Source organism: Asanoa sp. NPDC050611 (assembly GCF_040654855.1).
Classification (GTDB): domain Bacteria; phylum Actinomycetota; class Actinomycetes; order Mycobacteriales; family Micromonosporaceae; genus Asanoa.
Genome location: NZ_JBFAIU010000001.1, coordinates 56,258 through 98,540, shown reverse-complemented (window position 1 = coordinate 98,540; position 42,283 = coordinate 56,258). Strand labels below are relative to the sequence as shown.

Here is a 42,283-nt window from a genome sequence, read left to right as displayed (position 1 = left end):
GGCCACCGAGATCAGGATGTACGCCACGTCGTGCACCGGTGACTCCTCCTCCGCCCAAAAAGGATGCCCGTCCGGCGCGCGTCGACGTGACCGTGCCCCGCAAGATCCTGGCCGGCGGGCTGGTCATGGTCGACACGCCGGGCGTCGGCGGGCTCGGTTCCGCGCACGCCGCGGCCGGGCTGGCCGCGATCTCGGTCGCCGACGCCGTCCTGTTCGTCACCGACGCCGCGCAGGAGCTCACCCGCAGCGAGGTCGAGTTCCTGCGGCAGGCCCGCGAGCTGTGCCCGACGGTGGTCTGCGCGCTCACGAAGATCGACTTCTACCCGGCCTGGCGGCGGATCCGCGACCTCGACGCCGGCCACCTGCGGATGGTCGGCGACCTGCCGCTGCTGCCGGTCTCCTCGCCGCTGCGCACCCGCGCGGTGCGGGCGAACGACCAGCAGCTCAACGTCGAGTCCGGCTTCCCGGACCTGGTGAAGTTCGTGCAGGAGCGGGTCGGCGGCGGCGCCGCGGCCCGGCGGTCCGCCGACGCGGCCGCCGAGGTGCTCGCGGTCTGCGACCAGCTCACCGGCCAGTTCTCGGCCGAGCGGGAGGCCCTGGCCGACCCGGCGAACGCGCAGCGGATCGTCGACGACCTCAACACCGCGAAGCGCCGGGTCGAGGAGCTCAAGACCGCGGCCGCCCGCTGGAGCGTGACGCTCAACGACGGCACCGCTGACCTGACCGCCGACGTCGACTTCGACCTGCGCGACCGGATCCGCAAGATCACCACAGAGGCGGACGACGCGATCGACGAGGTCGACCCGGCCGACATGTGGGCCGAGATGGAGGAGTGGCTGCGCGCCCGCATCTCGTACGACCTGCTGGGCAACTACACCTACCTGCGCCGCCGGGCCGCCGAGCTGAGCGAGCAGGTGGCCGGCCACTTCCACGAGGCATCCGGCGAGGCGGTCGGCCTGCTCAAGGTCTACAACCCGACGCCGATGGTCGAGGAGCGCCCGGTCGAGCACCGCATCGAGCTGGCCAAGATGACCGCCGGCAAGCAGGTGATGGTCGCGCTCAAGAGCGCGTACGGCGGCGCCCTGATGTTCACCATGCTGGGCAGCCTGATGGGCGTCGCGCTGGGCCCGATCGGCATCGGGATCGGCGTGGTGATGGGCCATCGCGGCCTCAAGGACGAGAAGAAACGCCAGCTCGAGAAGCGCCGGGCGCAGGCCAAGAACGCGATGCGCCGGTACTGCGACGAGATCAGCTTCGTGTCCGGCAAGGACAGTCGCGACACGGTGCGCCGGGTGCAGCGCCAGCTCCGCGACCACTACACGCGGCTGGCCGACGAGCTCAACCGGTCCACCGCGACCGCGCTGGCCGCGGCCACCGACACCGCCAAGCGCTCGCAGGCCGACCGGCAGAAACGCCTGAAGGACCTCGACGCCGAGCTGACCAGGCTCGGTCAACTGCGTGAGCGCGCGACCAAACTGGCCAAGGCGGAGAAATGACCTTGGTGGAGCGGACCCGCGCGGCCCTGACCCGGGCCGCGGCCGTCTATCGGGGCAGCGGGTTCGACCAGCGGATCAACGAGGTGCGGGAACGCCTGGACGAGCCGCTGCGCGTGGCGATCGCCGGCCGGGTGAAGTCCGGCAAGTCCACGTTGCTCAACGCGCTCGTCGCCGACCGGCTCGCGCCGACGGACGCGGGCGAGTGCACCCGGATCGTCACCTGGTACCGGGACGGGCACACGTACCGGGTCACCCTGCACCCGCGCTCCGGCGAACCCCGCCAGCTCCGGTTCACCCGCGACGAGGGCGCGATCGAGGTCGACCTCGGCGGCACCAGGCCGGACGACGTGCACTCGCTCGACATCACCTGGCCGTCGCAGGCGCTGCGCCGGGCCACGCTCATCGACACGCCCGGCATCGGCTCCCTCTCGGAGCGGGTCTCCCGCCGCGCCTGGGAGCTGATCGCGCCCGACGACGAGGAGACGCCGGCCGACGCGGTGCTCTACCTGATGCGCCACCTGCACGCCAACGACCTCGAGTTCCTGCACGCGTTCCACGACACCGAGGTGTCCCGGCCGAACCCGGTCAACGCGATCGGCGTGCTGTCCCGGGCCGACGAGATCGGCGTCGGGCGGCTCGACGCGATGGCCTCGGCCCGGCGGATCGCCACCCGGCTGGCCGGCGACGCGAACGTGCGGCGGGTGGTGCAGACGGTCGTACCCGTGGCCGGCCTGCTCGCCGAGACCGCGGTGACGCTGACGGAGACCGAGGTGCGGCACCTGCGCGCGGTGGCCAGCCTGGAGGTCAAGCCGGCCGAGGAGCTGCTGCTGACCGCCGACCGGTTCGTCAACACGCTGCCCGAGCTGGGCCTGACCTCGATCGAGCGCGAGGCGCTGCTGGGCCGGTTCGGGCTCTACGGGATCCGGCTGGCCAGCACCCTGCTCCGCCAGGAGCCGCAGACCACCGCGACGGGGCTGGCCCGGGAGCTGACCGAGCGCAGTGGGCTGACCGACCTGCAGGAGGTGCTCGGCTCGCTGTTCTTCGAGCGCCGCGACGTGCTCAAGGCCCGCTCGGCCCTGCTCGCCCTCGACACCCTGACCCGCACCCGGCCACGCTCCGGCAGCCCCGCGGTGGCGGCCGAGGTCGAGGAGATCGTCGCGTCGGCGCACCCGTTCAACGAGCTGCGGGTGCTGGCCACCCTGCGCGCCGGCTGGCTGGGCGGCAAGCCCGCGGTGGTCGAGGAGCTCGAACGGGTCATCGGGGGTACGGGCACCGCGCCGCACGTCCGCCTCGACCTGCCGCCCGACGCCGGCGCGGGCCAGCTCCGCTCCGCCGCCTCCGAGGCGCTGGTGCGCTGGCAGCGGCGGGCCGAGAACCCGCTGACCGTGCACGAGATGGCGGTCGCGGCGCGGGTGGCGGTGCGTTCCTGCGAGGGCCTGCTGGCCGACCTCAACGGCCGGGCGCGCTGACGATGGCCCGCTCAGCCGTCGAGATCGTCGAGGTCGTCGGCGTCCTCGTCCTCGTCCACCGCGTCGAACTCCTCCGCGCGACCGTCGAAGGCCGCCGGCTCGTCCTGGTAGTCGGGACCCCCGCCGACGGCGACCGGCTCGTCGTCCAGGTCGCCGCCGGGGTCCGCATCGAGGTCGAGGTCCGGGCCCGGCCCGGTGGTGGTGTCGTCGCCCGCGCCGAAGTCCAGCTCGTCGAGGCCGGCGTCGGCCGGCTCCGGCGCGACCAGCGGCGCCGCGTCGTCGAGCTCGGCGTCCGGCTCGACGGGCGCGGTGGCCAGCAGTTCGGCCCAGTCGGCCGGCTCGGCCGGCGCGGACTCGGCGGGGACGCCGCTGTGCGCGGTGACGAACGGCGCCAGGTGCTCGGCGACCTCCGCGGGCGCGGTGCCGGCGAAGCTGACCACGGCCTCGGCCACCAGATCGGGCGGGAGGTCGTGGCCGGCGCCGGCCAGCGCGCCGGCGGCCGCGGACGGGTCACCCACCAGGTCGGTGAGTACGTCCTTGAGCGGTCGCGCGTCCATGTCCTCAACCCTAGGGCGGCACGGGGCGACCTCCGTCGGGGACTTCCCCCTGCCGTACCCCCATGCCGGTCGGCCTTCCGACAGCCACCAGCGCCCCGCTGTGCCATCAAGAACACTCGATCCAGCAACTGCCCACGATGACCGGAGCGACCACGATGTACGCACTCGGCGTTGACCTCGGCACCACCTTCACGGCCGCCGCGACCTGGCGCGCGGGTCATGCGGAGATCGCCGCACTGGGCAGCCGGGCCGCCTCCGTGCCCTCGGTCGTGCTGCTCCGCGAGGACGAGACGTTCCTGACCGGCGAGCCGGCCAACCGGCGCGGGCTGACCGAGCCCCACCGGGTGGCCCGCGAGTTCAAGCGGCGGTTCGGCGACACGACGCCGATCCTGCTCGGCGGCGTGCCGTACTCGGCCGAGGCCCTGATGGGTCGCCTGCTCCGGTGGACGCTCGACGAGGTGGCGACCCGGGAGGGCGGCGCGCCGGACGCGGTCACCGTCTCGCACCCGGCCAACTGGGGTCCCTACAAGACCGACCTGCTGCGCCAGGCCGTGCGGCTGGCGGGCATCGAGCAGCCCGTCGCGTTCATCACCGAGCCCGAGGCCGCGGCCGTGTTCTACGCGAGCCAGCAGCGGATCGACACCGGCTCCGTGGTCGCGGTCTACGACCTGGGCGGCGGCACGTTCGACGCGGCCGTGCTGCGCAAGACGGCGCAGGGCTTCGAGATCCTCGGCCAGCCCGAGGGCATCGAGCGGCTCGGCGGCATCGACTTTGACGCGGCGGTCTTCAACCACGTCGCCCAGGCGCTCGGCGGCAAGCTGGCCGAGCTCGACGAGGACGACCCGACCGCGATCGCCGCGGTGGCCCGGCTGCGCGAGGAGTGCGTGGGGGCCAAGGAGGCGCTCTCCGCGGACACCGACGCCTCCATCCCGGTGCTGCTGCCCAACATCTCCACCGAGGTACGGCTGACCCGCGGCGAGCTGGAGGCGATGGTCCGGCCGGCGCTCTACGGCTCGATCGAGGCGCTGCGCCGCGCGGTCCGCTCGGCCGGCGTCGAACCCGAGCAACTGCACTCGGTGCTGCTGGTCGGCGGCTCGTCCCGGATGCCGATCGTCGCCCAGCTCGTGGCGGCCGAGCTCAACCGGCCGGTGGCGGTCGACGCGCACCCGAAGCACGCGGTCGCCCTCGGTGCCGCCCGGCTGGCGGGCGCGCAGGTGGGCGGCAACGCCCAGGCACCGGACCCGGCGGCGGCGCGCGGCTCGGCCACCGTGGTGATCCACCACCCGCCGACCCGGGCCACGGGCTCGGCGCCGGTGAGCGCGCCGCCGGTCCCCGGGCGTCCGGTGAGCCCGGCGCCGATGCCGAACGCCCCGATCAGCCCTTCGCCGATGCCCAGCGCCCCGGTCAGCCCTTCGCCGGCCCGCCCGACGTCCGGCCCGCCCGCCCGCGCGGCGTCCGGGCCGCCCGTACGCCCGCAGCAGCCCTTCGGTCGTGGCGTCGCCGATCCGGCGGCACCCAGGCCGCGTCCCGACCAGGGTGGCCGCCCGCACCAGGTCCAGTACAACTACGCCGCCACACCGCCACCGGCGCCCGCGCCCGCACCGGCGCCGGGTCGCCCCGGCAGCCGGGCCCTGATCGTCACCGCCGCCGCCGTCGTGGTGCTGGCCCTGGCCGGCGCGGCGGTCTGGGTCAACCGCGACAACCTCGGCCTCGGCGGCGCCGACCCGACGCCGCCGGCGACCAGCGCCGCCGGCCCGACCCAGGCCGCGCTGCCGCCCGCGGAGCAGTGCACCGAAGCGATCAAGGAGAACGCCCGCTGGGTCTGCATCACCGCGGCGTTCGTCGACAGCGAGAAGTTCGTGGTCGAGTACACCGCCGAGTGGAACGGCGCGACCCCGCGCAACGCCGGCGGCTTCCACCTGCACATCTACGGCGGCGACGGCACCAACCCGCCGGCGGAGCGGATGGGCAACCAGTCGGACCAGCCGGGCCGGTTCTATCTCGAGGACAAGCAGCCGTCGGTGCGCTCGGCCAACGGCGGCAACTACCGCGACATCATCGGCGACAACCCCAAGGTCTGCGCCCGGATCTCCGACGCCGCCGACCGGTTGGTCAAGGACACCGAGGGCGGATTTGAAACCGGCAACTGCGTAACCATTCAGGACCGCCGTTAGGTTGCCACCGAAAGTAACGTTTCGCTTTCGCAAAAAAGGCCGGACTGCCGACCGACAGGGCGCGGGACGCAAGGCAGACTCGCTTGCGTGGCAGTTACCCGCGACACGGCGCCGGTTGGCCGGTCCGACGTGCTCGACCAGCTACACGTCCGGCTCAGCGCCGGCGAGAGCGTGGTCGTCTACGGTCCGGCCGGCATCGGCAAGTCGACCGTGCTCGCGGCCTACCCGGCGCTCGCCGGCGACGCGCTGGTGCTGCGCGCCAACGCCGCCGAGGTCGAGTCGGGCCTGCCCTACCTGACGCTCGTCGACCTGTTCGACGGCGTCAGCGGCGACGGGCTGCCGCGCCACCTGCGGGCGGCGTTCGACGGCGCCCTGCTCCGGGGCGCCGCCCCGGTCACCGCGCAGGACCAGCTCGCGGTCCGTCTCGCCACCCTCGAGGTGCTCCGCCGCCTGGCCGCCAACCGCACGGTGCTGCTGCTCGTCGACGACCTGCAGTGGGTCGACCCGCACAGCGCCGGCGTGCTGCGGTTCGTCGCCCGCCGGCTGGGCGGCGCGCGCGTCCGCGTGCTGGGCGCCGAGCGGGTCGAGTCGGCCGGGCCGCTGCACAGCGACCTGTGCCCCGCGCCGGTCACCGAGCTGATGCTCCCGCCGCTGACCGAATACGACACGGCCGACCTGCTCCGCGAGCGGTTCGGGCCGGTGCTGTCCCTGTCGACCATCGCCCGCGTGCACGAGGCGAGCCAGGGCAACCCGCTGCTCGCCGTCGAGCTGGGCCGCACGCTGGTCGCCCGCGGCGGCACGATCGGCGTCGACCAGCCGCTGCCCGTGCCCGAACGGCTCCGCCCGCTGCTCGCCCGGCGGCTGGCCAGCCTGCCCGCGCACAGCGGCCCGGTGCTGCTGCGGGCCGCCGCGGCCGCCCGGCCGACAGTGGCGCTGATCGGCCGCGACGGCGACGCCAAGGCGGGGCTCGACGCCGCGATGCAGGCGGGGCTCGCCACCGTCGGCCCGGACGAGACTGTCCGGTTCGCCCACCCGTTGCTGCGCGAGCTGGTCTACGCCGACGCCACGCCCGCCGCCCGGTCCGCCGCGCACGAACACATCGCCGCGCACACCGACGACTCCGTCGAGCGCGCCCGCCACCTGGCGCTGGCCCGGCCGCACGCCGACGAGGACCTCGCCGCCCAGCTCGCCGAGGCGGCCACCACCGCCCGGATGCGCGGCGCGCCGGCCGTCGCCGCCGATCTCGCCGAGCGGGCCGCCGAGCGGACCCCGACGGCGCTGCGCGGTGTCGCCGCGGCCCGCCGCTACGAGGCCGCCGAGCACGCGCAGGCCGCGGGCCTCACCGCCGACGCGCATCGGCTGGCCACCGCGGCGCTGGCCGGTGCCGACGACCCCGTCGTGCGCGTCGGCGCCCGGCTGCTCATCGTCGACCTCGCCGGCCAGGACCAGTCGGCGGTCGGCCCGGTGATCGACGCGGCGTTCGCCGACGCGGGCGACGACCCCGCGCTGCTCTGCCGGGTGCGGCACTACCGGGCGCTGAAGGCCTACTACGACGGCGACATCGAGTTCGCCGACGCGGACCTCAAGCGGGGCGAGGAGGAGGCCCGCGAGGCCGGCGCCCCGGACCAGCTCGTGTCGCTGCTGGCCAGCCGGTCGTTGATCCGCGGCGCCAACGACCCCGAGAGCGCCAAGCTGCTCAGCGACGTCGCCTCGCTCGCCGCCGACCTGCCGCCGAGCACCGAGAGCGTGCACGCCGCGGCCATCTACGCGCGCGGCCGGGCGTACGCCGGTGACATGGCCGAGTCGACGCGGGTGATCGAGGCCCAGCGCGACGCGGTGCTCCGCTCCGGCACGCTGCGCGACCTGTCGACCGTGCTGCTCGCCTCCGCGTCGATCTACTTCCGCTCGGGGCGCGGCGCCGACGCGCTGCGCGCCGGCCGGGAGGGGATGCGGCTGATCCTCGACATGGAGGCGACCCCCGGGCACGGTCTCGTGGTCGGCGCGCTGGGCGAGACGCTGGCCGGCTCGCCGGCGGTGGCGGCCAGCCTGCTGGTCCAGGCGATCGAGGCCTGCTCCGCGGCCGGCGACGAGGACTGGCTGCGCCTGGCCCGCGCGGCGTACGGCCAGGTGCTGCTCTTCCAGGGCGCGCCGGAGGCGGCGGTGGCGGAGTTCCGCAAAGCGCGCGAGCTCGAGCGCCGGCACGGCCGCAACGACCCGGCGATCTTCCTCTGGCACGCCGACTTCGTCGAGGGGCTGACCGCCGTCGGCGAGCTCGACGAGGCGGCGGAGCTGCTGCGGGAGACCCGGTCGGTGGCGACCGCGCTCCACCGGGACGTCGTCCGCCTCGGACTCGCCCGGGCCGGCGCGCTGCTGCGGGCGGCGGCCGGTGAGCCGCGGGAGGCCGCGGTCGACCTGGCGGAGGCGCTGGCCGAGGCCGGCGGGCACCCGTACCCGATGGAGGTCGCGAAGGCCTGGCACACGCTCGCGACCCTCGAACGGCGCGCGCACCGCCGGGGCGCGGCCCGGTCGGCGCTGGTCGAGGCCGTCGCCGGCTACGCGGCCGTCGGCGCGGCGCCGTGGCTGGCCGCCGCCGAGGCCGAGCTGGCCCGGCTCGACGGCGGGCACGGTCAGGGGTTGTCCGAGACCGAGCGGCGGATCGTCGACCTCGTGCTGGCCGGCGCGACCAACCGGGAGATCGCGCGAGCCACCCACCTCTCGGTCAAGGCGATCGAGGCAAAGCTGACCCGGCTCTACCGGCGGCACGGCGTGCGCAACCGGGCCCAGCTCACCCGCGCGTTGGGTGGTTCTCCCCCGGCTTGACGATTCGCGTGGTCGGCCGGCCAGGGGCTTGTTAGCGTCGCCAGTGCGGGAGGTCTTCAGGCAAAGCACTAGGGAGGCCTGGTCGCGATGGGTGCCGGACCGTCATTAGACGACCAGTTCGAGGCGATCCTCCGGGACCGTGCGGTCTATCCCGTTTTCCAGCCGGTCGTGTCGGTCGCCGACCGCTCCGTGGTGGGCTTCGAGGCGCTGGCCCGCGGCCCGCGGGGGCCCTACGAGTCGGCCGCCGCACTTTTCCACACGGCGGCGCGGCTGGGCCGCCAGGCCGACCTGGACTGGCTCTGCGCGGACGTCGCCGGCGAGCGCTTCATGGCCTCGGCCAGCGCTGACCTGGCGTTGTTCGTCAACCTCGACCCGTACACGCTGCGCGGCCCGTTCCGGCAACGGCTCCTCGACGTGTTCGAGGACCTGATGCGCGAGCGGCAGGTGGTCATCGAGATCACGGAGCGCGCGGTGACGCAGGACCCGCCGGCCCTGATGGACGCCGTCATGCACGCGCGCCGGCTGCGCGGCCGGGTGGCGCTCGACGACGTCGGCGTCGAACCGTCGAGCCTGGCGGCGATGCCGCTGGTCAACCCCGACATCATCAAGATCGACCGGAGTGTGGTGCAGGCCCACTCGCCGGCCTGGGCGGTGTCGCACGTCATCAACGCGGTGCTGCACGAGGCCGCCCGCAGCGGCGCGCAGATCCTCGCCGAGGGCATCGAGGACGAGGAGCACCTGGAGGTGGCCCGCTCCCTCGGTGCGACCCTGGCACAGGGTTACCTGTTCGGCCGGCCGGGCGAGCTGCCCGCGAGGGTGCGCGTCTCGACGCTCGAACTGGCCCGGGTCACGCCGCGCGAGGTCCCGGTGAAGACCCCGTTCGAGATGCTCTCCCGCACCGACCCGGTCAACCCGACCACGGAGCCGTTACTCGCCGCGATGACGGGACACATCGAGAACCAGGCGCTGCACACCGACGACTCGGCCATCCTGGTGGTCAACGTCGGCCACGCGGGCAACCTGGACGACGAGGCGCGGCTGCGCTACGGCTACATAACGGCCCGCGGCATCGAGGTCTACCTGCTGGGCCACGGCGTGCCGCGCGTGCCGAGCGGCCGGGTCCGCGGCGTGCCGCTCGACGCCGGCGACCCGCTCGTCAACGAACGGGCGGCCTTGTTCATCGGCAGCCACTACGCGAGCGGGGTGTTCGCCCGGGAAACCGCCACCGGCTTCGACGCCGGCATCTGCTACGACCGCGAGCGGGTCGTCGAGGCGACCCTGCCGCTGATCCGTCGGCTGGGCCGCGGCTAGAGCGGCTTGTGGTAGACGACGAAGTCGCAGGGGGTGGCCAGGCGCGGTTCGAGGTTCGGGTACGCGATCTCGAACGGATCCCGGCGCACCGGGCGGTAGCCGATGCGGGTGTACCACTCGCGGAGGAACTCCTTGACCGGGTGCGTCCAGTCGCGGGGCACGAGCAGCTCGAGCTGCATCGTGGTGAGCCCCTGCTGCCGGGCCCACCGCTCGGCGAAGGTCACCAGCTCGCGTCCGACGCCGACGCCGCGGTGCGCCGGGTCGGCGGCCAGCATGCCGAACTCGCCCTCGCCGCCGGGCAGGCGTTGGACGCGCACCGCGCCGAGGAGCGCCGTGCCCGCCCGGGCCACGGCCAGCTCGTCCGCCGCGATGACCGACGCGACCTCGGTCTCGTCGGTGCGCTGGGTGCCCGGCAGCCACAGCCCCTTCTCCGCGTCCGCGTAGACCCGGTTGACCAGGTCCGTGACCTCGGTGACGGCCGTGGGGCGGGCGAACGAGATCTCCAGTGCCATGCGGCCCACCGTATCGAAAAGGGCGCCCTCCGCCGGAGGACGCCCTTTCCGCAACCGCGGGTTACGCCACGACCATGAGGTTGGTGCTCCCCAGGGTGGTGGCGCCGTCGGTGTACTCGATGACGCCGAGGTAGCGCTGGCCGGCGGTCAGCCCGTTCCAGGCCGCCGTGACCGTGACGGCGCCGCCGACCGTCACCTGCTGGGTGGGCGGCGTGACCGTCAGGTTGCCGCTGTTGCCCGGCGGCACGACCCAGCTGTTGTGCTTGACCGTGGTCGCACCCGGCGCGGCGAACAGGTCGATGAACACGCGGTACGTGCCCGGCTCCGTGACCGTCACCGACTCCTCCGACGTGCCGCTGGCGCTCTGGCCGGCCGGCGTGAGTGCGCCGTCCGCCCCTTGCCGGTAGACGAAGACGTCGATGTCGGTGCCGGCGGCGTAGTCCGCGTCGAAGGTCGCGAACCTGGCCACCTTGGTGCCGGCGGGCACGTCGACCGTGACCGCGACGGTGTCGCTGGCCGTGGCCGGGGCGTTCGCGTTGAACGACGTGGCCGGGTTCGGCGTCAGGTCCCACTGGTCGACCGTGGCCGCCTGCAGGCCGTGACCCTGCGCGCCGAGCGTGCCCGCGTAGCCGGCCGTGACCGGCAGCGCGGCCTGGCCGCTCGCGCCCGTGCCGCTCGCCTCCAGCGGCACCGCGACCGGCACCGGCCGGACCGCGATCGCGCTGCGCACGTCGTGGCCGAGCAGGTCGCGCCAGCGCAGGGAGCCGAAGGACCATTGCCCGAAGGCTCCGGTGGTACGGGTGACCGTCACCTTGAACGTCTGCTTCTTGCCGGGGAGCAGCGCGATGATCTTCGGTGACACGTCGACCTTGAAGCCGGGCGGCGCCTGCACGGTCGGCAGGTACAGCGCCGGCAGCTTGCTCACGTTGGTCACCGTGCGGGTCAGCGTCTGCTTGCCGGCCAGGTCGCCCACCGCGAGGGTCGGGCTGTTGTAGTCGCTCGGGTCGACGGTGCCGACGCTGTCGCAGACGTCCTGACCACCCGAGGTGAGGTGGACACCGATGCCGCACGAGTACTGCAGCCACTGGGTGATGCCGGAGTCGTAGACCAGGCCCGGTTCGAACGCGTCACCGGCCGCGACCTGGCCGGCGCCCATCTCGAGCGGGTTGGCGTCGGTGCTGTCGGCCTCGTCCTGGATCGGCTTTCCTTCGTTGTCCTTCACACCGGCGGTGGTCATCAGCGCCGACTTGACCATCATCGGGGACCAGTTGGGGTGCTTGGCGAGCAGCAGCGCGCCGATGCCGGCGATGTGCGGGCTGGCCATCGAGGTGCCGCTGTTCGTGTCCCACAGGTTCCCGTTGTGGCTGTCGGGGCCGGTGGCCGCGACCACGTCGACGCCCGGCGCCATGATGTCCGGCTTGAGCAGGTCGCCGCCGCTGGAGTTGCCGGGCCCGCGGCTGGAGAACGTCGCCACGATCGGCGCGCGCACCTTCGCGTTGCTGGCCGCCGAGATCGTCGCGGTCGGGTTGCCACCGGCGGCGATGTACGCCTTGACCGCCGCACCCACGGTCTGGTCGACGTGGATCGACGGCACCGCGTGGTAGTCGGCGTTGAGCGTGTTGGGCGTCGGGTTGAACTGGATCATGCCGACGCCGCCGGCGTTCTTGACCGCGAGGCTCTTGTCGACCCGGTTGTTGTTGCCGCGCTCGCAGAGCACGATCTTGCCGGCGACCTTGGCGGGGTCGAGTTGCGGCGGGGTGCTGACACACTGCGCGGCGAGGAGCTCGGTGCTGCCGGCGGCGCCGCTGGTGCGGGCGTCGACGACCGGCGCGGTCACCGACTGCGGCCCGGTGCCGACGCCGTTGTAGACCTGCCCGTTGCCGAGCGTCAGCGTCTTGGTCGCCGAGCGGTCGTGGGTGCCGGCGGCGACGGTGGTCGTCCACGGCATGCCGTTGTCGACCGTGGACGCCCCCGGGCCGCTGTTGCCGGCCGAGGTCGCGACGAACACACCGGCGTTGGCGGCGTTCAGGAAGGACAGCTCGACGGCGCCGAAGCTGTCGTTGTTGTCGCCGATCGAGTAGTTGATGACGTCCACGCCGTCGGCGACGGCCTGGTCGATCGCGGCGACGATGTCGACGCTGTTGCCGACGGACTGGGTGCCGGCCGCGTTCGCGTACAACACCTTGTAGATCGAGAGACGCGCGGCGGGGGCCATGCCGGAGATGACACCCGCGACGGCACCGTTGATGGTCGCGGTCACGTTGTGGTTGCCACCCGCGGTGCTGGCGGTGTGCGAGCCGTGCCCGTAGTAGTCACGCGGTGAGTCGAACTCGCCCGGGTTGGCCTTGGAGATGTTGTTGGACGCGTACCAGCGTGCGCCGATCACCTTGTTGTTGCAGCTCACGGGCCGTTCGATGCCCGGGTCACAGGTGCCGTTCCACTTGGCGTCGATGACCTTCTGGTCCTTGCGCGGGGTCGGCAGCGGCCCGAAGCTCGGGTTCTCCGGCCAGAAGCCGGAGTCGATGACACCGATGATGATGCCCTCGCCGGCCCGCTCGGGCTTGCCGAACTCCTTGCGCCAGGCGCCATCGCGCCCGTCGAGCCCGACGAACTCGGGCGTCGTGAAGGTCTCACCGTGTACGAGCTCGTTCTTCCACACCTTGGCGACGCCCGGGGTCCGCTTGAGCCGCTCGGCCTCGACGGCGGTCAGCTCGACGGAGAACCCGGCGAACACGAGCGTGTAGTCGTGGGTGACCTTGGTGGCGGCGACCCCGGCGCGTTCGAGCACACGGTCCCGGCTCGCGGCCAGATGCTGGCGGTAGGCCCGCACATTCTTGCTGGCGCTGTCGAGCTTGGCACCGGCGGCGGCGCGGGTGGGCGCCAGCCCGGCGACACCACCGTTGTAGGTGGCGGCGGGCGCATCGGTGGTCTGCACGATGTATGTCTGGGTGGGCGCGCTCACCGGCGCCGCACCTGGTGCGGCTTTCGCGGGCGCACTGGTCAAGGTGAACGCGGACAGGGTCGCCGCAGCGACCAGCGCAGCAGCCGAGCGACGCCGCCCGGCACGAGGGATGCCCAACATGGACGGCAGACTATGGTCCGCATAGACGCGTGCTGAACCCTCAAAGCTCCCGATGAGGGTCAGGTGAAGGGTTGATTAGAGGGACAACCCGCATCGGCCCCGCCGACGACCTGCCGGTCCCGACGCAGCAGCATAGGTCTATATCCCGGCCCAGCCAAGGTTCCGGCCGGAAGATCTTCCCCCCGTTGTCCACAGGGCTCGCGGTTCGCGGCCCGCATCAATAACCTCCGATACACAGGAGGTTGGCGATGGGCCGCGGCACGGGGCGACTGATCCGCAAGGCACTCGCGTTTCTCCGGAAGCCCCCCAAGCGGTCTGCGCGACGCCCGTCGTTGCCCAAACCGGCGGGGCCATTCGCGGCTCGCCCGATCACACGCGACCGGCACGGTTTCGTCAGCGACGGAAGATATCGCGTCAATTCGAAGAAGAACCTTGAGCACACCCACGGGCAAGGGCCGCCAGGCAAGAGCACGTTCTACCCTGGCACCGACGTCGACCGCTTGACGTTGGATGCCGCGCAGCGTGCCGACCATGCCGATCTTTGGGACACACCTAAGGGCGGGAAGGCGAAGGTGCGCTTTGCCGGCGACATCGGGACTCATCACAAGACCGGACAGCCCACGAACGTGGTGAACGTCTACCGCCGACGGTCGGGGACCATTCACGCAGCACCAGGGAGTCGTCTTGATTGACCTTGATCCCGCCTTGCGGCGGTGGCCCGACGGAGCGCCGGCCGGGTGGGGCGAGGACCAGGCCGTGTCGGTCGCGGAGGACGTCGCGGCCGCGCGGTCGATGCGGGTCCAGTGGGAACCCGGTGACGAAGAATGGGTCTTCGTCGTGGCAGCGGACGCCGTGGCTCAGGTCAGCAAGTTCTTCCCCCTCGCGCTCGTTGTCGGCGACGACCTCGCGCAGGTCTTCGGAGCGCGCCAACCGCAGGTCGAGGTCGTCGTGGTCAGCGACCTAGACGCCGAGGAACTGCGGGGATCACCCGACGTCCTGCGGCGGACGGTGCTCAGCCGAGGCTGGAGCGACGAGTTCGACCCTGAGCGGTTCAGCGCGCTCGACCTGTTCCTGGAAAGCGTCTGAGGCGCGCATAACGGAGGCCCCGAGCCGGCGTTGATCAGGTGTGCGACGTCGGGCGTTGATCAATGCTGCCATTCTCACCGCGGCCGGGGCCGCCACCGCCGCGGTCAGTGGGCTGGCGATCGCCGGGACCGAGGCGCAAGCCGGGGACGAGCGGCTCGAGGAGAGAGAGTCCAAGACCCGGGGCAAGGCCGTCGACTTCTACACCGCCGTGCCCACCGGGTACGGCGACGGCAAAGGCCTACCCGTCTGTCTCGTCCTGCACGGCGAGTCCAGGCGTCCCCGCCACTACCGCAGCCTCGGGTTCGGGCGCGCGCTCACCCGCGCCGTCCAGAAGGGAGCGCCGCCGTTCGTGCTCGCGGGCGCCGATGGGTCGCGGCTCGGTTGGCGGCCGCACAGCGGAGACGATCCGCAGCGGATGGTCTACGAGGAGGTGCCCGACTGGTGCGCCGAGCGCGGCTTCGACATCGCCCGGCTCGCCGTCTGGGGCTGGTCCGCCGGTGGCGCCGGCGCGCTGCGGCTCGCGCAGACCTTCCGCGGCTTCGTCAAGGCCACCGCCGCCTTCTCGCCCGCCGTCGCGCCCGGTGACGACGTCTTCGAGCGCGTCGGTCGGCTCCGCGCACAGCCGATCGGGCTCTGGTGCGGGCTCGACGACCGCCTCCTCGAGGACGTCCAGGCCCTGCAGCTGAAGTTGCCCATGCCGCCGATCGCCGGGCACTACAGCGACGGCGGGCACGACATGGACTACTGGAAGTCCGTCATGCCGGAAGCTTTCCGGTTCGTCGGAGAGATGCTGACGAGGCCGAGTCAACTGCCGAGCAAGAGTCCCAGCCGTTAATCTTCACCGATGGGATGGGTCGACGGCCGGCTGACGTTCCGCTACGCCGATCCGCGGCACGAGCTGGCCGGCGTACGCCTGGCGCAGCATGCCGGCATGCCCGCGGACCAGTTGGATTTCGACTACCGCGACCACGCCTGGTTCCTCGACACCGCCGCGCCGCAAGCCTGGCGGCTGGAGTACCAACTGCACCTCCGCCACCTCGACGGGCGCGAGGAGTGGGTCAACGACCCGGAGAACCCGGCCCGGGTCGGCGGCGCGTTCGGTGACAAGTCGGTGCTGCACCGCGCCGACTACGTCGAGCCCGTCTGGCTGGACCTGCCGGGCGCCCTCGGCACGTGGCGGGAGTTCAGCGTGCCCGCACCTACGCTCGACGCCGACATCGCCGTGCGCACCTGGTCGCCGCCGGGCGCGGGTGAGCGCGTGCTGATCGCACACGACGGCCCGGAGTTCGACAAGCTCGCCGACCTCGGCCACTACGCCGCGGCGATGGTCGGCTCGGGCTCGCTGCCGCCGTTCCACCTCGTGCTGCTCGCGCCGGGCAGTCGCGACGACTGGTACTCGGCCAACAACGCCTACATGGCCGCGCTCACCGGGCCCGTCCTGGAGAGGATCAGGAAAGAGCTGGGCTTCACCGGCAAGGTCACCGGGATGGGCGCGAGCCTCGGTGGCCTCGCCATGCTGCACGCCCAGCGCCGCGCGCCCGCCGCGTTCGCGGGGCTCTTCCTGCAGTCGGGCAGTTTCTTCCGGCCCCGGCTCGACCCGCAGGAGTCCGGCTTCCGGTACTTCCAGCGGATCACCCGGTTCACCGGACCCGTGGTGGCGTCGGCGTTCGCGGCTCATCCCGTGCCGACTCTGCTCACCTGTGGCACCGTCGAGGAGAACCTCGCCAACAACCGGGAGATGGCGGACGCGTTGGCCCGCACGGGCTATCCGGCGGAGCTGGTCGAGGTGCCCGACGGGCACCACTTCACCGCCTGGCGGGACGCGTTCGACCCGCATCTGACCCGGTTGCTGGCCCGGTCGTGGGGCGAGACGTCGTGGAGCCTGGGCTCGTGGGGCCCGGGGGCGTGGGGTGGCGCAACGGAGGTCTGACACGTGCGGGAGCACTGGGTGGAGCTGTTCTCACCGGCCATCGGCACGGCCGGTTCCGTGGTCCGCTACGGCCATTACGGCCGCCCGGTCCTGGTGTTCCCGTCCGAGCAGGGCAAGGCCGGCGACTTCGCCGCCAACGGCATGGTGGGCGCCGTGGCCGACCTGATCGACGCGGGGCGCGTGAAGCTGTTCTGCGTCGACTCGTACGACGCGGCCTCGTGGGCGGCCCGCGACCTGCCGCTGGAGGAACGAGCCAAGCGGCACGGCGCGTTCGAGTCGTGGATCGTCGACCAGGTGGTGCCGTTCATCCACGACGAACACGGCGGCCAGGGCGCGGACATCGCCGTCACCGGCTGCTCGATGGGCGCCTTCCACGCGCTCAACTTCGCCTGCAAGCGCGCCGACCTGTTCCCGCTCGCCATGTGCTTCTCGGGCAACTACGACCCGGCCGCCTGGCACGGCTGGGGCGAGCGCGGCGACGCGAGCTACTTCAACAGCCCCGCCGACTATCTCGGCAACCTGCACGGCGACCACCTCGACTGGCTGCGCTCGCGGTTGTCCGTGCTGTTGGTCTGCGGGCAGGGGCAATGGGAGGACACGACCGGAGCCCTGAACTCGACGCGGCGGGTGGCCGGCCTGCTCGCCGAGAAGGGGATCCGGCACGAGCTGGACCTGTGGGGCTACGACGTGCCGCACGACTGGCCGTCGTGGCGCGCGCAGTGGGCACATCATCTGCCACGGTTTTGTTGAGGGAGGCGGCACGTGGCCGACGTCGAACACATCATCGGGATGCTGCTGGGTACGGAGGACGACTGGCCGCGCGCCTACGAGGCGCTGGTCGACCGGCTCGGGCCGGTGGTCGACGGCTCGGGGCGCAAGCACCGGCTGAAGACCGCCCGGGTCACCATCGAGCCGTTCAACCTGCGCGACAAGCCACGCCACTCGCTGGTCATCGACCGGCTCGCATACTGGTACTACCACCCCCGCGAGTGGCTCAAGAAAGTGTCCATGATGGACGACGTCTACCTGCTGAACAGCCCGTTCACGTTCCAGTCCATGGAGAAGCACGCGGCCTACTGCGCGATGATGCGGCTCGGGCTCAAGGTGCCGGACACCGTGCTCGTGCCGTACAAGCATCCGCTGGAGAACTCGCGGTGGGCCTACACCGCGGCCCGCTACAACCAGTCGTTCGACCTCGACGAGGTGGCGTCCGACCTGGGCTATCCCCTGTTCATGAAGCCGTACGACGGCGGTGCCTGGGTCGGTGTCTCGAAGATCCGGGACAGCGCCGAGCTGCACGCCGCCTACGACGCGTCCGGCGAGCGCCTCATGCACCTGCAGCAGTCCGTCGAGGACTACGACGTGTTCAGCCGGTCGCTGTCGATCGGTCCCGAGACGATGGTGATGAAGTTCCGACCGGAACTTCCGATGCATGACCGGTACGCCGTCGAGCACGGCTTCCTGGACGCCGACACGGGCGACGAGGTGGTCACCATCTCCCGTCTGGTCAACGCGTTCTTCGGCTGGGAGTTCAACTCGTGCGAGTCGCTGGTCCGCGGGTCCGAGGTGTTCCCGATCGACTACGCCAACGCCTGCCCGGACGTGGCGCTGACCTCGCTGCACTACTACTTCCCGTGGGCGATGAAAGCGCTGCTGCGGTGGACCACGTTCTGCGTCGTGACCGACAGACGGTTCCAGGTGGACCTGAACACCCGGCGGTACTTCGAGGTCGCGGACCGCACCGACCTCTCGTACCAGGAGAAGCTGGCCCGATATCGGAAGTTCGCCGACGAATATTTCGACACCGAAAGGTATGCCGACTTCTGCGCGTCCCGGCTCTCCCACGTCGACGAGATGGTCTACGACTGGGTCCGGTCGCCCGACTTCGACGCTCTCCTCGTCGACACCGTCCGCGCCACCTATCCCGAGCACGAGCACGAGCGGTTCCTGGCCCACTTCCGGGGCCTGACCGGCGCCTGGGTCGCCGACCAGGGATAAATCAGTAGGAGCGACCCGCCCGGCGTGCGAGGCTGGGCGGGTCAGCCGCACCCGACGACAGGAGCGAGGCAATGCGAGGCATCGAAGACTTCCGCCCATCCGCGCGAGTTTTCGAGGACGCCTCCGCCTATGCACACCGTCAACATCGGGATTCTGGCGCACGTCGACGCCGGTAAGACCAGCCTGACCGAGCGCCTGCTGTTCGACACCGGGGTCATCGACCGGCTCGGCAGTGTCGACTCCGGCACCACACAGACCGATACCGGCGAGATCGAGCGCCGGCGCGGCATCACGATCCGCTCCGCCGTGACCGCCCTCCGCGTCGGCGACCGGCAGGTCAACCTCATCGACACACCAGGGCACCGCGACTTCATGGCCGAGGTCGAGCGGGCCCTCGGCGTGCTCGACGGCGCGGTCCTCGTGCTCTCCGCGGTCGAGGGCGTGCAGCCGCACACGCGGTTGCTCATGCGCACCTGCCGGGCGATGCGCCTGCCCACGCTGCTCTTCGTCAACAAGATCGACCGCGTCGGCGCCCGTGACACCGCCCTCCTGGCCGACATCCGCCGGCTGCTCACCCCGGCGATCGCGCCGCTGGGCAGGGCCCGCGCGATCGGCACGGCGGCCGCAAGCTTCACGGCGTACGAGGCGAGCGACGACTGGCTCCCCGTGCTCGCCGAGCACGACGACGCGCTGCTGGCCGCCTACGTCGAGGACCGCCCGCCACCGCCGGCCACCCTGCGGGCCGCGCTGCGCGCCCAGACCGCAGCCGGGCACGTGCATCCGCTGCTGTTCGGCTCGGCCCTCTCCGGCAGCGGCGTCCCGGAACTCCTCGACGCGATCGCCGACCTGCTGCCGCCGGCGCCGCCCGCCGAGCCCGCACCCCGGGCGCGGGTCTTCGCGATCACCCGCGGCCCGGGCGGGGCGAAGGTCGCGTACGCCCGCTCGTACGGCGGATCGTTGGCCGCCCGCCAACGGGTGCCGGTGTTCCGCCGCACCGCCGACGGCCGGGTCGAGACGCACCGCGCCCAGCTCACCGGCGTCACGGTGATCGGCGACCCGCAGGCACCGGCGCTGACCGCCGGCTACATCGCCGCGCTGAGCGGGCTCGCCGGAGTGCGGATCGGCGATCAGATCGGCTCGGCCGCCGGCCTCGACACCGGCGCCCACTTCCCACGGCCGGGCCTGGAGACGGTGGTCCGGCGCCGCGACGGCGGCCCGGCGGCCGACCTGCACACCGCCCTGCTCCGGATGACCGACGAGGACCCGCTGATCCACACGCGGGTGACGGCGGCCGGCGAGACGGCCGTCCTGCTCTACGGCGAGGTGCAGAAGGAGGTGATCGCGGCGACGCTGGCCGGGTCGTACGGCATCGCGGTCGAGTTCACCCCGACCCAACTGGTCCACCTCGAACGCCCGACCGGCGTCGGCAGCGCCCTGGAGGTGATCGGCAACGGCTTCTTCGGCACGGTCGGCCTGCGCGTCGAGCCCGGCCGGGGCATCGAGTACGACCTGGCCGTCGAGCTGGGATCCCTGCCGCTGGCGTACCACAAGGCGATCGAGGATTCGGTCGTCCGCGCCCTGGAACAGGGCCTCTACGGCTGGCCGGTCACGGACGTCCGGGTCACGCTGACCCACAGCGGCTACTGGTCACCGATCACGGTGGCCGGCGACTTCCGCGACCTGACCCCCCACGTCCTGCTGCGGGCCCTCGCCGCGGCCGGGACCCGGGTCTTCGAGCCGTGCCACCGCTTCGAGGCGGACGTCCCGGCCGCGGCCCTGGGCCCGGTCACGGGTGGCTTGGCCCACCTCGGCGGCCGCGTCGACGAGACGGCACCGGTCGGCGACACGTGGCGGATCACCGGCTCGATCCCGGCCCGCGCGGTCGCCGACGCCCAGCGCCGCCTGCCCGACCTGACCAACGGCGAAGGCCTCTGGACGTCCGCCCCGGCGGGCGACCGCCCGGTCGCGGGCCGCCCACCGCGCCGGGACCGCACCGACGGCAACCCGCTGGACCGCGTCGAGTACACCCGGTGGCTGGCCCAGCGGGACCTGGCCACGAGCGGCGGTCAGTAGGCGAACTCCGCGCTCTTCGCCTCGCCAGGGATCGTGGTGCCGTCGTCGTCGTAGACCCGCCAGCTCTGCACCAGGACGTACCGCTTGCCGCGCGGCGGGCTGAACTCGGCCGGTCCACAGGTCCGCTCGGACATCTCCGCGGCGAACCGCAGGCCCCTGCAGGTGTGCGGCTTGCCGACCTGGTTGCCGGCGGTGTCCTTGAGCGTCAGCGTGATGTCGGCGATCACCCGCTTCGAGCGCAGCGCCCCGGACGCCCGGACGCCCGGGCCGGTCGCGAAGCAGGTGTTGGAGAACGCCGGCTGGAGGAACTTCCACTGGAATCCGGTGCACCGCGACTGCCCGTACGCCGTCGGCCGGGGTGCGACCTTCCCCTCCCGCTGCTCCGGCGGGTCCTTCCGGGCCGGCGCGGGCTTGGCGATGCGATTGGCGGCCAACCCGGCGGCCGCGGTCTGCGCCGGACCGCCGCCACGGCCCGACTTGGAGTTCTTGCCCCTGGCCGACGGCGAGGGTGACGACGACGGCCGGTTCGCTTCGGCCTCGCCGCTGTTGCCCGGGCCCGGCCACTCGAAGGCCACCAGCGCGACGGCGATGAGCACGAACGAGGTGACCACGGTGGTGATCGCGTGCCAGGCCGGCACGCGGCGGCGCTGGGTCGGGATCCGCGGCCGGGTGGTGTGCATCGTCTGCGTCGGCAGCCGGGGGCGCCGGGGCAGCGCGGGCGCCGCGCCCAGCCGCACCGCCGCCATGCGCAGGGCGTCGCCGAGCACCGCCGCCTCGGGCCGGCGCCTCGGGTTGCTGTCCACACAGGACCCGATCAGCCGCCAGAGCACGTCCGGGATGCCGGGGTTGCGGCGCGGCCGGGTCTCCACGTGCCGGCGGAACACCGATTTCGGTGTGTGCCCGGCGTACGGAGGCCGGCCGGTGAGTAGTTCGTAGAGCACCATGCCGAACGCGTACACGTCGGAGTTCGGTGACGGCCGGGCGCCGCTGATGACCTCCGGCGACAGGTAGTTGGGCGTTCCGAGCAGCGCCCCGGTGGTGGTCAGCTGGGGCGCGTCCACCACGCGGGAGATACCGAAGTCGGTCAGCCTCACCCGCGGCTCGCGGTGCAGCGCGTCCGGGGCGCCGACCAGGATGTTGTCGGGCTTGAGGTCGCGGTGCACGACACCGAGCCGGTGCGCGTGCGCGAGGCCGTCGGCGACCGCGGCCATGACCGTCGCGGCCTCGGCGGGCGTCAGCGGGCCGCGGTCGCGGAGCACCGTCCGCATGCTGCCGCCGGGCACGAGCTCCATCACCAGGCCGAGCGAGTCTCCGATGGTGAGCAGCTCGCGGACGGTCACGATGTGCTCGTGCTCCAGGGCGGCGAGGATCGCGCGTTCCTGCACGAACCGCGTCACGGCCTTGGGTTGCAGCACGAGCTCCGGATGGAGCAGCTTGATCGCGACCTGCTCGCCGCTGGCCTGGCTGCGAGCCCGCCACACGGTGCCGCCGGCGCCGGCGCCGATCCGCTCGATCAACTCGTAACAGCCGCCGACCACGCGTGCGCAGGGCTTTCCCGGCGCGGGGACAGGTTCGGGCGTCTCGGGGGGTTCTGACGTCACTGAACAGTCATACTCGTCTAATACTCGATATGCCGGAACACACCCGAAAAGCCCGAATGGAATCCCCTGAACGGAGGACAGGGTCGGCTAGCCGGTGATGATGTTGACCGCGATGGCCAGCACGATGGCGTTGTAGAAGAAGCTGATCACGCTGTGCACCATCACGTGGTAGCGCACGGTCCGCCCCTGCACCTCCACGTCGGACGCCGCGAACGAGACGCCGACCGTCACCGCGAAGTACAGAAAGTCGATCAGCCGGGGGTACGGGCACTTCGGGAAGCGCCAGCCGGACCACTGCATGTAGAAGCGGGCGTACCCGACCTGCAGCAGCAGCCACGCGCAGAACGTCACGAAGGCGCCGAGCCCCTGCACGAGACCGCTGAAGTCGCTGTTCTCGTCGACCGCGAGCACGTCGAGCGAAGCGCCGAGCCCGGTGATGCTGGCCGCGGCGGTGAAGAAGAAGCTGAACCGGCGACCCATCAGCCGCGCGTTGACCCCGGTGATCGGCGGCGGCGGCACGTGCGGGTCGGCCAGCCGCTCCCGGCGGATCCAGAGCGTGCCGACCAACAGGTAGGCGAACGCGAGCAGGCCCCAGAACAGCAGGAACAGCACGACGACGGGTTCGCTCTCGCTGCCCGCGATGGTGAACAGCAGGCCGCCGACCGCGAGAATCATCTCGACCAGGCGCGCGATCAGCGTGCCGGCCACTCCCACGAATCGGCTAACGCGCGGGTCGGTCGGTGGTTGCGCGGCTTCCCATTTGTCCAAGCGGGTGGCCGGCGCCGTCGATACGGTCGTTCGCATGACCACCGAGCGGAACACCCGACCTGCCGACTACCCGGCGGCGATCATGCCGATGCTCGCTTACGAGGACGGCGTGGCGGCTATCAACTTCCTGCGCACGGCGTTCGGCTTCACCGAGCGGATGCGGCTGACCGCGGACGACGGCTCGATCGGCCACGCCGAACTGGCCCTCGGCGACGCGGTGATCGCGCTGGCCACGCCGGCGGGCATCGGCTACGAGAGCCCGAAACACCACCGCGAACACTGCACGACGGCGATGCGCTGGACGGAGCAGCCCTGGGTCGTCAACGGCGTCATGGTCTACGTGGACGACGTGGACGCACACGCCCGCCGCGCCGAGGCCGCCGGTGCCCTGCTGCTCAGCGAACCCACGGACCAGCCGTACGGCGTGCGCAGCTACCGCGTCGAGGACCTCGAGGGCCACCGCTGGATGTTCAGCCAGCACATCCGGGACACCAAGCCCGAAGACTGGGGTGCCACCACTCCCGCCGAGTGACCCGCCGGTCGTCGACGCCCATCATTGGTACTGACCGCGGCGACGTCTGCGACTACACGACGCCGGCTGCTCGGGCTGTAGGCGGCGGTCAGGCACGCAGCGCGGGCCGGGCGGCCAGGCGGCGGAAGGCGGCTTCCGTGGGTGAGCCCGGTTCCGCGCAGTAGACGATCATTCGTTGGTCGCTGTCGCTGATGTGCAGGACCTGGCACTCGAACTCGAGCACGCCCGCGTCCGGGTGTTCGACCCGCTTGCGCACACCGCGCCGGACGGCGACGTCGTGGCTGCGCCACATCTCCGCGAACCGCGGCGACAGCCCGAGCAGCTCGGTGACCAGCGTCTCGATGCCCGGGTCGCCGGGATAGCGGGCGTACGCCGCGCGCAGGTCCGCCACCGACGCCGCCGTGAAGGCCACCGCGTCCTCGTCACGCCAGTGCAGGTCGTCGGCCGGCTGCCGGAACATCCAGCGGATCATGTTGCGGTCCTCCGGCGGCGTCGCCGACTGGTCGCCGATGAACCGGGTCGCCAGCGTGTTCCAGGCGAGCAGGTCGTACTTCGCGTCGACCACGTACGCCGGTGTCAGTGGCATGGTGTCGAGCAGGTAGCGGACAGCCGGCAGCAGCTCACGGCTCGGACCGACCACCACCGGCGGCGTCTCGCCGGCGATCCGGAACAGGTACTCCCGTTCGTCGATCGTCAGCAGCAGCGCCCGGGCGAGCGCCGAGAGCACCTGCCGCGATGGCTGCGGTCCGCGGGCCTGCTCCAACCGGATGTAGTAGTCGATCGACATGCCCGCCAGCTCCGCGACCTCCTGCCGGCGCAGCCCGGGCGTGCGCCGCGGGCCGGTGCCACCGCCGCCGGGCAGCCCGACGTCGACGGGGCGCAGCCGCTCGCGGCGGGTGCGCAGGAACGCGGCGAGCTCGGATCGGTTCACCCCTCCAGCGTGCCGCACCCGGCCGGTCCGCGGGTGGTACGGCCGGTACCAGGCAACACCGGTCCTGCCGCGCGGGGCGGTCCGGCGGCCAGGCTCGACGGCATGACACAGATCGCATTGATCACCGGTGCAAACAAGGGCATCGGGTACGCGACGGCGCGTGCCCTGGGCGAGCGGGGCATGACCGTGCTGCTCGGCGCCCGTGACGAGGGCCGCGGCCGGGCCGCGGAGAAGGAACTGACCGCCGAAGGGCTGGACGCCCGGTTCGTCCGGCTCGACGTGACCGACGCGGCGACGGTGCAGGCCGCCGCCGAGCTGGTCGAGGCGGAGTTCGGCCGGCTCGACGTGCTGGTCAACAACGCCGGCATCGTCCGCGCCGACGGCACCGCCGAGCCGAGCGCGACGCGGATCGGGACGATCCGGGAAGTCTTCGAGACCAACGTGTACGGCGTTGTCACGGTCACCAACGCCGTCCTGCCGCTGCTGCGCCGGGCACCGGCCGCCCGGATCGTCAACGTGTCCAGCGAGGTCGGCTCGATCGCCTCGATGACCGACCCGGCGAGCCCGCTGTTCGCGCTGACCTCGGTGCCGTACCCGGCCTCGAAAGCCGCCCTGAACATGATCACTGCGATGTACGCCAAGGAACTGCGGGACACTCCCATCAAGGTCAACGCGGCGAACCCGGGCTACACCGCGACGGACTTCAACAGCCACCACGGCTTCCGTACGCCCGAACAGGCCGCGGCGGTCTGCACCCACCTGGCGACGTTGCCCGCGGACGGGCCGTCGGGGTTGCTCTGGGGCCACCTGATCACCCGGGAGGGCGACCAGAACGGGGTTCTGGCCTGGTGATCCGGGGTAACCCTGGAGCGTGGAGTCATTCGTCTTCAACGCGTGGTCGTGGCGCCCGCCGGCTCTCGGGGGCGGCCACGACGAGACCACGCCGGACCGCGGCCCGGACGACCCCGACCGGGACCGCGACCGGCGCCGCACGGTGGCCGCCACCCCTGAGGGCGGCGGCCCCGGCTTCTCCCTGGACCTGACCGGCTACGCCGTGCAGGCGGTGGACGGCGAGATCGGGAAGGTGGAGAAGGCCGGCGACACCGACCTCGTGGTCGACACCGGCCCATGGATCTTCGGCCGGGTCGTGCTGCTGCCCGCCGGGGTGGTCGAGCGGGTCGACCACCAGGCCCGCACGGTGCACGTCGACCGCACGAAGGAGCAGATCAGGAACGCGCCGGAGTACGCGGACGCGTCCGACTACCGGGACCGGCTGGCGCACTACTACCGCGACACGTACGGGTGAGTCAGTAACCGAGCCCGATGACATGCCCGACGGTGTTCGGGTCGCCCAGCGCTACCATGATGGCGTCGGCCAGGTCGGCCCGTGACAACCGGAGCCCACCGCGCACGTTGCGGTCGAGCGCGGTCCGGTATTGCTTGCGCGCCCCGTCGGTGAGCTGCGGCGGCCGCAGCACGGTCCAGCGCAGCTCGCTGTCGAACACGAGCCGCTCGGTCCGCGCGAAGTCGCCGAACTGCTGCTTGAGGAACGTGCTGCCGATCAGCGGCTTGAACAGGTAGCGGGTGAACGGCCCGTCGCCGTCGTCGCGCACGTGCCCACTCCCGGTGACCACCAGCAGCCGCGCGGTCGGGTTGTTGGCCGCGAGCGCGGCGACGGCGGCGGCCGCACCGCGCGAGCAGACGGTCGCCGGCGCCTTGGGCCGCGGCCCGAGCGTGTCGACGACCGCGTCCCGACCGGTGACGGCGGCGCTGATCGACTCGGGATCGAACGCGTCGGCGATGACCACCTCGAGCCTGGGATCGGCATCGAACGGCAGCCGGCCCGGATCGCGCACCACGGCGGTGACGTGGTGCCCGGCATCCAGCGCCCGCCGCACGACGTGTCGCCCGGTGCCACCGGTAGCGCCGAGAACGGTGATCTTCATGATGAGTGCCTCCCGTGGTTAGTAAACGCTCACTCACCTCTAGGATGGTGAGTGCTTACTAACCTGTCAAGGGGAGCGCCGGAGTGGGAACCAGGGACCGAATCCTCGACGCGGCCGCGGAGGTCATCCGCACGCGCGGCATGGCCAACGCCACGACCCGCGAGATCGCGAAGGCGGCGGGCTACTCGGAGGCGACGCTCTACAAGCACTTCACCGGCAAGGTCGAGTTGCTGGTGGCGGTCCTGCGCGAACGCACGCCGGGCTTCGCCCACCTGTCGCGGGCGCTGGGCAACGCGGGTTCGGACCTGACCTCAGGCCTGACCGCCATCGCCTCGGCCGCGATCGAGTTCTACACGACGAGCTTCCCGATGCTGGCGTCGATCTTCTCGGACCCGTCGATCCTGGCGGCACACACGGCGGGCCTGCACGAGGTGGGCGCGGGCCCGCACCGCGTCAACGAGGCGGTCGTCGACTACCTGCGCCACCAGCAGAAACAGGGCGCGATCCGCCCGGACGCCGACCTCTACGCGGCCGCGGCCCTCCTGATCGGCGCCTGCTTCCAGCACGCCTTCCTGGGCCACATGAACTGGTCGGACCGCCGCCCGGACAGCGCGGCCGCCGAGTCATTCGCCGCCCTGACCGCGGCCGCCCTGCGCTAGCCCGCGCCACGCCACCGCGACCGGCCAGCCAGATCGTCGCGCGGCCCGCTTTGCTCTGCATCCAAATACGCATCACCCCGTCCGACCTCCGGCCCGCTTTGCTCTGCATCCAAATACGCACCACCCCGTCTGACCTGCGGTGCGTATATGGATGCAGAGCAAAGCCTGCGAAAACCCAGCCCCCGGCGCGGGGCGGGTTTGATCACGGTTGTTGGAAGTCGCGGTCTTCCCAGATGCGGCGGTTCAGGTAGTCCTGGACCTTGGCGATGTAGTCCTCGCTGTCCGGTGTCCGCCAGCGCCCGCTGAACCAGCGACCGACGCAACCCCACTGGTCGCCCGCGCGATAGGGCTCGCCGCGGTCCTCTTCGTTCAGCCAGCCCTCGTAGCCCTCGAAGCAACCCCTCCAGATCGAGTACGCCAGGTCCACGTTCATGGCCGTCGAGCGGGCCACGCCCGGCCACGCCGACTTCTGGTACGGGTGCCGGTCCTGCAGGATCCCGAAGCTCTCCGGGCACTCCCCCGGCCGGCCGTCGACGCCCAGGCCGTGCCCGGGCGCGCAGCGCCGTGCGTCGGTGCCGTAGTCGCCGAACACCGTCTGGCGCCACCAGCTCTCGACCGCCGCCTGGGCGAACACGAGGGATTCGTCGACGCCCCACTTGCACGCGGCCCAGCGCAGGATGTCCCTTGTGGACCCGGTGAACGCGCCGTCGACGCGGGGTGCGATCTGGGCGTCCGCGCGGTCGTCGTCGAAGATGTCCGCGCCTATCCGGTGGCCCGTCGTCGAGTTGGCCATCAGGTTCATGCCCTTGTTCTCCGCCGACGGCCGGGACCGCACCCACGTCGCGCACTGCGCGCCCGACGGCAGCGTCGCGCCCGGCGGCAGCGTCACGAACCGGTCCGGCGCCGCGGGCGGCGTCGGGCGGGCGGTCGCCGACAACTCCGACGGCGGCGCGGCGGGCTCCGACCAGCCGCCCTCGGTGTCGCTCCAACCCGTGCCGGTGCGGCCCGCCGCGCCGCCCGGTGCGCGGTCGGCGTGGGCCGAGATCGTGCCGACCAGGGCGATCGCCGCGGCAGTGGCCGCCACCACCGCGATCGGCCAGCGGTGCCGTCGAATGCGTCGTCTCACGGCGAGCGACCGTAAGCGGGGAATCTTGAACCGGTCAACGGGCCAAAAGGACATTTAACGCAAGCCACCTCGATCGGGTGAGTGACGGACGAGATGTGCGACAGTCCACGTTAACCACCTGGCTCACTTCCCGCATGGCAACGGTGCACCATTTCACCAACGGCTGGTTGAATCCGGTCTTCGCGTACGCCGTCTCGATCGTCGGCGCGCTCGTGGGTCTGTACTGCACCGCCCGCGCGCGACAGGTGCGCCCCGGGGCACCCCGGGTGAAGTGGCTGACCATCGCGACCGTCGCGATCGGTGGTGCCGGCATCTGGCTCGCGCACCTCACCGCGATGCTCGGCTTCGACGTCGAGGACAGCCCGGTCCGCTACAGCCCCGGACTGACCGCGGTCAGCCTCGCGCTCTCGCTCGGCGCCGTCGGCGTCGGGCTCTTCCTCGTCGGGTACCGCGATCCGACCACCGCACAGATCCTGCGGGCCGGCGGGGTCACCGGCGCCGGCCTGCTCGGCATGCACTACACCGGGATGGCCGGGGTCAACGTGGCCGGCGAGATCACCTTCCAGCCGCGCCTCGTGGCGGCGTCCGCGCTGATCGCGGTGGTCGCGGCAACCGCCGCCCTCTGGTTCAGCGTCACCGTCAACGGGCGGCGGAAGATCGCCGGCGCGTCCGTCGTGATGGCCACGGGCGTCTGCGGCATGCACTACACGGCGATGGCCGCGGTCGGTGTCGAGCGCGACGAGGTCGGCCTGGCCGCGGTCACCGGCGTACGGCCGATGGTCCTGATCGTCTCCGTCGCGGTGATCTCCGCCGTGACGATGACCGTCATGGCGACGGTGGCGCTGCAGGCCATGACCACCGAGGAGTTCGCGGGCGACGGGTCCGCGACGGTGTCCGCTCCGGAGCCGGTCGGCCTGGCCGCGGCCGGCTTCGCCGCTCCGGTCGCGGCGGACCCCATCCGCCTCGACATGCCCATCACGCCGGGCCTACGCCGCCGCGAGTCCCGCTTCCCATACTGAGCCTCGGATCGGGGCCCCGGTCGAGCCGGGGCCCCGATCGCCTGTCACTGCTGGGTCAACCGCCACTGCTGGTTGGTGGCGGTGTGGCACGGCCACTGGATCAGCGCCGCACCGTCGGCCGTCGAGCCGCCGTTGACGTCGAGGCACTTGCCGCTGTGCACCGCCCGCAACTGGTAGACGCCGGACGTCGCGGTCGCCACCGGTGTCCAGGCCTGGTTCGCCTGGGACGTGCAGGTCAGCTGCACCACCGCGGCCGCGTCGGCCGTCGAGCCGCCGGACAGCGCCATGCACTTACCACTGTGGACCGCCTTCAGGTAGACGTTGCCACTGCCGGCGTCCACCGCCTGCCAGCGCTGGTTGGCGCCGCCCGTGGCCGTCCACTGGTGCACGACCGCGTTGTCGGCCGTCGAGACGCCGTTGACGTCGGCCAGCTTGCTGCTGTGCTGGGCGGTCAGCGTGTACGTCCGGCCGGCGATGCCACCGGACGGGGTCGTGCCCACACCGTTGCCACCGAAGGTGAACGCGTCCACGTCGAAGTTGTTGCCGCTGCTGGTCTTGAACACCATGTAGAGCTTGTGCGTCCCGGACAGGGCCCCGACGGAGACCGCCGCCTGCTGCACGTAGGTGTCCCAGCCGCCGGTTGCCGCGACGGGGTTCGTGGCCAGCAGCGTCCCGGTCGGCGAGTCCGCACGCAGTTCGATGCTGCCACCGCCGCTCGGTGACGAGACGCGGTAGCTGACCGAGTTGATCCCCTGCAGGCTCATCGGGTCGAACATGATCCAGTCGTTGTTGCTGATGTCGCCGATCCGCCCGCCACTCTCGGCGCCGCTCTGCGCGACGATCCGCGTGCCGGACTGGGCCGTGTAGTACTCCGCCTGCTTGTGCTTGGGCTGCAGGATCGCCTTGGCATAGCCGGTCAACCGCGCGACCGACCCGTTGCCGTTGTCCTGATAACGGGCGTTGAGCACGTAGAACAGGTTCGCGCCGTCCGGGTGCCCGCCGAGGTTGCCGGTCGAGACGGTGCCCGAGCAGCCCGGCAGGTCCGTCGTGCCGTGCTCGTGGTCGTCGTGCCCGAGCGCCGGGTTCGTGAACACCTGCTGGCAGTTGATCGTGCCGTCCTGGGCATCGGTGACCGACACCGAGTAGGCGACGTTCTGCCCGAAGTCGAGCATCCCGCCGTTCGGCGGCCCGGTGATCGTCACGACCGGCGCGTTGTTGCCGACCGTGATGGGCACGTTGGCGAACGACGACCGCCCCGTGTTGTCGGTGACGGTCAGCTTCGCCACATAGTTCCCGTTCGAGGTGTACGTCTTCGACGGGTTGGCGGCCGTCGAGTCGGTGCTGCCGTTGCTCTCGAAGTCCCACGCGTAGCTGATCGTGTCGCCCGTGTCGGGGTCGTGCGTGCCCGCGCTGGAGAACTGCACGGTCAGGGGCGAGAGCCCGTTGGTCGGCGTGCCCGTCGCCACCGCCACCGGAGCCCGGCCGCCCTTGACGTAGTCGATCCGGTAGAGCCCGGAGTCGTTGTTGCCACCGCCGAAGTTGGCACCCCACTCCAGCAGGTAGAGCGACCCGTCCGGCCCGAACCGCATGGCCATCGGCTTGTTGAAGAACTCACCGGGCAGGAACGGATTGATCTTGACCAACCCACCGGACGAGTCGAAATGGATCTCCTGGACGTAGTTGCGGGCCCATTCGTAGAAGAAGTGCACCCCGTTGTAGTACGCGGGGAACTTCGTCGTCGAGGTGCTGGCGGCGTTGTAGCGGTAGACCGGCCCGCCCATCGGCGCCGCACCGCCCTCGCCCATCTCCGGGAAGTTCGATGAGGCGCCGTACCCGTACCAGATCTGCGGTTGCACCAGGGCCGGCAGCGTCCGCAGGCCGGTGTTGTTGGGCGAGTCGTTGACCGGCGCGTTGCAGTTGAACTTCGACCCGACCACGCCGGTGTCCGGGTTGTACGGCGCGTACGCCTGGTTGTTGCCGTGGCAGAACGGCCAGCCGAAGTTGCCCGCCTGCTTGATCACGTTGAGCTCGACCAGGCCCTCGGGGCCGCGGTTGGTGGTCGGCAGGCCGCGGTCCGGCCCGTAGTCCGCCATGTTGATCCAGCCGGTCTGCTTGTCGACCTCGAACCGGAATGGGTTCCGGAAGCCCATCGCGTAGATCTCGGGCCGGGTCAGCGAGGTGCCGGGCGCGAACAGGTTGCCGCTCGGGATCGTGTACGTCCCGTTCGACTCGGGGTGGATCCGCAGGATCTTGCCGCGCAGGTCGTTGGTGTTGCCCGCACTCCGCGCGGCGTCCAAGTTGGACTTGCCGGGCCGCCAGTCCAGCGGCGCGTAGCCCTGCCAGGCCGGGTCGAGGTTCGGCGGGGTGTCGTCACCGGTCGACAGGTACAGGTTGCCGTTGGGGCCGAACGCGACGTAGCCGCCGGTGTGCCCGGGCTCGGGGAACGTCCGGTCGCGGTAGGCCGGCACCGACAGCAGCACGACCTCGCTGGACAGGTTGACCGTGTCACCGCTGACGGTGAAGCGCGACAGGCGGTTGACGTCGGTCGACGACGAGGACGGCGAGTAGTAGAGATAGATCCAACCGTTGCTGGCGAAATTGGGATCCAGGGCCATCCCGACCAGCCCGTCCTCACCTCCGGTGTAGACGGACAGCGTGCCCGCGGTCACCGTGCTCTGCTGCGCCGGCTTGAAGATCTTGATTTGGCCGGCCCGCTGCACGTAGAAGACCCGCCCGTCCGGCGCGATGTCCAGTGCCATCGGGTCGACCGTGTTGGAGTCGAGGCTGACCTTCTCGAAGTTGCCCCACACCGTGCCACCACAGTCGCCGGGCAGGTTGCCCGCCGCGTAGCGGACGCCGCCGAGCACGTGGTTGCGGAAGTTCGTCTCGCTGTACGACGCGATGTCGTGCCCCATCGCGGTCGCCCAGACCTTGCCGCCCTCGGTCTCGCGGCACCAGGAGATCGGGTGGTCGATGCCCATCGCGTCGGAGCCCGGGTTGTAGGTGCGCTCGTCGGCCGTCACCAGCACGTGCACGTTGCCGCGCGCGTTGACGTCGAAGTTGTACCACTCCTCGGTGCGTTGCCAGTTGTCCGGCAACCCGGCGGTCGACGGGTGCGCCTTGTCGGCGACCCGGGCGAACCCCTGCAACGAACCGGGCGAGTGCGACGGCATGTGGGCACCACCGTTGATCGTCTGGTCCCACCACGGGAACGTGGTGTCGATGCCCATGTCGGTCGCGTTGTGGATCGCCACGATGCCGTTGCCGGCCCGCAGGTAGTTCTGCACCGCGCTGCGCTGCGCGTCGTTGTCGAACACCATGCCCGACGTCTGGAACATCACCAGCACGTCGAACGTGTCCAGGTTGGAGGCGTTGAGCACGGTGGAGTCCTCGCTGAACACCACCTCGAAGTTGTTGGCCGCGGCGAGCTGGTTGAACATCGTGACGCCGGCGGCGATCGAGTCGTGCCGGTAGCCGGCGGTCTCGCTGAACACCAGGGCCCGGAAGGCGGGCGCGGCCTGCGCGGGTGCCTGGACGATGCCCAGGCCGAGCAGGGTGGTGGCGATCGTGAGCAGGGTGAGGGCAGGTCTGCGGCGGCGCATGCGGTCTCCTTCGGGAATGCCTTGCCCGGGCGTGCAGGAGGCTTGCGGTGCGACGCGTCCGCCGATGACGCGCAGGGGTCGGGCGCCAGAGCGCATCGACGCAGATGAGTTTGACTCGGTCCATGGTGGCCCGTCAACGCGGAGGCTTTCGGAATGGCAGATCAGTCAATGCCGAACTGTGATCGCGCCGGGCGGCTTACGGTCTTGATCGATCTCCGTTCGTCCGCTTACGATGCGACGCCAACAGCGCTTTCGGTCAGCTCAGCAAAAGCTCAAGCCTGGCAAGCGAAAGTTTTGGTGATCACATGGATTCACCTGAACCACCGGACGCGCTCCTGACGATGCGGGGCGTCGGCAAGTCCTTCTACGGCGTGTCCGTCTTGTCCGATGTGGACATTGACGTACATCCCGGCGAAGTGCACGCGGTGGTCGGTGAGAACGGTGCCGGCAAGTCCACGCTGATGAAGATCGCTTCCGGCGTGTACCAGCCCGACGCGGGCACAGTGCGGATCGCCGGCGCGCCGGTCGTCCTGCACAACCCGCGCGACGCCCAGGCCGCCGGCGTCGGGATCATCCACCAGGAGTTCAACCTGCTGCCCGAGCGCACGGTCGCCGAGAACGTGTTCCTCGGCCGCGAACCGCTGCGCAGAGGGCTGGTCGACCGCCGGGCGATGCGCGAGCGCACGGCCGAGCTGCTCGCATCGGTCGGTGCCGAGTCGGTCCGCCCGACCGACAAGGTGCGCCGGCTCGGCATCGCACAGCAGCAGGTCGTCGAGATCGTCAAGGCGCTCTCCCTCGACGCCCGCATCCTGATCATGGACGAGCCGACCGCCGCGTTGGCCGACCACGAGGTCGAGCTGCTCTACGCGCTGGTCCGCCGGTTGCAGGCCCGCGGCATCGGCATCCTCTACGTCTCGCACCGGCTTGCCGAGGTGTTCGACCTGTCGGACCGGATCACCGTGCTCAAGGACGGTCGCCGGGTGACCACACTGGACACGGCCGACGCGACGCCGGAGGCGCTGGTCCGGCACATGGTCGGCCGGGAGCTGGCCAGCTACTACCCGCCCAAGTCGGGCGACAGCGGCCCGGCACTGGTCACCCTGACCGGTGCCGGCAACGACCGGCTCCGGCCGCTCGACCTCGAGCTGCGCGCCGGCGAGGTGCTCGGCGTCGGTGGCCTGCAGGGCTCCGGGCGCTCCGCGCTGGCCCGCGCGCTGTTCGGCGTCGAGCCGTTCACCACCGGCCGGATGACCCTCGACGGCAAGCCGGTCCGGCCGCGGTCGCCGCGGCAGGCGGTCCGGGACGGCATCGCGTACGTGACCGAGGACCGCAAGGCCGACGGGCTGGCGCTGAGCCAGTCGGTGCTCGACAATGCGCTGCTGGCCAGCCGGGCGGCCAGGCCGCGCTGGTTCGCCGGCGGCGCCCGCACGACCAGCGTGCGCGCGCTGCTCGCGGCGGTCGAGGTGCACGCGGCCGGGCCGGACCAGGAGGTCCGCTACCTGTCCGGTGGCAACCAGCAGAAGGTGGTGCTCGCCCGCTGGCTCGCGATGGCGCCGCGGGTGCTGCTCTTCGACGAGCCCACCCGGGGCATCGACGTCGGCGCGAAGGCCGCCATCCACGAGCTGATCCGCGACCTGGCCGGCAAGGGCGCCGCGATCCTGATGATCTCGTCGGAGCTGCCCGAGCTGCTCGGCATGAGCGACCGCATCGTCGTCATGCGCGACGGCGCGCTGGCCGGCGAACTGCCCGGCGACGCGAGCGAGGAGGCGGTCCTGAGCCTGGCCACCGGCACACCGCACGAGGTCCCGGCGTGAGCACCCTGGCGGTGCGACGGCCGCGGATCGACTCCACCAACGGCGTCTGGCTCGCCCTCGGCGTGACGCTGGTGATCGGCGGCATCCTGGTCGCCACCGACGGCGGCTCGCTGTTCAGCCAGAACAGCACGGTCAGCCTGCTGCAGCGGGCGGCCGGGCTCGGCATCGTCGCGGTCGGGCAGACGTTCTGCATCCTGGCCGGCTCGCTGGACCTCTCGGTCGCCTACGTCATCAGCCTCACCTCGCTCATCGCCGCCGAGACGATGGCCGGCAGCGACGGCCGGGTCCTGCCGGCCATCCTCGCCGTGCTCGCCGTCTCGGCCGCGATCGGCCTGGTCAACGGCCTGCTGATCACCAAGCTGCGGATCAACGCGTTCATCGCGACGCTCGGCGTCGGGCTACTGATCAAGGGCTATCTGGAGCAGGGGTACGCCGGCCCCGCCGGCGCGGTGCCGGTCTCCTTCCAGCACCTCGGCTACGACCGCATCGGGCCGGTCCCGGTCGCGTTCGTGCTGTTCGTCGGCGTCGCGGCGGTGGCGTGGCTGATGATCAACCGCAGCCGGTACGGCCACCACCTGATCGCCACGGGCGGCGACCTCGACGTGGCCCGGCTCTCCGGCGTCCGCACCGACCTGGTGCTGATCCGTACCCACGTGATCTGTTCGATCTGTGCCGGCATCGCCGGGCTCTACCTGGCCAGCCGCCTCGGCGCGGGCGCACCCCGGGTCGGCGCCGAGGGCGGCTACGACCTCGAGTCGATCGCCGCCGTGGTGCTCGGCGGCACCGTGCTGGCCGGTGGCAAGGGCGGCGTGGCCGGCACCGTCGGCGGCGTGCTGCTGCTCGCGGTCATCGACGGCATCTTCAACCAGCTCGCCGTCGACCCGTTCTTCAAGCAGGTCGTCCGCGGCGTCGTGATCGTCGCGGCGGTCGCGATCTACGCGCTGCGCCTGCGCGGAAAGGCGGCGCGATGACTCAGACGGTCGCACCCTCCGGGCCCGCCGCCCTCGGTCAGGCCCGCCGCGGTCGGTGGGGTGCGGGCAGCATCCTGCCGGTCCTGGTGATCCTCGCGCTGCTGCTGGTCGCGATCGCGATCCGGCAACCCGACTTCTACGACCCCCCGGCCCTGCTCGCGTTCCTGAAGCGGGCCGCGCCGCTGGTCATCCTCGCCGCGGGGCAGTACTTCGTGATCGTCGCCGGCGACTTCGACCTGTCGGTCGGCTCGCTCGTCACCGCCGAGGTGGTGATCGCGGCCCGCCTGATCGACGGTGACCCGGCCGCGACCTGGCCGGTGATCGCCGTGGTGCTCGGCTTCGGCCTGCTGGTCGGGCTGGTCAACGGCCTGGTCAGCACGCTGCTCCTGGTGCCGTCGTTCATCACCACGCTCGGCATGTACCTGATCCTGGTCGGCGCGGTCTACACGTGGACGGGCGGCTCGCCGCGCGGCGCGCTCTCCGAGGAGTTCCGGATGTTCGGCCGGCGCGGCATCGAGGGCGTGCCCTGGCTGGGCGAGATCCCGTACGCCGTGCTGATCCTGCTGGTCCTGGCCGTGCTGGCGGTCCTGGCGATGCGCTCGGACTTCGGCAAGGTGCTGCTCGCCGTCGGCGACAACCCGCGCGCGGCCCGCCTCGCCGGTGGTCGCGTCGCCGGCGTCCGCACGATCGCGTTCGTGATCAGCGGCTGCTGCGCGGCGGTGGCCGCCGTCCTGCTGGGCGGGTTCGGCGGGGTGAGCTTCCAGGTCGGCGTCGGGCTGGAGTTCACCGCGATCACGGCGGTCGTGCTCGGCGGCGTCGTGCTCGGCGGCGGCCGCGGCTCGGTCGTCGGCGCGATGCTCGGCGCGCTCACCCTGCAGGCCTTGTTGACCCTGCTCAACCTGCTCGGCGTCGCGGGCGCTCTGGCGTCCGCGGTGCAGGGCCTGATCATCCTCGCTGCCGTGGCCATCGGCGGGCTACGGGCACGCACCTGAACCGCACCGACCCCTGAGGAGGAGAGTTGCGAAAGAGAACAGGTAGCGCCCTGGCCGTCGTCGCTGGCACGGCCCTGGTCCTGGCCGCCGGCTGTGCGAGCGACGTGCCGGCCGCCAACCCCAGCGCGAGCGGCTCGGCGGAGGCCGGCGCCGGCACCGGTGAGACGTCGTCGTTCTTCGTACAGGCCGACTACGACAACGAGATGGCCCTGCGGACGGCGACCGCGACCGGCCCGGGCGACAAGCCCTGGGAGCAGGCGCTCAACCCGACGAACGCGGACACCGCGAAATACAAGAAGGCCGGACCGTACAACCTGTGCTTCTCGAACGCCGGCGTCGGCAACCCCTGGCGGCAGGTCGGCTTCAAGAACATGCAGGCCGAGGTGAAGCTGCACCCGGAGATCAAGACGTTCCAGGTGACCGACGCGGAGAGCAAGGACGACAAGCAGATCTCCGACATCACCGACCTGCTCGGCAAGGGCTGTGACGCGCTGATCGTGTCGCCCAACACGACCGCGACGCTGACCCCGGCCGTCGAGCAGGCGTGCGCGAAGGTGCCGGTCATCGTCTTCGACCGCGGCGTCAACACCAAGTGCCCGGTCACGTTCATCAACCCCATCGGCGGGTACGCGTTCGGCGCGGCCGGCGCCGAGTTCCTGACCGAGAAGGTCAAGCCGGGCGGCAACGTGCTGGCGCTGCGCATCCTGCCGGGCGTCGACGTGCTCGAGGCCCGCTGGGGAGCGGCCAAGGTGGCCTTCGACAAGTCGCAGCTCAAGGTCGTGGGCGTCGAGTTCACCGACGGCGACGCGGCGAAGACGAAGACCATCGTGTCCAACTACCTGCAGCGGTACGGCACGATCGACGGCATCTGGATGGACGCGGGCGCCACGGCCGTCGCGGCCGCGGAGGCGTTCGAGGACGCCGGTAAGCCGTTCCCGGCCATCGTCGGCGAGGACCAGCAGGACTTCCTGCGGATGTGGCAGGACCGCAAGCTGACGGCGGTCGCGCCGACCTATCCGACGTACCAGTGGCGTACACCCGTGATCGCCGCCTTGAAGATCCTCAAGGGCGAGCCCGTCCCGAACCCGTGGAAGCTGCCGCAGCCGACGATCACGGACGCGAACCTCGCCCAGTACGTGGACCCGAGCATGCCCCCGCTGCACTACGCGATGTGCGGCTGCAGCGACCTGCCCGGCTACCCGGGCAACTGGGGCGGTAAGTAGACCGTGTTCGAGATCGGTGCCAACCCCTGGATCTGGACGTCCCCGGTCACCGACGACGCGCTGGCGACGCTCGTGCCACGCATCGCCGCCTGGGGCTTCGACGCGATCGAGATCCCGGTGGAGAACCCCGGCGACTGGTCGGCGCCGCGCACGCGCGACCTGCTGGCCGACCACGGCCTGACCGCCGCCGCGGTTCTCTCGGTCACGCCGCCGGGCCGTGACCTGGTCAACACCGATCGGGCGACGGTACGCGCGACCCAGGACTACCTATGCTCCCTTGTGGACGCGGCGGTGGTCCTGGGCGCGCCCAGCGTCTGCGGCCCGGCGTACGCCTCGGTCGGCCGGGTCTGGCGGATGCTGCCGGCGGAACGGGCGGCCTGCTACGCGTCGTTGCGGGCCGCGCTCGCGCCCGTGGCCGACTACGCCGGCACGCGCGGGGTCCGGATCGGCCTGGAGGCGCTCAACCGCTACGAGACGTCGGTGGTCAACACGGTGGCGCAGACGCTGGAGGCGATCGACGGGCTGCCGCGCAGCGTCGGCATCATGCTCGACAGCTACCACATGAACATCGAGGAGTCCGACCCGTACGCGGCGGTGACCGCCGCCGGCCCGCGCCTGGTGCACGTGCAGGTGAGCGGCAGCGACCGCGGCGCGCCCGGCGACGACCACATCGACTGGCCGCGCTGGCTGCGTGCGCTGGCGGACACCGGCTACCGGGGCCCGATCTGCATCGAGTCGTTCACGGGCGAGAACGAGTCGATCGCGGTGGCCGCGTCGATCTGGCGCCCGTTCGCCGAATCCCAGGATGCCCTGGCCACCAACGGTCTCCGCTACCTCCGCACGGTCTGCGCCGGGCTCGCGTAACGCTCGGCCACGATCGCCGGCTGCTCCAGCACCCGGCCGGCCGCCACGTTCGCCGCCAGGCGGAGGTAGCCCGCGTGCGTCCAGGCCAGGGGCGTCGCCGAGAACGTCGGCGTGCCCGGTTTGAAGCCCGCGGTGCCGGCCGGCGGCTGGTCGTCCCAGACCTGCTCCGGCAGCATCGCGCCCGGGCCGGCCGCGTCCGCCATGGCGTCGATCTGCCGGCGGGCGGCGCCGACCTGCCCTGCGGCGATCTGGTACTCACCGCGCTCGCCGTTGAGCAGCGGCCACGCCCGGCCTCGGGTGATCCGGGAGCCGTCGGGGAGCCCGAACTCCCACTGGCTCCCGTCGACCTTCTCGCCGTACCCGTCGAACGAGGCGCGGTGGTAGTAACGCCCGGTCTTGAGCTGCGCGTCGATCACGCCGAGGGTGTTGACCACCGCCGGGTCGTCGGGCGGGAGCACACCGAGGCGCACGAGGTCGAGGAAGCTGGGGTCGACGACCCGCCGCTGGTCGACGTCTGCCGGGCCACTGTCGCCGATGGTGTAGGTCGTGCCCGCGTTCGGGTTGCCGTCCTTGGTGAGCCGCAGGAAGTAGGGGCCCGCGGAGTACGGGCCGGTCGTGGTGACCGTCCACGACTTGACCCGGGCCTGCCAGTCGTCCGCCGTTGCCAGATAGCGCGCGGCCGACGCGCTGTCGCCGTTGGCCTTCGCCATGTCGGCGGCGCAGACCAGGCCGGCGATCTCGGCGGCGATCGTCGCGGGCGAGTAGCCCGACTGGTTCTCCCAGCGGTCCTGCGGTGACCACGGCGCCCGGTTGCCGTCCTGTTCGAAGGAGAGCAGGAAGTCCGCCGCCTTCTTGACCTGCGACCACCGGTCCGTGCGGCCCAGCTGGTGCGCGAGCACGATCGGCAGGGCGACCTCGTCGAGCTGCAGGCCGGTCCACACCGGGGTGCCGTCGACCCGCGAGTTCTGCGGGAACGAGCCGTCCGGCTTCTGCTGCACGTCGAAGAGGTAGTCGAGCGACCGGTTGGCGCCGGCGGTGTCGCCGGCCGCGATCAGCGCGGTCGCGATCTGGTAGAGGTCACGCGACCACACCAGGTGGTACGGGCCGGACGGGTCGTCCTTTCCCCAGATCCACGGCATCGACGGCGAGGCGACGTACGCGCCGCGGTGGGTCTTGTCCTCGCTGGCGGCGAGCACCATGACGGAGACGTCGTAGAGGGTCCGCTGGTCGCGGCCCCGCAACGAGTCGGGGGTGCGCTTGCCCGCGCGCAGGTAGTCGTGCCAGCCCCGGGCGTACGCCGCCGCGGCGCGGCCGTATCCGGCGCGCAGGGAGGCGTCCGCCGTCGCGCCCGCCGCGCTCGGGTTGCCGCCGAAGGAGATCGCCAGGGTCGCGTGCTGCCGCCCGTGTGACCCGGTCAACCCGGTGTTCGCGGTCTGCACGAGGTTGCCGGCGCCGGCCTCGTCGTAGCGGCCGTCGAGCCGGCCGTCGGCGAGGAGGTCGGTCCAGCCGTCGCTGGTGCCGCGGAAGCCGTTGGACGTGGCCGTGAACGGCGGGTCGGCGGCGAACGCGCTCGCGCTCGTCGCGTCGCTGGCGACCAGGGTCCGGTCGACGGTGCGGCCCGTGTCGTCGCCGCGGGAGTTGGACAGCGCCGGGTCGTAGACCGCGTAGAGCGCGTGCGAACGCGACGCCGTGAACCGCACGTCCACGAGCACGCTGGCCCGGGCCGGGTCGGTGGTGTAGTCGGCGGTGAGCCGCCAGCCGTGCCCGTCGAACACCTGGCGGTACGACAGGCTGCGCGGGTCGGTCTGGACGGTCCTGGCCGCCTTGGCCCGGACGGCGTGCCCGCGCCCGTCGGCGACGACGAAGTCGAGCGTGCGCGCGCTCGGCGTGCTGAGGTCCGGGTAGTAGAGCTCCCCGAGCCCGCCCTCCTTCTGCACGGTCAGCCAGACCTTGCTGCCCAGCGTGGTCGACGTGCCGAAGCCGGACTTGTCGGCCGGCAGGAACTGTTCGTCGACCCCGGGGGCGCCGGGCGCCGCCGTGGCGGCGACCGCCGGCACCGCGGAGGTGGCGACCAGCGCCAGCCCCGCCACCGTCGTGACGACCATCCGAATCCCGATCATGGGCCCACCGCCTTCGCCGCGGACGTTGATACCCATCTCTGGTGCGGCTAACCGCACCACGGTCGGGCGGCTGGCCGGATGGAGCAGCGCGGCCCGTCCGACCAGGCTGGAGGGCATGAAGAAGGTGCTGGCGGTTATCGGGATCGGGTTGGGGATCTATCTGATCGGGCGGGCGGCGGTCGAGCCGTTCGTCATCGACTTCAACGACCCCTCGACGTATCAGGCCGACTGGGGTGGGCCCAGCCTCGCCGGGGTGCTGGCCGTCCACTGTGGGCCGGGCGTCATCGCATTGATCATCTTCGCCACGTTGCTGGCTCGGCGGCAGGCCAGGAAAAACGCTGTCACCGGTTGACCCAACCGTGGGAGGGTGGCCGGGTGGCGGCGGAACCCCTCGACATCGCCTGCGACGAGTCCGGCTATGAGGGCCAGCAGCTCGTCTCGTCCCCGACCACGGTCTTCGCGCACGGCAGCGTCCACCTGACCTGGGAGGCCGCCGCCGACTGCATGGCCGAGCTGCGGGCACGGATCCGCTCGCCGGCCACCGAGTACAAGGCCAACCATCTCCTCCGTGAGAAGCACCGCGCCGTCCTGGTCTGGTTGCTCGGCCCGGACGGCCCGGTGCACGGCCGGGCCCACGTCCTGCTCGTCGACAAGCCGCGGTTCCTGCTGCGCCAGGTGCTCGGCCAGCTGATCGACGCACCCGAGCGGGCCGCGACCCTGCCGGTCACCGACGAGCCGCGCTGGCGCCGCTTCCTGGTGGCGGGCAACGCCCTGCTGCGCACCCGGGAGCCCCTCGACCCGACCGCCGCCGACGCGCTGTTCTGGTCGATCGACGACCTGCGCCGCACCGGCGTCCCGCCGGCTGCCGACGAGACGCTGGCCCTGCTCGCCAAGAGCCGCGCCCGGGCCGACGATTTTCTCGAGCGCCGCCGCAGCGATCCGCCGGCGTTCGCGCCCGTCGACCTGCTGGCGCCCGCGATCGTGCACACGGTCGGCCACTGGGGGCGGGTGCGGATCACCCACGACTTCCAGAGCACGCTCACCCCGGCGCGGGTCGCCTGGCTGACGGCCGCCGCGCCCGACCTGGTCGGGTTCACGCTGGTCGACTCCAACGACGACCCCAGGGTCCAGGTCGCCGACATCGTCGCGGGCACGGTCCGGGTGATCGCCGGTCGCGCCGACCCAGAGCTGACGGAGCTGGCCGCGGCCTACGTCTAGCGCGCGGCCGCGGCGGCGCGGGCCATCGCGCCCTTGTAGATCGGGCCCTCCACGTAGCGGCGGGGCAGCGCCGCCAAGGTCGCCCGCAGGGCGCGCACCGACAGGCCCGCGGTGAAACCCTCGACCGGCAGGCCGAACCCGCCGTACAGGCGCCGCGCCCAGGTCGGCAGCAGGCCGAGGGCGGTCGAGGCGACGCCGAGGTAGAGCAGCCGCGGCCCGCCCAGCTCGAGGCCGAGCCGCACCGCGGGGTTGAGCTTCCACGGCACCGGCGGCGCCGTGAGGAAGACCAGGGCCTCGGCCGAGTCGCGGGTCACCCGCAGCTGCGGCTGCATCGCCTCGTAGTAGGCCTCGACCTCGGCCGCCGACCCGGGCACGGACGCCGGGTCCAG

The 42,283-nt window shown here is 71.9% G+C and carries 34 protein-coding genes and 1 pseudogene (1 of these 35 only partly in view); 24 read left to right on the top strand and 11 right to left on the bottom strand.

Annotated elements, in window-relative coordinates:
• Positions 1–80: 80 nt before the first annotated feature.
• Positions 81–1,496 (top strand): annotated as a pseudogene (locus tag AB0H87_RS00450) (dynamin); the annotation flags it as partial.
• The gene (locus AB0H87_RS00445; RefSeq protein WP_360137152.1) at positions 1,493–2,965 is read left to right on the top strand and encodes a dynamin family protein; all 1,473 of its coding nucleotides are present in this window, start codon (positions 1,493–1,495) and stop codon (positions 2,963–2,965) included. The pseudogene AB0H87_RS00450 and the gene AB0H87_RS00445, both read left to right, overlap by 4 nt.
• Before the next feature lie 11 nt (positions 2,966–2,976).
• Here the strand turns inward: AB0H87_RS00445 and AB0H87_RS00440 are convergent, their stop codons facing one another.
• Positions 2,977–3,522, bottom strand: a complete 546-nt coding sequence (locus AB0H87_RS00440; RefSeq protein WP_360137149.1) for a hypothetical protein — start codon at positions 3,520–3,522, stop codon at positions 2,977–2,979.
• Between the two features lie 137 nt (positions 3,523–3,659).
• On the opposite strand from AB0H87_RS00440, the gene AB0H87_RS00435 reads away from it, so the two are divergent.
• The 3 genes from AB0H87_RS00435 to AB0H87_RS00425 all read left to right on the top strand — a co-directional run bounded on the left by AB0H87_RS00435 (position 3,660) and on the right by AB0H87_RS00425 (position 9,827).
• Positions 3,660–5,696 carry an Hsp70 family protein gene (locus AB0H87_RS00435; RefSeq protein WP_360137146.1) on the top strand — a complete coding sequence of 679 codons (2,037 nt, stop codon included), beginning with the start codon at positions 3,660–3,662 and terminating at the stop codon, positions 5,694–5,696.
• Positions 5,697–5,783: 87 nt separating this feature from the next.
• Positions 5,784–8,516, top strand: coding sequence for a LuxR family transcriptional regulator (locus tag AB0H87_RS00430; RefSeq protein ID WP_360137143.1), 2,733 nt, complete (start codon positions 5,784–5,786; stop codon positions 8,514–8,516).
• 87 nt (positions 8,517–8,603) lie between these two features.
• Positions 8,604–9,827, top strand: coding sequence for an EAL domain-containing protein (locus AB0H87_RS00425; protein WP_360137140.1), 1,224 nt, complete (start codon positions 8,604–8,606; stop codon positions 9,825–9,827).
• Here the strand turns inward: AB0H87_RS00425 and AB0H87_RS00420 are convergent.
• Positions 9,824–10,339 carry a GNAT family N-acetyltransferase gene (locus tag AB0H87_RS00420; RefSeq protein ID WP_360137137.1) on the bottom strand — a complete coding sequence of 172 codons (516 nt, stop codon included), beginning with the start codon at positions 10,337–10,339 and terminating at the stop codon, positions 9,824–9,826. The two genes, AB0H87_RS00425 and AB0H87_RS00420, sit on opposite strands and share 4 nt — an antisense overlap.
• A 61-nt stretch (positions 10,340–10,400) precedes the next feature.
• Positions 10,401–13,301: a S8 family peptidase gene (locus AB0H87_RS00415; protein ID WP_360137134.1), complete on the bottom strand. Its 2,901-nt coding sequence runs from the start codon at positions 13,299–13,301 to the stop codon at positions 10,401–10,403.
• Positions 13,302–13,669: 368 nt separating this feature from the next.
• Between AB0H87_RS00415 and AB0H87_RS00410 the strand changes: the two genes are divergently transcribed.
• From AB0H87_RS00410 to AB0H87_RS00380, 7 genes are all read left to right on the top strand, one after another.
• The gene (locus tag AB0H87_RS00410) at positions 13,670–14,113 is read left to right on the top strand and encodes a hypothetical protein (RefSeq protein WP_360137131.1); all 444 of its coding nucleotides are present in this window, start codon (positions 13,670–13,672) and stop codon (positions 14,111–14,113) included.
• Positions 14,106–14,507: a hypothetical protein gene (locus AB0H87_RS00405; protein ID WP_360137128.1), complete on the top strand. Its 402-nt coding sequence runs from the start codon at positions 14,106–14,108 to the stop codon at positions 14,505–14,507. Before AB0H87_RS00410 ends, AB0H87_RS00405 begins: the two co-directional genes overlap by 8 nt.
• 55 nt (positions 14,508–14,562) lie before the next feature.
• On the top strand, positions 14,563–15,342 hold the full coding sequence (locus AB0H87_RS00400; protein ID WP_360137125.1) for an alpha/beta hydrolase-fold protein: 780 nt from the start codon (positions 14,563–14,565) through the stop codon (positions 15,340–15,342).
• 9 nt (positions 15,343–15,351) lie between these two features.
• A complete protein-coding gene (locus AB0H87_RS00395) occupies positions 15,352–16,437 on the top strand; it encodes an alpha/beta hydrolase-fold protein (protein ID WP_360137122.1) in 1,086 nt (361 codons plus the stop codon).
• A 3-nt stretch (positions 16,438–16,440) separates the two neighbouring features.
• Entirely contained in the window at positions 16,441–17,187 is a 747-nt protein-coding gene (locus tag AB0H87_RS00390; RefSeq protein ID WP_360137119.1) for an alpha/beta hydrolase-fold protein, read from the top strand.
• A gap of 12 nt (positions 17,188–17,199) precedes the next feature.
• Complete coding sequence (locus AB0H87_RS00385; protein ID WP_360137116.1) at positions 17,200–18,435, top strand: hypothetical protein; 1,236 nt, start codon at positions 17,200–17,202, stop codon at positions 18,433–18,435.
• Between the two features lie 129 nt (positions 18,436–18,564).
• Positions 18,565–20,508: a translation factor GTPase family protein gene (locus tag AB0H87_RS00380; RefSeq protein WP_360137113.1), complete on the top strand. Its 1,944-nt coding sequence runs from the start codon at positions 18,565–18,567 to the stop codon at positions 20,506–20,508.
• Here the strand turns inward: AB0H87_RS00380 and AB0H87_RS00375 are convergent.
• A complete protein-coding gene (locus tag AB0H87_RS00375; RefSeq protein WP_360137110.1) occupies positions 20,502–22,109 on the bottom strand; it encodes a serine/threonine-protein kinase in 1,608 nt (535 codons plus the stop codon). The genes AB0H87_RS00380 and AB0H87_RS00375 overlap by 7 nt on opposite strands.
• A gap of 87 nt (positions 22,110–22,196) precedes the next feature.
• Entirely contained in the window at positions 22,197–22,817 is a 621-nt protein-coding gene (locus AB0H87_RS00370; RefSeq protein ID WP_360137107.1) for a DUF1345 domain-containing protein, read from the bottom strand.
• A 94-nt stretch (positions 22,818–22,911) separates the two neighbouring features.
• Between AB0H87_RS00370 and AB0H87_RS00365 the strand changes: the two genes are divergently transcribed.
• Positions 22,912–23,409: a VOC family protein gene (locus AB0H87_RS00365; protein ID WP_360137104.1), complete on the top strand. Its 498-nt coding sequence runs from the start codon at positions 22,912–22,914 to the stop codon at positions 23,407–23,409.
• Between the two features lie 88 nt (positions 23,410–23,497).
• Here the strand turns inward: AB0H87_RS00365 and AB0H87_RS00360 are convergent, their stop codons facing one another.
• Positions 23,498–24,340, bottom strand: coding sequence for a helix-turn-helix transcriptional regulator (locus tag AB0H87_RS00360; protein WP_360137101.1), 843 nt, complete (start codon positions 24,338–24,340; stop codon positions 23,498–23,500).
• A 102-nt stretch (positions 24,341–24,442) separates the two neighbouring features.
• Here AB0H87_RS00360 and AB0H87_RS00355 point away from each other — a divergent pair, with 102 nt between their 5' ends.
• Complete coding sequence (locus tag AB0H87_RS00355) at positions 24,443–25,192, top strand: SDR family oxidoreductase (protein WP_360137098.1); 750 nt, start codon at positions 24,443–24,445, stop codon at positions 25,190–25,192.
• A gap of 19 nt (positions 25,193–25,211) precedes the next feature.
• Positions 25,212–25,646, top strand: a complete 435-nt coding sequence (locus AB0H87_RS00350; protein ID WP_360137095.1) for a PRC-barrel domain-containing protein — start codon at positions 25,212–25,214, stop codon at positions 25,644–25,646.
• Position 25,647: 1 nt separating this feature from the next.
• Here AB0H87_RS00350 and AB0H87_RS00345 read toward each other — a convergent pair whose 3' ends face one another.
• Positions 25,648–26,286 carry an NAD(P)H-binding protein gene (locus AB0H87_RS00345; RefSeq protein WP_360137092.1) on the bottom strand — a complete coding sequence of 213 codons (639 nt, stop codon included), beginning with the start codon at positions 26,284–26,286 and terminating at the stop codon, positions 25,648–25,650.
• Between the two features lie 83 nt (positions 26,287–26,369).
• On the opposite strand from AB0H87_RS00345, the gene AB0H87_RS00340 reads away from it, so the two are divergent.
• Positions 26,370–26,945 (top strand): helix-turn-helix domain-containing protein, encoded by a 576-nt coding sequence (locus AB0H87_RS00340; protein WP_360137089.1) that lies wholly within the window; start codon positions 26,370–26,372, stop codon positions 26,943–26,945.
• A 202-nt stretch (positions 26,946–27,147) separates the two neighbouring features.
• Here the strand turns inward: AB0H87_RS00340 and AB0H87_RS00335 are convergent, their stop codons facing one another.
• Complete coding sequence (locus AB0H87_RS00335; RefSeq protein ID WP_360137086.1) at positions 27,148–28,071, bottom strand: hypothetical protein; 924 nt, start codon at positions 28,069–28,071, stop codon at positions 27,148–27,150.
• Between the two features lie 134 nt (positions 28,072–28,205).
• Here AB0H87_RS00335 and AB0H87_RS00330 point away from each other — a divergent pair, with 134 nt between their 5' ends.
• Positions 28,206–29,090, top strand: coding sequence for an MHYT domain-containing protein (locus AB0H87_RS00330; protein WP_360137083.1), 885 nt, complete (start codon positions 28,206–28,208; stop codon positions 29,088–29,090).
• A gap of 44 nt (positions 29,091–29,134) precedes the next feature.
• On the opposite strand, the gene AB0H87_RS00325 is transcribed toward AB0H87_RS00330, so the two are convergent.
• A complete protein-coding gene (locus AB0H87_RS00325; RefSeq protein ID WP_360137080.1) occupies positions 29,135–32,692 on the bottom strand; it encodes a ThuA domain-containing protein in 3,558 nt (1,185 codons plus the stop codon).
• Positions 32,693–32,997: 305 nt separating this feature from the next.
• Here AB0H87_RS00325 and AB0H87_RS00320 point away from each other — a divergent pair, with 305 nt between their 5' ends.
• Genes AB0H87_RS00320 through AB0H87_RS00300 form a run of 5 tightly spaced genes read left to right on the top strand, consistent with a single transcriptional unit; the run spans position 32,998 to position 38,556 of the window.
• Positions 32,998–34,506, top strand: a complete 1,509-nt coding sequence (locus tag AB0H87_RS00320; protein WP_360137077.1) for a sugar ABC transporter ATP-binding protein — start codon at positions 32,998–33,000, stop codon at positions 34,504–34,506.
• Entirely contained in the window at positions 34,503–35,477 is a 975-nt protein-coding gene (locus tag AB0H87_RS00315; RefSeq protein ID WP_360137074.1) for an ABC transporter permease, read from the top strand. Before AB0H87_RS00320 ends, AB0H87_RS00315 begins: the two co-directional genes overlap by 4 nt.
• Positions 35,474–36,469, top strand: a complete 996-nt coding sequence (locus AB0H87_RS00310; RefSeq protein WP_360137071.1) for an ABC transporter permease — start codon at positions 35,474–35,476, stop codon at positions 36,467–36,469. The genes AB0H87_RS00315 and AB0H87_RS00310 overlap by 4 nt, the downstream gene beginning before the upstream one ends.
• Positions 36,470–36,495: 26 nt before the next feature.
• A complete protein-coding gene (locus AB0H87_RS00305) occupies positions 36,496–37,692 on the top strand; it encodes a substrate-binding domain-containing protein (protein WP_360137068.1) in 1,197 nt (398 codons plus the stop codon).
• 3 nt (positions 37,693–37,695) lie between these two features.
• Positions 37,696–38,556 (top strand): sugar phosphate isomerase/epimerase family protein, encoded by an 861-nt coding sequence (locus AB0H87_RS00300; protein ID WP_360137065.1) that lies wholly within the window; start codon positions 37,696–37,698, stop codon positions 38,554–38,556.
• Here AB0H87_RS00300 and AB0H87_RS00295 read toward each other — a convergent pair.
• The gene (locus tag AB0H87_RS00295) at positions 38,523–40,676 is read right to left on the bottom strand and encodes a glycoside hydrolase family 15 protein (protein WP_360137062.1); all 2,154 of its coding nucleotides are present in this window, start codon (positions 40,674–40,676) and stop codon (positions 38,523–38,525) included. The two genes, AB0H87_RS00300 and AB0H87_RS00295, sit on opposite strands and share 34 nt — an antisense overlap.
• A gap of 115 nt (positions 40,677–40,791) precedes the next feature.
• On the opposite strand from AB0H87_RS00295, the gene AB0H87_RS00290 reads away from it, so the two are divergent.
• A complete protein-coding gene (locus AB0H87_RS00290; protein WP_360137059.1) occupies positions 40,792–41,028 on the top strand; it encodes a hypothetical protein in 237 nt (78 codons plus the stop codon).
• A gap of 23 nt (positions 41,029–41,051) precedes the next feature.
• Positions 41,052–41,894, top strand: a complete 843-nt coding sequence (locus tag AB0H87_RS00285) for a hypothetical protein (protein ID WP_360137056.1) — start codon at positions 41,052–41,054, stop codon at positions 41,892–41,894.
• On the opposite strand, the gene AB0H87_RS00280 is transcribed toward AB0H87_RS00285, so the two are convergent.
• A protein-coding gene (locus tag AB0H87_RS00280) for an oxygenase MpaB family protein (protein ID WP_360137052.1) crosses the window boundary here: on the bottom strand, positions 41,891–42,283 show its 3' end. It continues 450 nt past the right edge of the window; 393 of the gene's 843 nt are visible here — the last part of the coding sequence; its start codon lies off the right edge, out of view; the stop codon is at positions 41,891–41,893. The two genes, AB0H87_RS00285 and AB0H87_RS00280, sit on opposite strands and share 4 nt — an antisense overlap.

Bases quoted from the DNA above. Each gene is read 5' to 3' on its own strand.
- AB0H87_RS00365 (WP_360137104.1), top strand. From the start codon at position 22,912: ATGACCACCGAGCGGAACACCCGACCTGCCGACTACCCGGCGGCGATC.
- AB0H87_RS00320 (WP_360137077.1), top strand. From the start codon at position 32,998: ATGGATTCACCTGAACCACCGGACGCGCTCCTGACGATGCGGGGCGTC.
- AB0H87_RS00345 (WP_360137092.1), bottom strand. From the start codon at position 26,286: ATGAAGATCACCGTTCTCGGCGCTACCGGTGGCACCGGGCGACACGTC.
- AB0H87_RS00395 (WP_360137122.1), top strand. From the start codon at position 15,352: ATGGGATGGGTCGACGGCCGGCTGACGTTCCGCTACGCCGATCCGCGG.
- AB0H87_RS00330 (WP_360137083.1), top strand. From the start codon at position 28,206: ATGGCAACGGTGCACCATTTCACCAACGGCTGGTTGAATCCGGTCTTC.
- AB0H87_RS00410 (WP_360137131.1), top strand. From the start codon at position 13,670: ATGGGCCGCGGCACGGGGCGACTGATCCGCAAGGCACTCGCGTTTCTC.
- AB0H87_RS00435 (WP_360137146.1), top strand. From the start codon at position 3,660: ATGACCGGAGCGACCACGATGTACGCACTCGGCGTTGACCTCGGCACC.
- AB0H87_RS00420 (WP_360137137.1), bottom strand. From the start codon at position 10,339: ATGGCACTGGAGATCTCGTTCGCCCGCCCCACGGCCGTCACCGAGGTC.
- AB0H87_RS00325 (WP_360137080.1), bottom strand. From the start codon at position 32,692: ATGCGCCGCCGCAGACCTGCCCTCACCCTGCTCACGATCGCCACCACC.
- AB0H87_RS00440 (WP_360137149.1), bottom strand. From the start codon at position 3,522: ATGGACGCGCGACCGCTCAAGGACGTACTCACCGACCTGGTGGGTGAC.
- AB0H87_RS00290 (WP_360137059.1), top strand. From the start codon at position 40,792: ATGAAGAAGGTGCTGGCGGTTATCGGGATCGGGTTGGGGATCTATCTG.
- AB0H87_RS00310 (WP_360137071.1), top strand. From the start codon at position 35,474: ATGACTCAGACGGTCGCACCCTCCGGGCCCGCCGCCCTCGGTCAGGCC.
- AB0H87_RS00380 (WP_360137113.1), top strand. From the start codon at position 18,565: ATGCACACCGTCAACATCGGGATTCTGGCGCACGTCGACGCCGGTAAG.
- AB0H87_RS00355 (WP_360137098.1), top strand. From the start codon at position 24,443: ATGACACAGATCGCATTGATCACCGGTGCAAACAAGGGCATCGGGTAC.
- AB0H87_RS00295 (WP_360137062.1), bottom strand. From the start codon at position 40,676: ATGATCGGGATTCGGATGGTCGTCACGACGGTGGCGGGGCTGGCGCTG.
- AB0H87_RS00445 (WP_360137152.1), top strand. From the start codon at position 1,493: ATGACCTTGGTGGAGCGGACCCGCGCGGCCCTGACCCGGGCCGCGGCC.
- AB0H87_RS00425 (WP_360137140.1), top strand. From the start codon at position 8,604: ATGGGTGCCGGACCGTCATTAGACGACCAGTTCGAGGCGATCCTCCGG.